Origin of the sequence: Kineococcus lubricus (assembly GCF_050871965.1) — a bacterium.
Classification (GTDB): Bacteria; Actinomycetota; Actinomycetes; order Actinomycetales; family Kineococcaceae; genus Kineococcus.
Genome location: NZ_JBJLSK010000025.1, coordinates 1 through 56,552 on the forward strand (window position 1 = coordinate 1; position 56,552 = coordinate 56,552).

Sequence of the window (56,552 nt, forward strand, 5' to 3'; positions counted from 1 at the left end):
TTGCCGGTGGCGGGCTTGGCGGCGGGGATGGACACCTCCAGCCGGTAGCTGGAGGGGCGGGTGGAGACGATGTCGACGTAGTACCGCCCGGTCTCGGGCAGCCGGTAGGTGAAGTCGGACTGCCGCGGGCTGTGCGCGTCGTGCACCGCCGGACCCGAAGGGCCCACCAGCGTCCAGGTCTGCGCGCTGGTCGAGCGCGACAGGTGGAACGTGGCGGTCTGCCCGGCGTGGGCGTCGAAGACGTACCGGTCGTCCTCACCCGGACCGACCTTGCCCGAGACGGTGGCCGAGGTGGCGCCGTGGGCGAAGTGGATGACGGTCTGGGCCGGGACGCCGGCCGCGCCCGAACCGGTGCCGGTCCCGGTGACCGGGCCGGCCGCGGCGGCGACCCCGGCCCCGCCGAGCAGGGCCGCGGCGGTCAGGACACCGGCGGTGAGGACCTTGGAGTGCTGGACGTTCATGGTGCTCGTGCCTCTCGAACCAGTGCGGAGGTTCGGCCACGCTGACTGCGTTCCCGGCTCCGTCGGTGAGAGGACGCCACAGCCCCCACCGTTGTTACACCCCCTCTCCCCCTCGGCGATCAAGGACACAGGAGTCCTTGATCGCCGAGGGCGAAGGTCTCAGGTGGCCAGGAGCATGGCGGTGAGCTGGTCGGCGGGCTGGGGCCGGGCGTGGTGGAAACCCTGGGTGTAGTCGCAGCCGAGGTCGACGAGGGTCGTCAGCTGCTCCCGGGTCTCCACCCCCTCGGCCAGGGTGGCGATCCCCAGGCGGGGGGCCAGGTGCAGGACGGCGTCGACGACGGCCTCGCTGGCGGGGTTCCCCAGCGCGGCGGTGAAGGAGCGGTCCAGCTTGAGGACGTCCATCGGCATCTGCTGCAACCAGGCCAGGGAGGTGTTCCCGGCGCCGAAGTCGTCCAGGGCGAGGTGGACTCCGGCCTCGTGCAGCCGGTGCAGCAGGGGGTGGATGCGCGGCAGGTCCTCGGTGAGGATCCGCTCGCTGATCTCCAGGGTGAACCGGGTGGGGTCGGTGTGGTGGACGGCGCTCATCGCCGCGACCTGGCCCAGCAGGTCGGGGTTGTGCAACTGGTGGCGGTCGAGGTTGAAGAACACCTCCGGGGGGTCGGCCAGCTCCTGCGACCACCGGGCGGACTGGGCCGCGGCGGCGTCGAGGACCCACTCGCAGATCAGGGGCATCAGCCCGGCGTCCTCGGCGGCGGGGATGAACGCCGCCGGCAGCAGCAGGCCGTGGTGGGGGTGGTGCCAGCGCAGCAGGGCCTCGGTGCCGGTGATGGCGTGGTCGCTGGAGCGCACGATGGGCTGCCAGTACAGCTCCAGCTCCTCGCGGCGGCCGGCGTGGCGCAGGTCGTGCTGGAGGCTCATCCGGTGCAGGAGGTGCTGGCGCAGGTGGGGCTGGAACACCTCCACCCGGTTGCGGCCGCGGCGCTTCGCCTCGTATAGGGCCTGGTCGGCGGTGGCCAGCAGGGTGTCCGGGTCCCCGGGGCCGACCGTCGTGCTGACCCCGACGGAGACGCCGACCTGGACCTCGCCGTGCTCGAGCAGGTAGGCGCCACCGGCGGCGACGTTGACGCGCTCGGCGAGCAGGAGCGCCTCGTCGAGGTGGTGCAGGTCCTCGGCGACGACGGCGAACTCGTCCCCGCCCAGGCGGCAGATGGTGTCGGTGGGGCGCAGGCTGGCGCGCAGTCGCTGGGCGAACGTGGTGAGCAGCTGGTCCCCGGCGGGGTGGCCGTAGGCGTCGTTGACCTGCTTGAAGTGGTCCACGTCCAGCAGCAGCAGCGCGACCGGTTGCCCGTTGCGGGCACTGCGGGCCAGGGCGTGCTGCAGGGCCTGGGTGAAGAAGCGCCGGTTCGGCAGCCCGGTCAGCGGGTCGAGCATCGCCTCCCGCGCCAGGCGCTGCTGGGCGTGCTGCTCGTCGGTGATGTCGCGGCAGTTGATCACCACGCCCTCCACCCCGGGGGTGCTCAGGTGGTTGGTGGCCTGCACCTCCAGCCAGCGCACCTGCCCGTCGGTCGTCAGCGCACGCAGCCGCTCGCGCAGCACCCGTCCCGGCGGGCTCCCGAGCGCCCGGTCCAGCAGCTCGTGGGCCTCGGCGCGGTCCTCGGGGTGCACCGGTGGGCCGTAGAACTGGCCGACCAGGGTGGTGCTGTCGCTCCCCGCGGGGACGAACTGCTGCGCCGACGGACTGGCGTAGGTGAACGTCCGGGCGGTGTCGACGATGACGACGATGTCGCTGGAGTGCTCGACCAGCGCCCGGAAACGCTGCTCGCTGGCCGCCCGCGCCGCCTCCGTGGCCCGCACCTCGGTCACGTCCTGCCACACCCCGACCAGCAGGTGACCCACGCGCGTGCGGGTCATCTGCACCACCCGGACCTGCCCGTCGGCGTCGAGGTGGTTCTCCTCGCGGCGCACCGGGTGGTCGAGGGCGAAGGCCTGGGCGCCGAGGGCGAGCTGCTCCTCGAAGTGCTCCGGTGCCGTGACCTGGCTGAGGCGGCGCCCTCGGGCGTCGGCCCGGGTCAGGACCACCGTCGCCACGACGGAGGCCGACAGGGCGAGGACGTCGAAGTCGACGATGCGCCCCGCCTCCCGCACCGGGCGCAGGACCGCCACGAGCACCCGGCCGTCCGCGTCGAGACCGCCCAGCAGCGCCGCCAGCACCACCTCGGCTCCGGGACCGCCGGGATCCGCGACGCCGCGCCCGGCTGTGCCCGCGTCCGCCGTGCCTGCATCCACCGTGCCACGCTCCCTGGTCCCCGCGACCGAGCTGCATCGCTTCCCGCCGGCTGCACCAGCCACTCGCGGTCACATACTGCAACTACCAGGGGACGGGAGGTAAGGGGGTGAGCGTGATCGGCGCCGCGGGCCCACACACCGGTGAGGAGGGCGAGGTCCCGTGCGGTACCGCCTCGAACCCGCTCGACGACGAAGGCCCGGCCCCGCTCGCGCGGTTCCGGGCCTCTGACCTGCGGTTCTGCTGGTCGGGGTGACAGGATTTGAACCTGCGGCCTCTTCGTCCCGAACGAAGCGCGCTACCAAGCTGCGCCACACCCCGATACTGCTCAGCCGCGTGAACGGCCTCGCCAAGAGTAGCCCATCGGCGCGGGTGCTCCGTACCGGGCTCCCCCGGTCAGCGGACGGGCACGAGCTCCAGCAGCGTCGCCTCGGGGCGGCAGGCGAAGCGCACGGGCGCGTACGGGGAGGTCCCGAGCCCGGCGGAGACGTGCAGCCAGGCGTCGTGGCCGGCGGCGGACCAGCGGGACAGGCCGGACGCCTGGGCGCGGGGCAGGTCGCAGTTGGTGACGAGGGCGCCGACGCCGGGCACGCACAGCTGCCCGCCGTGGGTGTGGCCGGCGATGAGGAGCCCGGCGCCGTCGGCGGTCATGGCGTCCAGGGTGCGGCGGTAGGGGGCGTGCGTGACGCCGATCGTGAGGTCGGCGTCGGCGGCGGCCGGGCCCGCGACGTCGGGGTAGCGGTCGTAGCTCAGGTGGGGGTCGTCGACCCCGACGAACTCCAGGTCCAGGCCGCCGACGGCCAGGCGGGTGCGGACGTTGTCGAGGTCGACCCAGCCGGCGTCGGTGAAGCCGCGGACCAGCTCGCCGGTGGGCAGCCGCGGCGCCTCCGGCTCGGGCACCCGGGACGGGCCCTTGAGGTAGCGCGCCCAGTTCCGCGGCTGCGGCGCCCAGTAGTCGTTGGAGCCGAGCACGAACACCCCGGGGCGGCGCAACAGCCCCGCGTACGTCTCCAGGACGGCGGGGACGGCGTCCTGGGCGGCGAGGTTGTCGCCGGTGCTGACGACGAGGTCCGGTTCGAGGTCGGCGAGCGCCGCCACCCACTCCCGCTTGCGCCGCTGCGCGGGCACGAGGTGCAGGTCGGACAGGTGCAGGACCCGCAGCGGCCGGGCCCCGACGGGCAGGACGGGCACGAGCGCGTGCCGCAGCGTGAACGCGCGGACCTCGTACCCGGCGGCGTAGCCGAGCGCCCCCGCGCCGGCCAGGGCGGTGAGGGCGGCGGTCGCGGCGGTGGCCTTCAGGACGCGGGCCGTCGATTCGCTGGGCATCGGCCCATCCTCGCGCGCGGCCGGGAAACGGCTCGACGGGGGTGGGAGGATCACCGCATGAGCGACACCCTCAAGGACTCCCTGCAGGCCGACCTGACCACCGCGATGAAGGCCCGGGACGAGCTGCGGTCGGCGACGTTGCGGATGGTCCTGACGGCGGTCCGCGGCGAGGAGGTCGCCGGGAAGGCGGCCCGCGTGCTGAGCGACGAGGAGGTCGTCACCGTCCTGCAGCGCGAGGCGAAGAAGCGCCGGGAGGCCGCCGAGGCGTACGACGGTGCGGGCCGCACCGAGCAGGCCGCCCGGGAGCGCGCCGAGCTGGGCGTGGTGGAGACGTACCTGCCGACGCCGCTGTCCGACGAGGAGCTGGCCGAGCTGGTCGACGAGGCCGTCCTCGTGGCCACCGCGGAGGGCCTGACGGGCATGGGCGCGATGGGTGCGGTGATGTCGCAGCTGAAGGGGAAGGTCGCGGGCCGCGCCGACGGCAAGCGGCTGTCGGGCGCCGTCCGGGCCCGCCTGCAGGCCTGACGCACGCGGAGAGGCCCGCCGGGCGGGGGTGTCCCCCGCCCGGCGGGCCTCTGGTGCGTCCGGCGTCAGGGCGCCGGGGTCTCCGCCGGCGGTGCCGGCGTCTCGGCCGGGGCCTGGGTCTGGGCCGGGGGCGCCTCGCTGGTCTGCGTGGGTTCCGGTTCCTGCGTGGGCTTCGGCGCGGGACCGGAGCTGCGGGTCAGGGTGATGGTCGCCCCGGCGGCGGCGGACCGGGCGCTCTGCGCGGCCACCAGGCCCGCGGCGACGGACTCGGAGGCGACGCGCTTGCTGGAGACGCTGACGCTGAACCCGGCGGCCTCCAGCGCGGCCGTCGCCGACGACACGCTGCGCCCGACGACGCTGGGCACCCGGATGCGCCCGTCGGAGGTGGTGGTCTTCAGGCCCTGGCTGGTGCCGTCGGTGAACGTCAGCTTCGGCGCGTTCAGCTGCGTGAGGCTGCGGCCGACGGAGTTGGCCCAGATCGGCCCGGCGATCGTGGCGCCGAACACCCGGCCGACGCGGCGGCCGTTGATGCGCTCGCCGTTCAGGCTCTTGACCGTGCCGTGGTGGCCGACCCAGACGGCCCCGGCCATCTGCGGGGTGTAGGCGGCGAACCAGGTGTCCCGGCTCTGGTTCGTCGTCCCCGTCTTGCTGGCGACCTGGCGGCCGGCCATGACGGACTTCCCGACGCGCGCGGCCGTCCCGCTGGTCCAGCCGCCGCGCAGGGCCTCGGTGACGTTGCGGGCCACGTTGACGTCCAGGACCTGCTTGCAGTCCGCGGACGGGATCTGCATGGGCTGGTTGTTCGCGTCGAGGACCTCGAGGATCGCGGTCGGCTTGCAGAACGTGCCCTCGGCGGCGAACGCGGCGTAGGCCCCGGCGACGGACAGCGGCGTCACGAGGTTCGTGCCCAGCGTCATCGACGGCAGCCGGTCCAGGTCGAGGGTCTTGGGGTTGGAGGCGATGGTGTCCAGCGGCGTGGGCGCGGCCTTGTAGACCCCCAGCGACTGCGCGGTGTTCGCGATGTCGCACAGGTCGAGCTGCTTCTCCATGGAGACGTAGGCGGTGTTGACCGAGTTCGCCGTGGCCGCCCGCACCGTCATGGTGCCGCCACCGCCGCCCTCGGAGTTGCTGTACGGGTACCGGCCGCCGCGCAGCTTCTGCCCGCACGCGGTGAACGCGCTGAACGGGTCGTTGCCCGACGACGGCGCCGAGACGGTCGAGTCGATCGACTTGCCCGCCTTCAGCCACGCCGCGAGCGTGAACGCCTTGAACGTCGACCCCTGCTGGAACCCGGACCCGCCGCCCATGGCCTGGCTGACGTTGTAGTTCAGCGTGGTGACGCCGATCTGGTCCTCGTCCGGCGAGTACGTCGTGTCCTGCGCCATGGCCAGGATGTTGCCGGTGCGGGGCTCGACGATGGAGGCCGCCGACCGGGCCTCCTGGCCGGGGTTCACGCCGTCGTTCACGGCCTGCTGGGTGTTGGCCTGCACGACGGGGCTGAGGGTGGTCTTGATGGTGAGCCCGCCGCGGCGCAGCAGGTTCCGCCGGTCCTCGGGGGTCGCCCCGAACGCCGGGTCGGACTCCACGACGTGCACGACGTAGTCGCAGAAGTACGCCGCCGACCCGGCCGACAGGCAGCCCTGGCGGCTGGGGTTGCGGTTCAGGACCAGCGGCGTCGCGACGGCCTGGTCGTGCGTCGCCTGGTCGATCTTGCCCAGTTCCAGCATGCGGTTCAGGACGACGTTGCGCCGCTTCGTGGAGGCGTCGAGGTACTTCACCGGGTTGTACGCGGCGGGGTTCTGCACCATCCCGGCCAGCACGGCGGCCTCCGGCAGCGTCAGCTCCGACGCGGGCTTGGAGAAGTAGTACTGCGCGGCGGCCTCGACGCCGTACACGTTGTTCTGGAAGTAGGCGACGTTCAGGTACCCGGCGAGGATGTCGTCCTTCGACATCTCCTTCTCGACGCCGATCGCGAGCTTCATCTCCCGCAGCTTGCGCGCGTACCCCTCCACCCCGTCGGCCTCGACGGCGGCCGCGGCGGCGGCGGAGTCGCCCTCCTCCACGGCCTGCTGGACCAGGACGTTCTTCACGAACTGCTGGGTGATCGTCGAGGCGCCCTGGGTGCTGCCGCCGCCGGCGTTGGAGACCAGCGCGCGGACGATGCCCTTCATGTCCACGGCGCCGTGGGAGTAGTACCGGTCGTCCTCGATGGCGACGATCGCCTCCCGCATCACGGGCGCGATCTGGTCGAAGGCCACGACCGAGCGGTTCTGGTCGTACACCTTCGCCATCACCGTGTTGTCCGACCACAGGATGGTCGACGCCTCGGACAGCGACTTGTCGCCCAGGTCCCCGGGCAGCTCGTTGAAGATGTCGACGCCCTCGCTGGTGAGGCTGCCCGTCGCGGCCACGGCCGGGACGACGAGACCTGCGCCGAGCACACCACCGGCGGCGCTGACCGCGGCGAACGCGGCGAGCAGGCGGAAGACCGGGCGCCGGGCGTGCTGCGTGGAGCGAGGGGCCATGCGGCCAGCGTAAGCGGAGGGTGCGGGGGCTCGGAGCCCTGCACACGTCCTCCGCGTTCCGCGCGCAGGATCGTGACCGGCCCGATACCGGTGCTCACCCGCCGGGATCCACGAACGGGTGAGTGGCGCTAGCTAGAAGTGACTACCCAGGTTCGTCACAAGGTGCTCTAGGGCTGGCCGCGACCCCGACCATACGCTGCCGGTGTGCCCGCAGGTGGGCACTCGCAGGGATTCACAGGGATCGTCCCGCTCCCGGGGGGAACCGGAGCCGCCAGGCTCCCGGCCGGGGAGGGACGCTGACGGGAGGGGCCGTCGATGACGTGGACGTTGGAATGGGCCAGTCGTGGAGCCTGCAAGGCCAGCACGGCGGACGACCTGTTCGTGCAGGGGTCGGCGCAGAACCGCGCCAAGCAGATCTGCGGCGGGTGCCCCGTGCGCACCGAGTGCCTGGCCGACGCGCTGGACAGCCGCGTCGAGTTCGGCGTGTGGGGCGGGATGACCGAGCGCGAGCGCCGCGCGCTGCTCAAGCGCCGCCCGAACGTGCAGTCCTGGCGCCGCCTGCTGGAGACCGCCCGCGACGCGGCGCTCGGCGCGGCGGCCGGTGAGGTCACCGGGTCCGGCACGACCGTCCCGGCCGGTGCGCAGCACGTCCTGCGCGACGAGGTCGCCGCGGTCTGACCGCCCGGGGTGGCGGCCACTACGGTGGCCGCCATGACCACCTGGGAGTACGCCACCGTCCCCCTGATCGTCCACGCGACGAAGCAGATCCTGGACCAGTGGGGCAGCGACGGCTGGGAGCTCGTGCAAGTCGTCACGGGCCCCGACGGCAACGGCCTCGTCGCCTACCTCAAGCGGCCCAAGCCGTGAGCGCGTCCGCGCGCCTGGCCGAGCTGGGCCTGACGCTGCCCGCCGTCGTCCCGCCCGTCGCGAGCTACGTGCCCGCGACCCGCGACGGCGACCTCGTCCTCACCTCCGGGCAGCTGCCGTTCGTCGACGGGCAGCTGGCCGTGACCGGCAAGGTGGGGGCCGGCGTCGACGCCGACACGGCGCGGCAGCTCGCCGCGACGTGCGCGCTGAACGCCGTCGCCGCCGCCGCGGCCGTGGCCGGGGGCGTCGACAACATCGAGCGGGTCGTGAAGGTCGTCGGCTTCGTCGCCAGCGACCCCTCGTTCACGGGGCAGCCCGGTGTGGTCAACGGGGCCTCGGACCTGCTCCAGGAGGTCTTCGGCGACGCCGGGGTGCACGCCCGCAGCGCCGTCGGGGTGGCGGTCCTGCCGCTGGACTCCCCCGTCGAGGTCGAGATCACGGTGCGTGTCCGCGGCTGAGGGGTGGACGGGGGGCCCGGTCACGGACCGGGCCACCTGCGTCCTGGCCGGCAACCCGGGCCCGATGACGCTGGACGGCACGAACACGTGGCTGCTGGCCGCGCCCGGCTCCCCCGACGTCGTCGTCGTCGACCCCGGCGAGGACGACGCCGCGCACCGGGCGGCGGTCGCGGCGGCGCTCGCGGGCCGGCGGGTCGCCCTGGTGGTCGGCACCCACCACCACCCCGACCACGTCGGGGGGCTGGCCGCGTTCCTGGCCGAGCACCCCGCTCCCGTCGTCGGCGCGGCCGGGGACGTGGAGGCCGCGGGGCTGAGCCTGCAGGTCCTGGCGACGCCGGGGCACACGGCCGACTCGGTGTCGGTGCTGCTGGCGACCGGGGAGCTGCTGACGGGCGACACGCTGCTCGGCCGAGGCAGCACGGTCCTGGCCGCGGACGGCGACCTGGGCGAGTACCTGCGGTCCCTGGAGCTGCTGCTGTCGCTGGACGCGACGGTGGTCCTGCCCGGCCACGGGCCGGCCCGTCGCGACGTCCGGGCCGCCCTGCGGACCCAGCTCGACCACCGGCTGGCGCGGCTGGAGCAGGTGCGGGCGGCGTGGGCGGCGGGGCACCGGGACGTCGGCGACCTCGTCACCGCCGTCCACGGCGAGCTGGGCGAGGACTTGGGAGGTGCTGCGGCGCAGTCGATCCGCGCGCAGCTGAGGTACCTGGGCCTCGACCGGGGGCGCTGACCACCCCTCCCGCGATCGAGGACACCCGCGGGGCGCGGAACCCCGGTGTCCTTGATCGCGGAGCGGGTGTCCTCGATCGCGGAGGGCTGGGGGCTCCGAGGTGGGGGGCCGGTCAGCGGGCGCGCTTGGCCAGTCGCTCGACGTCGTGCAGGACCACGGCCCGCGCCTCCAGGCGCAGCCAGCCGCGGGAGGCGAAGTCCGCCAGCGCCTTGTTCACCGTCTCGCGGGAGGCGCCGACGAGCTGCGCCAGCTCCTCCTGGGTGAGGTCGTGGGCGACGAGGAGGCCGTCGGCGATGGGGCGCCCGAAGCGGCGCGAGAGGTCCAGCAGGGCCTTGGCGACGCGGCCGGGGACGTCGGTGAAGACGAGGTCGGCGAGGGCGACGTTGGTGCGGCGCAGGCGCTGGGCCAGGGCCCGCAGCAGGTGCTTGGCGACCTCGGGGCGGCGGGCGAGCCAGCGCATCATGTCGTCGTGGTTGAGGGCGATGAGCTCGGCCTCGGACACGGCGCGGGCCGAGCTGGTCCGCGGGCCCGGGTCGAACAGCGACAGCTCCCCGAACATCTCCCCCGGCCCCAGGACGGCCAGGAGGTTCTCGCGGCCGTCGGGCCAGCTGCGGACCAGCTTGATCTTCCCGGTGCGCACGACGAAGACCCGGTCGCCGGGTTCACCCTCGCCGAAGAGCTGCTGCCCGCGGTCGAGGTGGACCGGTGCCATGGACTCCAGCAGCTCGGCGGCCGACTCGTCGTCCAGGGCCGCGAACAGCGGCGCCCGGCGCACGACGTCACCGAGCCGGTCCCCACCCGGGCGCTCGAGGGGGCGTTCGGCGTCCGTCCCGCGCTCGACCCCGTGCTCCACCGACGACCTCCTGTGACCTGCGTGAGCTGTCCGTGACGCGCATCACCTCGGCGCGCCTGTGGACAGTCTGCCGCACGAACGGCCCGCGGCGACGGGGAGTCCCGCGCCGGTGGCCGTCCGGGGCCGTCGGCGGCTCAGGGGCGGCTCAGGGGGCGACGGCCCGGAACAGCGCGCGGCAGCGTTCGGCGAGGACGTCGGTGGCGACCGCCAGCTCCGCCAGCAGCGCCCTCTCGTACTCGGACAGGCGCTGCTGGGCCCCGGACAGCTCCTCCAGCTGGTCGGGCAGCCCGCCGCCGCGGATGGGCCGGTCCAGCAGCAGCAGCCCCCGCAGCCCCTCGGCGGGGTCGGCGCCGGGCGCGGCGGGCTCGAGGTGGTGCTCCAGCGGGCCGCCGAGGGTGGCGGCCTCCACGGGCACGTGCAGGGCCTCGGGACCGCAGGCGGTGGCGACGAGCAGGTCGCGGCGGGCCCGCACGAGCCGGTGCCAGTGCTGGACGCGGCGGACCTCCTCGTGCAGCAGGGAACGGCGGCGGCGCAGGGCCGGCAGCGGGAGCTCGGCCAGCTCGACGCGGACGGCCTGGCGGCAGCTCAGGTCGTCGGCCGCCGCCAGCACGCCGGACAGCACGGGTTCCAGGGTGGACTCGAGGAGGGACGCGGCGGCGTCGCTGGTCGGGTCGGCCGGTTCGGGGTCGCGCGGGAGCATGGTGTCCGTGTCGTCCGCCGTCCCGGGCGTCTTGACGGGGTGTCACCCTCACGGTGGTGCGCGCTCACCCGCGGGGAGCCGTCGGCGGTACCGGAACCCCGGGCGGGACCGGGTGCGGCCCGGGAGCGCCACGTAGGCTCGCCCGGGTGGAGACGCAGCTGGCCCGCACGCGCCGAGCCCGGCGGGTGCACCGCCTCCTCGCGCAGCGGTACCCCGACGCGCACTGCGAGCTGGACTTCACCGACGCCTTCGAGCTGCTGGTCGCGACGGTCCTGTCGGCGCAGTGCACCGACGCCCGGGTCAACCAGGTCACCCCGGCGCTGTTCGCCGCGTACCCGGACGCGCACGCGCTGGCCGCGGCCGACCGGGCCCGGCTGGAGGCGCTGATCCAGGCCACGGGGTTCTTCCGGGCCAAGGCCGACAACCTGCTGCGCCTGGCCGCCCAGCTCGTCGCCGAGCACGACGGGCAGGTGCCGGGCCGGCAGGCGGACCTGGTGCGGCTGCCGGGGGTGGGGCGCAAGACGGCGAACGTCGTCCTCGGGGACGCCTTCGGGGTGCCCGGGCTCACCGTCGACACCCACGTGGGGCGGCTGTCGCGCCGGCTGGGCTTCACCGCGCACGAGGACCCGGTGAAGGTCGAGACGGACCTGGCCGCGCTCATCCAGCGCAAGGACTGGACGATGTTCAACCACCGGATGATCTTCCACGGCCGGCGCACCTGCCACAGCCGCCGACCGGCGTGCGGGGCGTGCCCGGTCCTGCGGCTGTGCCCCTCCGGCGGGATCGGGGAGACCGACCCGGTGAAGGCGGCGGCGCTGGTCAAGGGCCCGGTCCCGGCGTGAGCGTCCCGCAGTGGTTGCGGCCGCTGGCCACCCGGCTGCCGCACGTCACGGCGGCCGACCTGCGCTGGGCGGCCGGGCACGGGCCGGGCGGCCGCCCCGCCGCAGTCCTCGTGCTGTTCGCCGACGGGCCGGGCGGCCCGGAGGTGCTGCTGACCGAACGGGCCGGGACGCTGCGGCAGCACTCGGGCCAGGTCGCCTTCCCCGGCGGCCGGCGCGACCCCGCCGACGCCGACGCGCCCGCGACCGCGCTGCGGGAGGCCGCCGAGGAGACCGGGCTGGTCGCCGCGGGCGTCGACGTCCTCGGGGAGCTGCCGACGCTCGCGCTGGCCCACTCCGAGCACGCGGTCACCCCGGTCGTGGGGTTCTGGCGCGAACCGTGCCCGGTCGGGGTCGTGGACCCCTCGGAGGTGGCGCGCGTGGAGCGGGTGCCGCTGGCCGAGCTGCTGGCCCCGGGGTCGGTGCGGCGGGTCCGCGGGACCGGCGGGTACACCGGCCCGGCGTTCGCGGTGCGGGGGCTGCTGGTGTGGGGGTTCACGGCGGAGGTGCTCGTGCGGGTCCTCGACCTCGGTGGTCTGCTGACGCGGCCGCCGGGACCGGTCGCGACCGTCTCGCTGGAGGAGGCGCTGGCCTGGGCGGGGGGCGGGGCGTGAGCTCGTCGGGCGTCCTGGACGTCGTGCTGCTGGTGCTGCTGCTCGCCCAGGTCGTCGCGGGGTACCGCGAGGGGTTCCTCGTCGGCGTCGCGAGCCTGCTGGGGCTGGTGGGCGGGGCGGCCGTGGGCGTCGTGGCGCTGCCGCGGGTCGTCGCGGACTGGGACCCCGGCGTGCAGCGGACGCTGGCCGTCGTGCTGGGCACCGTCGTCCTGGCGGTGGTGGGGCGCGTGCTGCTGGGGTTCGTCGCGTCCCGGTTGCGGGCGCACGTGCGCTGGGAACCGGCGCGGCTGGTGGACGCCGTGCTGGGCGCCGTGGCCGGCGGGGTCGCGACGCTGCTGGTGCTGTGGGTCGTCGCCGGCGCGGCCCGGCAGGCGCCCCTGCCGTCGGTCGTGCAGGCCGTGACGGGCTCGCGGGTCGTCGCGGCGGTCGACCGGGTCGTCCCGCCCGCCACCGGCGACGTGCTGGCGCGGTTCTGGTCCGCGGCCCAGGCCGGCGGGTTCCCGCGGGTCTTCACCGGCCTGGACCCCGAGCCGATCGCGCCCGTCGAGGCGCCCGCCGCGCAGGCCCCCGAGGCGCTGCGGGAGGCCCCGGCGGCGGTCGTGAAGGTCACCGGGGTCGCGGACAGCTGCCGCCGCGGGCTGGAGGGGTCGGGGTTCGTCGCGGACCGGGCCGGGGGCGTGGCGCGCGTGGTGACGAACGCGCACGTCGTGGCCGGGGTCGAGGACCCGCTCGTGCAGCCCGGCGGGACGGGGCCGCAGTACCCGGCGACCGTCGTCGCGTTCGACGCCGGCCGCGACCTGGCCGTGCTGGCGGTGCCGGACCTGGACGTGGAGCCGCTGGGCCGCGCGGGCGAGCTGGCCGCCGGGGACGCGGCCGTGGTGGCGGGCTACCCCCTCGACGGGCCGTACCGGGCCGAGCCGGCCCGCGTCCGGCAGGTGCTGCAGGCGCAGGGCCGCGACATCCGCGACACGGTGGACGTCGTCCGCGAGGTCTACTCGGTGTACGCGCAGGTGCAGCCGGGCAACTCCGGCGGGCCGCTGCTGACCGAGGACGGCCGGGTCGCGGGGGTCGTGTTCGCCAAGTCCCTCGACGACGAGCGGACCGGGTACGCGCTGACCCCCGACGAGCTCGACGCGGTCCTCGCCGGCGCGGGGACCGCCGAGGTGTCCACGGGCGCCTGCACGGGCGGGTAGCCGGGCCGCCGCGGGAGTCGGCCCGCAGGGCGCGTCACCACCGGGCGAGCCAGCCGGCCAGGAGCGGGGCGAGCCGCTCGGGGGCCTCCTCCGGCACGTAGTGCCCGACGCCGGGGACCTCCTCGAGGCGGTGCGGGCCGTGGGCGAAGCGGGCCGCGGCCTCCAGCGTCGCCGTCGAGACCGTCGGGTCGAGCTCCCCGCGGACCTGCAGCACCGGGACGTGCACGCCGCCGCGCAGCGCGGCCGCGAAGCGGCGGCCGTCGGCCCGCACGGCGGACCGGGCGATCCAGCGGTGGTACTCCAGCGCCGAGTGCGCCACGAACGGCACCCGGATCGCCTCGGCGTAGCGGGCGACGTCCTCGGCGGCCGGCCAGCCGGGGCCCGAGCGTTCCCGCAGGACCCGCTCGACGCCGTCGCCGCGCAGGAAGGACCGTTCGGGCAGGGCGGGCAGCTGCCGCCAGAACGCGGTGCGGGTGGTGTCGAACCCGGCGGGCCGCCCGAGCCGGTCCCGCAGGACGTGCCCGCTCAGCAGCGGGTGGGCCGCGCCGACCACGACGACGCCGCGGACCTGCTCGGGGTGCAGCGACGGCAGCGCCCACGCCGTGCGGCCCCCGATGCCCAGGCCCACGACGACGGCGTCGCGCTCCCCCAGGGCCCGGACGACGGCGGCCACGTCGGCCGCCGACGTCGGGGTGTCGTACCCGCGCGGCGGCTTGTCCGAGGCGCCGTACCCGCGCAGGTCCATCGCGACGGCCCGGTACCCCGCCGAGGCGAGCGCGACGAGCTGGGCCCGCCACGCCCACCAGAACTGCGGGAAGTCGTGCAGCAGCAGGACGAGCGGGCCCTCACCGAGCTCGGCGACGTGGAACCGCGCCCCGTGCGCGGCGACGAGCCGGTGCCGCCAGGGGCCCTCGACGAGGACGGCGGAGACGTCGGTGGCGTCGCTGGCGGGGTGCGGGGTCAGTGCTCGAGGCGGCGCGCGCCGGTGGGGGCCGCGATGGTCTTCGCGACGGGCTTGCCGGTGGCGGCGGCCTTGATCGCGGCGACGCTGTCCTTGGAGGTGCGGATGGTGCGCTCGGGCGGGCGGACCTGCTTGACGCGGCCGAAGCCGATCGCGGCGGCGATCCCGGCGACGAGGAGCATCGCGACGGCGACGACCAGGAAGCTCAGCCACACGGGCCAGCCGGCGCCCTCGTGCAGCGCGTAGGCGACGGTCACCCCGAGGAAGACGAACGCGACGAAGCCGAAGACGCCGGCGACGGCGAACAGGGCGCCACCGATGGCGCCGTTCTTCACGTCGGCCGTGATCTCCGCCTTGGCCAGGGCGATCTCGTAGCGGACGAGCTCGGTGACGTCCTTCGTCGCGTCGGCCACGAGCTGACCGATCGTGCGTTCGGGGGCCCCGACGGGACGGTCGTTCAGGGTGGTCATCCAGATCCTCCTAGGACGGTCGCGCTGCCCGCACGGGAGTCGGGGCGCAGGGCCAGAGCCTAGGAGCTGCGTCGAGCGGGTGCACCGGCAGGGGGACGCGTCGCCGCCGGCGGGGGGACCGACGGCGACGCAGGGGCCGCTCTCGCACAGGGGGACGAGCGACGACCAGGACGACAGTACGGCGCCGGGGCGGGCGCGGCGGGCGTTCGGCCGAAGCGGTCGCGGGTGGTGCGGGGTTTCCCCCGGTCGGAGCAGCGGCGCGGCGCTCAGTCGACCGGCCGCCACCGGGCGATCACCGCGCGGTGGTCACTGCCGGTGAGGTCCGCGACACGCGAACCGACGGCGCGCCAACGGTTCCCGTCGGCCAGGGCGTGGTCGATGGTGGCGCCGGCGAGTGCGGGCACCCTCGCCGGCGAGGTGCCGCGCGCGCCCGTGCCGGTCTGCTCGCCGGCGTCGACGCAGGACCCGCGCAGGTGCAGGCCGGGGTGGTCGAGGGTGGCGTTCAGGTCACCGGCCAGGAGGGCGCCGGGGGTCCGCGCGCACCAGTCGGCGACGGCCCGCACCTCCACGGCCCACGCGTCCAGGAGGCCGGGGACGGGGGCCGCGGTGTGCGCGGCGGCCAGCACGGGGCCGTCGCCGCCGACGGGGGCGGCGGTGACGACGGCCTTGAGCCCGTCGGTCAGCTCCCCGGTGGCGCGGTACTCCCCCAGCCGGTCGGAGACGAGCAGGGCCGTCCCGTGGCGGCCGTCGCGGTCGGCGCGGTGGAAGACCTGGAAGCGGGTGCCGGTGCGGGCCCGGACGCGGTCGGCGACGTCGGCGGCGAAGGCGTGCGTCGCCTCCGGCAGCGAGACGGCGTCGGCGTCCGCGGCGACGGCCAGCTCCGCGACCGCGGCGGGGTCGGCGCGGTCCTTCAGGACGTTGGCGGCCAGGAACGTCACGTCGCCGCCGCGGGCGGCGGGCAGCTGCCCGGCCGACGCGCCGCGGGCGGCGGTCGTGCCCAGCGAACCGGCCGCGGCCAGCGCCAGCGCCGTCGCCGCGGGCAGGGCCCGGCGCCACCGCAGGCCCGCGAGCCCGGTCGCGACGGCCAGCCCGGCCAGCCCGAGGCCGACGGGGACGCGGAACGGGACGGTCCACACGAAGGGCCGCGCCCCGGCGAGCCCGAACCAGTCGGGGGCACCGGCGAGGGCCGCGCCCGCGGCGACGACCCCGGTGGCGACGACGGTCCCGGTGATCCTGCGGCGGGGTCGGGTCTGCACCCCTCCACGGTGACGCACCCCCGCGCCCGGGTGGTGCTGCGGGCGCGGGGGTGCGGTGGAGGTCGGGCGTCAGTCCTGGGGAGCCTTGTCCATGCCCGCGGTGATGGCGTCCATGACCGAGGAGTCGGTCAGGGTGGTGACGTCGCCGGGGGCGCGGTGCTCGGCGACGTCCCGCAGCAGCCGGCGCATGATCTTGCCCGAGCGGGTCTTGGGCAGCTCGGCCACCACCATGATCGACTTCGGTTTGGCGATGGGCCCGATCTCCTTCGCCACGTGGTTCCTCAGGTCCGCCACGGTGTCCGGCCCCTGCTCGTGCCCGCCGCGCAGGATGACGAACGCGACGACGGCCTGCCCGGTGGTCTCGTCGGTGGCTCCCACGACGGCGGCCTCGGCCACGTCGGGGTGGGACACGAGCGCGGACTCGATCTCGGCGGTGGACAGCCGGTGCCCGGAGACGTTCATGACGTCGTCGACGCGGCCGAGGAGCCAGATGTCGCCGTCGGCGTCGCGCTTGGCGCCGTCACCGGCGAAGTAGCGGCCCGGGAAGCGGGACCAGTACGTGTCCTTGAACCGCTGCTCGTCGCCCCAGATGCCGCGCAGCATCGCCGGCCACGGCTCGGTGAGCACGAGGTACCCGGGCTGCCCGTGCGGCACGGGGTCCCCGGCGTCGTCGACGACCTCGGCCACGATGCCCGGCAGCGGCACCTGCGCCGAGCCCGCCTTCAGCGCCGTCACGCCCGGCAGCGGGGCGATCATCTGGGCGCCGGTCTCGGTCTGCCACCAGGTGTCGGCGATGGGGGTGCGGTCGGCGCCGATGACGCGGCGGTACCAGTTCCACGCCTCGGGGTTGATGTTCTCCCCGACGCTGCCCAGGACCCGCAGGGACGACAGGTCGTGGCGGGCGGGGAACTCCTCGCCCCACTTCATGCAGGTGCGGATCGCGGTGGGGGCGGTGTACAGGACGGTGACGCGGTACTTCTCCACGATGGACCACCAGCGGTCCTTGTCGGGGGTGTCGGGGGTGCCTTCGTAGATGACCTGGGTGAGGCCGTTGGCCAGCGGCCCGTACACGACGTAGGAGTGCCCGGTGACCCAGCCGACGTCGGCGGTGCACCAGTACACGTCGCGCTCGGGGCGGACGTCGAAGACGTTCTTCGTCGTGTACGCGGTCTGGACGAGGTACCCGCCGGAGGTGTGCAGGATGCCCTTGGGCTTGCCGGTGGTGCCGGAGGTGTAGAGGACGAACAGCGGGTTCTCCGCGTCGAACGCCTGCGCCTCGTGCTGCGGCGCAGCCGCTGCCAGCGCCTCGTGCCACCACACGTCGCGGCCCTCGACCCAGTCCACCGGTTCGCCGTTGCGCTTCACGACGAGCACGTTCGTGACGGACGGGGCGCCCTTGGCCAGCGCGGCGTCGACGGCGGGTTTGAGCGTGGTCGGCTTGCCGCGGCGGTAGGAGCCGTCGCAGGTGATGACGAGCTTGGCCTGCGCGTCGTTGACGCGGGAGTTCAGCGCGTCGGCGGAGAAACCGCCGAACACGACCGAGTGGGCCGCCCCCAGCCGGGCGCAGGCCAGCATCGCGACGACGGACTCCACGAGCATCGGCAGGTAGATGGCGACGCGGTCCCCGGCCCGGACACCGAGACCCTCCAGGACGTTCGCGGCGCGCTGCACCTGCTCGTGCAGGTCGGCGTAGGTGACCGTCCGCGTGTCGCCCGGTTCGCCCTCGAAGTGGAAGGCGACGCGGTCGCCGTGCCCGGCCGCGACGTGCCGGTCGACGCAGTTGACGGCGACGTTGAGCTTCCCGCCGACGAACCACTTCGCGAACGGCGGGTCGCTCCAGTCCAGGACGTCGGTGAAGTCGGTGTCCCAGGTGACGTTCTCGCGGGCCTGCTCGGCCCAGAACCCGAGCCGGTCGGCGGCGGCGCGCTCGTACAGGTCGGGCTGGGCCACGGCCTGCTGCGCGAACTCGGGGTCGGGCGCCACCGTCGGCACCGCATCGCTCTGCGTGGTCACGGTCGTCCTCCTCGACAGACTGCCCTCGTGGATCTCGCGACGAGGCTAGCCGTCCCCGGTTGCGGACGCGTTGCGAGGTGGCCCCGGGGTGCGGCGGACGAGGGGGGACGTCGGCTCCCCGGTGCCGACGGTCGTCACCGGGGAGCCGGCGTTCCCGCCGGGGACGCGCCGCGGGGGCTACTTGCGCCCGGTCCGCCAGCGCATGCCCCACCCGAAGGCCTCGTCGAGGGCCTGCTGCCCGCCCTGCACGTACCGCACCTCGCGCTGCACCGAGATCTCCCGGCCGTCGGAGACGATCTGCGCGATGGCGCACATGGGCGAGCGGTCGTCGTGCTCGTCGAGGCGCACCTCGATCTCGGGGCCCGACACCGGGTGCAGCGTCACCACGCCGTCGGCGGCGGCCCAGTTCGGGACGCCCTCGTAGATGAAGGCGAACACGAGGATGCGCTTGATGCGGGCCGCGTCGCGCAGGTCGACGAACAGGTTCTCCCCGCCGCCGCCGGTGCGGTCGTCGCCGTCGAGCCAGACGACGGGGTCGCCGGCGCCGGCGTCGCGGAAGGCGTTGCCGAGGGCCTGCACGACGCCCTTGGAGCCGTCGGTGAACTCGTACAGGGCGCCGAGGTCGAGGTCGATGCCGCTCTGCGGGGCGGCGGCGGCCTTGAGCTTGGAGAAGAACCCGCCGCCGGAGGCGGGGGCCGCGGCCGGGCGCGCGTTCCAGGCCAGGTGCACGCGCAGGGTGCCGCCGGTGGCGCCGGACTTGGACAGCGAGACCTTGGGCGCCGCCTTCGTCAGCGTGACCTTCGACAGCGACACGCCACCTCCCCCGCCCGCGGGCGGTTCAGGGTCGTTCGCCTTCTTCGAGTAGTCGATCGCCACGGGTCCGACACCTTTCGCTCGAGGGGTTCGCAGGACCCAACGTACGCACGGGCCGGGAAGTGCCTCAGGTCCAGGGACCGGCCAGCAGGGCCCCCGTCAGCGGCGCGGACGGGTCCGCGCCCAGGTCCAGGCCGGAGGCGGGGGCGCCGGCGCGGACCAGCAGGTCGCCGACGGCGGCGATCATCGCCCCGTTGTCGGTGCACAACCGGATCGGCGGCACCCGCAGCTCCACACCCGCCGCGGCGCACCGCTCCTCGGCCAGCGCCCGGACGCGGGAGTTGGCCGCGACCCCGCCGACGAGCAGCAGCGTCCCGACGCGGTGCTCGCGGCAGGCCGCGAGCGCCTTGCGGGTCAGGACGTCGGCGACGGCCTCCTGGAAGCTGGCGGCGACGTCCGCGACGGGCACCTCGCCGCCGGCGTCGACGCGGGCCTCGACCCAGCGCGCCACGGCCGTCTTCACCCCGGAGAAGGAGAACCCGTAGGCGGGGTCGGAGGGCCGGGACAGGGCGCGGGGGAAGGCGATGGCGTGCGGGTCGCCGTCGCGGGCGACGCGGTCGACGACCGGCCCGCCGGGGTACCCCAGCCCCAGCACGCGGGCGACCTTGTCGAACGCCTCCCCGGCGGCGTCGTCGATGGTGTCGCCCAGGTGCACGATCGGGTCCCGGCCCAGGTCGCCGAGCAGCAGCAGCGACGTGTGGCCGCCGCTGACGACGAGCGCCACGCACCGCGGCGGCAGCGGCCCGTGCTCCAGGACGTCGACGGCGGCGTGCCCGGCGAGGTGGTGCACGCCGTACAGCGGCTTGCCGAGGGCGAACGCCAGCGCCTTGGCCGAGGCGAGCCCGACCTGCACGGCCGTCGACAGGCCCGGTCCGGCGGTGACGGCGACGGCGTCGACGTCGCCGAGCCCCAGGGACGCCTTCTCCAGGGCCTCGTGCAGCACCGGCAGCATGGACTCCAGGTGGGCGCGGGCCGCGACCTCGGGGACGACGCCGCCGAACCGGGCGTGCGCGTCCATGCTGGAGGCGAGCGCGTCGCCGAGCAGGACGCCGTCGCTGACGAGGCCGACGCCGGTCTCGTCGCAGCTGGACTCGACCCCCAGGACGATCACGCGGGGCCCTCCAGCCCGGCGGCGGCGAGGATCTGCTCGCGTTCCCCGGCCGGCAGCCGGTCGACGTAGACGACGCCGTCGAGGTGGTCGGCCTCGTGCTGCAGGCAGCGGGCGAGCAGCCCGGTCCCCACGATCCGCACGGGGGCGCCGTGGACGTCGACGCCGGTGACCTCGGCGGTGTCGGGGCGGGCCAGCTCGGCGTACTCCCCCGGCACCGACAGGCAGCCCTCGCCGTCGAGGTCGAGGCGGCGCCTGCGGCCGGTGGGCAGGTGCAGGACGGGGTTCACGACGTGCGCGACGACGTTCTCGCCGGTCTCCTCGCTGCGGGCGTCGGGGCAGTCGACGACGAACACGCGGGCGTCCACGCCGATCTGGTTGGCGGCCAGGCCCACCCCGTCGGCGGCGTCCATGGAGGCGAACATGTCGGCGACGAGCTGCACGAGGGCGTCGTCGAAGGCGGTGACGGGGGTGCAGGGGCGGTGCAGGACGGGGGTCCAGTACCGCGTGATGGGGTGCACGACCCCGGTCCGGCCCTCGAAGACGATCGGTTCCCGCTCGCTCACCGGGAGATCGTAGGTCAGGCGTGCGGGTGGAACCGGACGGCGAGCAGCGCGACGTCGTCGTCGGCCTGGCCGCGCAGCCGGGCGAGCAGCCGGTCCAGGCCGTCGGCGAGGTCGGCGCCGGCGAGGGCGGACGCCTCGGCCCGCAGCCGCTCGGTCCCGGCGTCCAGGTCGTCGTCGCGGCGTTCGACGAGGCCGTCGGTGTACAGCAGCAGCGTGGAGCCGGCGGGGACGTCGACGACGTGGTCGGTGCGGCGGCCGGCCCCGACGCCCAGGAGGAGGTCGGGGGCGGCGCCCAGGACGCGGGCGGTGCCGTCGGGCAGCACCAGGACCGGCGGCGGGTGGCCCGCGTTGGCCCAGCGCAGGGTCCGGAGCCCGGCCGCGCGGGCGGCCCCGTCCTGCTCGACGCGCGCGACGAGGCAGCTGGCGAGGATCGCGTCGGAGCGGAAGGAGTCGACGACGGACTCGAGGCGGTCGAGCAGCTCGGCGGGCGGGTCGTCGCGGTCGACGGCGAGGGCGCGCAGCGCGATCCGCAGCTGCCCCATCTCGGCGGCGGCGGTGATGTCGTGGCCGGCGACGTCGCCGATGACGAGCAGGGTCGTCCCGTCGGGCAGCAGGACGCCGTCGTACCAGTCGCCGCCGACCTGGTCGCCGGCGTGGGCGGGGACGTAGCGGGCGACGAGCTCGAGGTCGCCGACCTGGGGCAGGTCGCGGGTGAGCATCGACGTCTGGAGGGTGCGGGCGGCGGCGGTCCGCTCGTCGAGGAGCAGGGCGCGCTGGAGGGCCTGGGTGGAGTAGGAGGCCAGCGCGACGAGCATGGCGCGCTGGTTCTCGGACAGTTCGAGGTCCTCGTGCCAGACCATGGTGAGCAGGCCGAGGGTGCGGCCGGCGGCGACGAGCGGGACGGTCGCGAGGTAGCGGACCCGCCCGGCTTCCCAGCGGTGGGCGAGGTCGGGGAAGTTCGTGCGCAGGCTGGTGGCGTCGTCGAAGCGGGGGTGGCCCTGCCGCAGGGCGAGGGTGCCGGGGCCGGGGCCGTCGAGGGGCAGGTCCTGCCACTGCTGCTGCGCGCCGGGGGCGTACTCGCCGGTGAAGGGGGTGCGCAGCAGCCGTCGTTCGTGGTCGACGACGGACAGGGCGGCGTAGGCGGCGCCGAAGCCGTCGCGGGCGACGGCGGCCGCCGCGGCGGCGACGTCGGTGACGGTGCGGGTGGCGGTGAGCGTCTCGGACAGGTGCAGCAGGCGGGTGGTGTGCTCCAGGGAGCGTTCCAGGGAGCGGGTCAGCTCGTCGCGCTCGACCTCGAGGGCGTGCTCGGCGGTGACGTCGCGGAAGGAGCACAGGACCTTGGCGCCGGGGGCGGTCTCGACGCGCTGGGCGCGCACGGCGATCCAGCGGCCGGTGCCGGGGACGGCGCCGGACCAGGTGACGAGGCCGCCCTCGGCGCGGGTGCGGCGCAGCTCGGCGTGGAAGTCGCCGCCGACGGCGGCGGGGAACACCTCCGAGAGCAGCTTGCCGGTGAGGTCGGCGGGGGCGAGCCCGTAGATCGCGGCGCCGGCGGCGTTGACGTGCTCGACGCGCCACTGCCGGGCGTCGAGCACCATGATCCCTTCGGAGACCTCGTGCCACGCGCGCAGGAGCAGCGGGTCCACCGCTCCCGCGGACGACATGGGCTCAGCGTAGGGAGGGTCCTCACCTCCCGCAGCGCTTCGGCGGCATCCGGCTCCCGCCCGGGCACCGCTCAGGCGGGGGCGGCGCTGACGGAGAACTCGACGGTGCCGGTGTCCTGGACGGACACGAACCCGAGGTCGGGGGCCTGGACGCCGTGGTCGGACCAGGTGAGGTCGAGGGAGCCGGTGACGGTGACGGCGTCCTCGGCGGTGCGCTGGACGGTCGCGGGGATCGTCACGTCGCGGGTGGTGCCCTTGAGCGTCAGGGTGCCGACGAGGTCCACGGCGAGGGTGGAGCCGACGTCGAGGCCGCCGAGGGGGACGGGCTCGGTGAGGGTGAGGTCGGCGGTGGGGTGCTGCTCGACGTCCATGATGCGGCTGCTGCGGAACTGGTTGTCGCGCTGGCTGGAGTCGGTGGTGACGCTGGCGAGGTCGACGGAGACGGTGGCGGCGGTGAGCTGCCCGGCGGCCACCGTCAGGGCGCCGCTGACCTGGTCGGTGCGGCCGGTGACGGTGACGTCCTGGCCGTTGAGGACCTCCTCGACGCGGTACCCGGCGGTGCCGCCGGGGGTGATGGTCCAGGGGCCGTCGAGGGTGGCGTCGTCGGAGGCGGCGGTGGGTGTGGTGGCCGGGGTGGCCCCGGCGGTGGCCAGCGGGGCGGCGGCGTCGTCGGCGAGGGCGGCGTAGACGCGGGGGCCGACGAGGGCGGCGACGGCGAGCAGGGCGGCCAGGACCGCCAGGGCGATCCACGGGCCGCGCCGCCGGGGGCGGCGGCCGGGGGTCGGGGGGCGGTCGGTGGTGGACGTGCTGCTCATGGCGGTCACCTCGGGGTCGGGGGCGCGGGCTGCTCCCCGGCGTCACGAGGGGGCCGGGGCGCAGGTTCACCGACGGAGCTGTGACTGCGCTGTCGACAACGCTGGGTGAACGTTCATCGACGCCCGGGTGATCGACTGTCGACAGCCGGGATCGCCCGACTACGACGCCACGTCGTTGGATGGTCGCGCTGAACGGTTGCGGCAGTAGGGGCCCGACGGCTCGAAGCACCCGCGCGGAGGGCCTACCCTCGACGGGTGCCTTTCGAGCGACTTGAGCGGCTGCGTCTCATGAGCGACTACCTGGCCCCGACGCCCGTGTGGGCGCCGGCCGACCTCGGCGGCTTCGTCCTCAGCCTCACGCACCTGGACGACCTGGGGCTGGACGAGCACCTGCGCACCGGTCTCCTGCGGTGGCAGGCCTACTTCGACGAGCACCACCCCGTCGACCTGTGCGGCTGGGACTCCCCCTCGTCCTGCACGGCCTACGCCAGCGAGGGGTTCCGCCTGCAGTCCGAGCTGAGCCACGCCCTGCCGGGCGTCCGGTTCGACCTGGACCTGTGGCCCGTGCGCGCGGTCGACCTGGACGTCATCCCCCTCTGACCGCTACGCCGGGGGCGCCGCGGGCGCCGACGCGGCGGGCGCGGGCGCGGTGGGCGCGGGCTTCGGCGCCGACGGGTCCGGCCCGCAGACCACCCGGTTGTCGGTGTTGTAGGTGGTCGTCCACGTCTCCCGCTGCTGCGGGCCCCCGCCGACCGGCGTCATGACCCGCGTGACGTCGACCGTGAACCCGGTGTGCGGGGTGGGGTTCGGGCGGCACGACGCCGAGGTGTCGTACACGGTGCGGCCGGGGCGGACGTTGCGGCGCGGGGAGGTGATGGACTCCACGTCCATGAACCTCGTCCCGTACATCGAGACGACGACCTTGTTCCCGACGATCCCGGCCTCGATGTACACGCCGTGCCCGGAGTCGTTGCGGAAGCGGTTGTCGATGCTGCGCCAGTCCAGCGTCGCCTCCCGCCCCTCGGGGTAGCGGGAGATGTAGAGCGAGTGCGGCTTGTGCTCCAGCTCGTCGAGCCCGGCGAAGAACACGTTGTTGAACAGGGTCGTCGACAGCTGCGAGACGCCGCCGCCGTAGTCGTCGACGAGGCGGCCGTTGGAGATGACGGGCGCCTTGTTGAACCCGCGCGCGGCGGTCCGCTCCCCGACGGTGTCGTTGAGGGAGAACTCCTCCCCCGGGCGCAGGATCGTGCCGTTCACGTACCCGGCCGCGATGCGGATGTTCTCGGTGCGCTTCGCGTCGGACGTCAGGGTCGTCGCGAACGTGGAGATCCGCTCGCGGATGCCGAGGCCGTTCAGCTCCTCGGTCGTCAGCTCCGGCTGGCTCTCCACGAGCTGCACCTCGGCGCGGCGCGTGGGGGCCGTCCCGGTGAGGGCCTTCGCGGCGGCCGCGGCGAGGTCCTCCACGGGGGCGGCCCGGCCGGTGACGGCGGGCACGACCTGCGGGACGTCCCCGGCGATCTGGATGCGGGCGTCCTGCGGGGCGGTCTCGAACTGGGGGTCGGCCGCGACGAGCGCGGCCTGGAGGCGGGGCCCGTCGACGACGAGGGCGGCCTGCCCGTCCACGGGCCGGACCGCGAGCGCGGGGGCGAACCCGGCGGGGGCGATGGTCGCCTCGCGCCCGCCGCCGGCGACGACGAGGTCCCCGGCGACGGCGGGCCGGGCGATGGTGTCGACGGCGGCCTGGATGCCGGCGGCGTCGACGCTGGGTTCGGCGACGGCGGCCTCCAGGGTGAGGGGGCCACCGCCGAGCCAGCCGGCGGCGACGGTCCCGGCGGCGGCGCCGGCGTCGAGGGTGCGGCCGGCGGCGGGGGCGGTCACGGCGGGTTCGACGACGCCGCCGTCGCGGACGTCGAAGGTGACGGCCCCCTCGACGGGGGCGAGCGCGACGGAGTCGGCCAGGGGCCGCAGCGCGGCGGTGAGGGCGCCGGTGTCGACGTCGACGTCGGGGGCCGTGGCGGTCCCGCCGGCGACGTGGCGCCACAGGTCGGCGGGGCTCCAGGCGGGCCCGGTGAGGCGTTCGGCGGTGCCGGGGACGTCGATCGCGAGGCCGGAGTCGGCCGGGACGAGCTGGCCGCCGGCGGCGGCGCCGGCACCGGTGACCTGCAGGGCCAGGGGCCGGGTCTGCAGTTCCCGGGCGCGCTCGCCGAGGACCCGTTCGACGCCGGCGCGGTCCCGGCCGCCGACGTCGGCGCCCAGGACGGTGGTGCCGCGGGGGGCGTGGCCGCCGAGGGCGAGGGCCGCGGCGCAGTACCCGCCGGCCGCGACGACGGCGCCGAGCCCGATCCAGGTGGTCGGCCGTCGGGCCCAGCTGCGGCGGGGCCGGGCCGCGGGCCGTCCCGTCTCCTGCTGCGCCGGCTGGTCGGTGTTCGTCACCTGTCGTGCCCCCTGCTGTGATCCCCCGTCGCGGGACGCAGGACGCGTCCGCGGGTCCAGCCTAGGAGCCCGGTGTGCTCCCCACGTGCCGTTCACGTGCCCTTCCCAGGACCACCCACCGCGATGCACAACGCATCGGATGCATTTCGTATCGGAATGCCCTACCCTGGGACCGTGACCACCGCCCCGCCCGGCCCCGACGCGCGCACCACGCGGCGCCGCGAGCAGACCCGGGCCCGCCTGCTGGCCGCCGCCCTCGACGTCCTCGGCGAGCAGGGCCTGGCCCGCAGCAGCGTCGAGAGCGTCTGCGAGCGCGCCGGGTTCACCCGCGGCGCCTTCTACTCCAACTTCGCCACCATGGACGACGTCGTCGCCGCCCTCTACACCTCCCAGGCCGCCGCGCTCGTCGACCGCGTCACCGAACGCCTCGCCGACGGCCTGCCCGGCACCGACCTCGACCAGGTCGTCGGGCACGTCCTGGAGGTCCTGCCCGTCGACCGGCAGTGGCACGCCGTGCGGGCCGAGTTCACCGCGCAGGCGCTGCGCAACCCCGACGCCGCCGCCGCCCTGGCCGAGCACCGCGCGCGGCTGCGGGCCGAACTGGCCCCCGTCCTCGTCGCGGCGCTGCACCGGATCGGGCGCCGGCCCGCCGTCGGCGCCGACGACCTCGTCCGCGCGCTCGTCACCGCCCACGAGGGCCTGGTCACCTCCACGCTGCTGGGCGAGGGCCCCGGGGTGGGGACGCGCCTGCTGAGCGCGACGCTCGCGGCGTTCACCGAGGAGTCCACCGAGGAGTCCACCGGGGAGGTCCCGTCGTGATCAGCGCCGAGGGCCTGGGACTGCGCGCGGGCGGGCGCACCGTCTACTCCGGCGTCGACCTCGACGTGCCCGCCGGCTCGACGCTGGTGGTGCGCGGTCGCGCGGGAGCCGGGAAGACGTCGCTGCTGCTGACGCTGGCCGGCCGGATGCGACCGACCGCCGGGCGGCTGAGCGTCCTGGGCGAGGAACTGCCCGCCCGGGCCCGCTCGGTCCGCCGCCGGGTCGCGCTCGCCGAGGTGCGCGGCGTCAACGAGCTCGACGACGCCCTCACCGTGGAGCAGCACGTCGCCGAGCGCCTCGTCCTGCACCAGCCGTGGCACCGGCCGTGGGTGGGCGAGGAGCAGGTCGCCGAGCAGCTGCACCGCGTCGAGCGGGCGCTGGCCCGCACGGCCGAGGCCGGGGCCGACGTCCCCGCGCTGCGGCCTCGGGAGTTCGTCAGCGACATCGACCCGCTGGAACGCATGACGCTCGGCGTCGTGCTGGCCCTCATCGGCCGCCCCGACGTCCTCGTCGTCGACGACGTGGACTCGTTGCGCCGCAGCGAGGACCGCCGCCGGGCCTGGGAATCGCTGGCCGCGCTGCGGGAGCAGCAGCCGGGCCTGACGGTCGTGGCCAGCTGCTCCGACACCTCCGACGTCCGCTGGCACCCCGGTGACGGCCGCACCCTCCTCGACCTCCCCCAGCTGTGACAGGACGAACAGTGAAACTGCCCAGGTTCTCCCTCCCCGGCCTGGAACTGGCCCGGTTCCGGCGCGCGACGATCACGAAGCTGGCGCTGGTGGCGGTGGTGGTCGTCCCGCTGCTGTACGGCGGCCTGTACCTGTGGTCGAACACCGACCCGGTGAGCCGCCTGTCGAACCTGCGGGCGGCGGTCGTGAACTCCGACTCCTCCGCGACCGTGACGGGCGTCGACGGTTCCCCGCGCACCGTGGCGGCCGGCGACGAACTCGTCGGCGAGCTCACCGGCCCCGACGCCGCGGCCGGTTTCCACTGGGAGACCGCGACCGAGGAACAGGCGCGGGACGGGCTGCGGGACGGTGAGTTCGCGGCGGTCCTGCGCATCCCGGAGGGTTTCTCCTCGGCGCTCGCCTCGACCGGCGGGGACGACCCCCGGCAGGCCCGGCTGACGGTCACGACCGACGACGCCGAGAACTACATCCTGGGGCAGGTCGCGAACACGATCGCCACCACGATCCGCACGAAGGTCGCCACCGGCGCCACGACGGACTACCTGGAGAACGTGTACGTCGCGTTCTCGCAGGTCCACGACTCCCTCGGGCAGGCCGCCGACGGGGCCGGTCAGCTGGCCGACGGGGCGCAGCAGGCCGACGAGGGCGCGAACACCCTGGTCGTCGGGCTGGGCGACCTGGGGTCGGGGGCGGCGCGGCTGGCCGACGGCACCGGCGCGCTGCGCGCGGGGTCGCAGCAGCTGGCCGACGGGACCGCGCAGGTCGCCGCGGGCGCCGACGGCGCGGCGCAGGGGGCCGGGCGGCTGGCCTCCGGGCTGGACCAGCTGCGGACCGCGACGCAGGACCTGCCGGCCCGGACCGCGGAGCTGTCGGCCGGGGCCGCGCAGGTCGCCACCGGCACCGGTCAGGTGTCCGAGGGCGCCGACGCGCTGGCGCAGGCCGCCGACCGGCTCCTGCCCGCGCTGGAGTCGGCCCGCGACCTGGACCCCGTCGTGGCGCAGCTGCTGGAGCGGGCCCGGGCGCAGGCCGCCGCCGACCCCGGCGACGAGTCCCTCGCGCAGGCCGTCGCGACCCTGGAGCAGGTGCAGCGGACCCTCGCCGACGGGTCGCCGGCCGGGGCCGCGCAGCAGGTCCGCACGCAGGTGGACGCCCTCGCCGCGGGCGCGGACCGGCTGTCGGCGGGAGCGGCGGCGGTCGCGACGGGCGCGCAGCAGGTGGCGCAGGCGGCCCCGGCGCTGGAGCAGGGCGTCGCGCAGGCCGCCGAGGGGGCCGACGCGCTCGCCGCGGGGACGACGACGCTGGCGGCGGGGGCCCGCTCGGCCGCCGACGGCGCGCAGCAGCTGGCGACCGGCGCCGGCGGCGTCGACGACGGGGCCGTCGCGCTGCTGAACGGCGCCTCCCGCGCCCAGGACGGCGCGTCCGCGCTGGCGGGGGGCACGAAGCAGCTCGCCGACGGCGCGGGGTCGCTGCGCACGCAGCTGGCCGACGGTCAGCAGCGCGTCCCCGACTACGGCGACGAGGGCACCGACCGCGCCGCGGTCGTCGCCGCGCCGGTGGCCGCCGAGCGGGTGAAGGACCACGCGGTGTCCCGCTACAGCGACGGCCTGGCCCCGCTGTTCGTGCCGGTGGCGCTGTGGGTCGGCGGGATGGTGACGTACATGGTGCTGCGGGCGGTCTCGCAGCGGGCGCTGGCCTCGACGGCCTCGTCGCTGCGGGTGGCCGTGGCGGGGTGGGCGCCGGGGGCGCTGCTGGGGGTGGCGCAGGCCGTGGTCCTGTGGCTGGTCCTGTGGCTGGCGGTGGGCATCTCCTCGCCGCACCCGGTGGCGACGGGGGCGTTCGCGGCGCTGGTCGCGGTGGTCTTCACAGCGGTGCACCAGTGCCTGAACGCGCTGCTGGGCGGGGTGGGCCGGCTGGTCGCGCTGGTGCTGCTGGTCCTGCAGCTGACCTCGGCGGGCGGGACCTACCCGGTGGGGACGTCCCCGGCGTTCTTCGAGGCCATCCACCCGTTCCTGCCGATGTCGTACGCGGCGGACGGCCTGCGGCACCTCGTCGCGGGCGCGGCGACGGGCCCGGTGTGGGCGGACGCGGCGGTGCTGGCCGGGTTCGGGGTGCTGGCGCTGGGGGTGACGGTGGTGGCGTGCCACCGGCGGCGGACGTGGACGGTCGCCGAGCTGCACCCCAGCCTGTCGCTGTGAGGCCGCGTCGGCGCCCCCGCGATCACAGCGCCTCACGCCCGGGCACACGGACCGACGACGGGCGGCCGGCTCACCCGCCGACGTGGATCCACCCGGCCCAGCTCGAGGGCTGGTGCACGCGCAGGTTGCGCAGGGTCCGCACGGTCTCGTTCAGCGCGAGGGCCACCTCCTGGGCGCCGACCCCCGGCGAGAGGACGCCGCGACGGTAGAAGAGCTGGGCGGCCTGCAGCGCCACCCTGTCCTGGACGGTCCACATCGTCGCGACGACGTGACGGAACCCGGCCAGCTGGAAGGCGGTGGCGAGGTGCAGCGACTCGTCGGGCAGGGCCCCCCGCAGATCGGCGGTCGAGCACGCCGACAGGAAGCAGCACCACGCGTCGAGGTCCAGGCGAGCCACGTCCCCGAAGGAGAGCCCCTCCCCGTCCGCGGCCAGGAGCAGCGCGCTCGCCGACGGGTCGACGACGTCGACGGAGCAGTGCCCGGCGAAGTGGAAGTTCGCGTGGGCGGCGATCTCGGTGACCAGGGACTCGGCCGTCCTGGCGTCCGGGACGGTGCAGTCGGTCCCGAACAGGTCGGCGATGGCGTCGATCTCCGCCCTCGCCCCCGGGAGGTCGCACTGCCCGGGGGTGACGGGGACGCCGAGCGCCAGCAGCGACGGCGACGCCGCAGGCCCGTCCCCCCGCGAGCGGCGCGAGTGCGTGAAGGCGCGGAGCGAGGGCGCACAGCTGGAGACGACGCGGTCCACCACGGTCTGCGGGGCGTCGTCGAAGCGGGTCGAGTGCCGTCCCGCGGCGTGCCAGGGCAGCACCTCGGCCCCGCCGGAGGTGAGCCACCACACCCGCGGGCACGGCCCCGCGGGGTCGAGCCCCGTCGAGATCCGCAGGTGGTCCAGGACCGGCCCGCCGACGGTGTCCCACATCCAGCGCAGGACGGAGTCGACGACCGCCTCCGCCTCGCGCCGCCCCTCCGGTGCGGGCGCCGGCTCCTGCGCCCGGGCGAGGGCGGCGTGGAAGCGGTGCCCTGCCCGCTGGACCGACTCGACGCTCACCCCGGGCAACCGGAGGCTCGTGATCCCGCTGGACCGCACGACGATCGCGTCCGACCGGTGGTGGCTGACGCAGAGCGCGACGACCACCTCGTGGTCCTCGAGCCGGGGGAGCCGGAAGTCGTCCACCGATGACGTCAGCTCCTGGAGCTCGCCGTCCATGCGGTGCCGGGCCAGGGCCTCTCGCACGACGTCCAGCGCGCCGGTGGCGCCGGGGACCGGCTCGCCCTCCTCGGGCCGGGTCCAGTCCAGCTTCCTCAGGAGGTCCCCCACCCGTCCGGCTCCCAGGTCGCTGCCGAGACGTTCCCGCGAAGCCAGCGCACGGGAGACCAGCAGGGCGCGAGCGCTCTCCCAGCACCGCAACGCGCCCGCCACGTCCCCGCACTCGAGGAAGGCGGCAGCGGCGTGACCGCTGATGTTCTCCCGGAGGCTGGAGGCGAGGATGCCCTGGGTGTCCGCGGAGCCCAAGCCCCGCGAGACGTGCCGTCCCTCCATCTCGATCGACCTGCGGTAGGCCTCTGCGGCGGTCTCGAACTCGCCTGCCAGCAGCGCGAACTTCGCCCACCCCTGCGTGGCGGACACCGCTGTGACCCGGGACGTTCGCGGGTGCTGAGCGGCTCTGCGGAAATCGTCCGCGGTTCGGGCGAAGTCGGCGACGTCCCCGCTGACGAAACCGATCGAGCCGGACTGCAGGGCGAGGTTGAACAGGGCGATGGCGTGGAGGTGGGAACTCGGGTCCAGTCCACCCAGGGCGTCCCGCGCGGCAGCGTCGACGGCACGGAAGTCGGCGAGGGGACTGTCGACCGTGAGGTCCCGGTCCAGCAGCTTGGCCTCGTTGGCCTGCAGCACCCCCATGAGCAGCGCATCGGACGAGAGGGAACGGGCTCGTGCCCTCAGAGCTTCGACCTCGCGCGCCACGCCGGGACCACGGGGGCCGTTGTCGAGGACGGCCACCAGGTTGATCAGCCGCCGCGCCTGGTCGTCGGCGGAGCGGCTCAGCGCCACCGCGGCTCGCGCGGATTCCTGCGCCCGCTCGTGGTCGGGCACCTCACGCGTCCTGCGGTAGCGGCGCATCAGGGTCTGCGAGTGGTTCACGTGGTAGCGCGCGGCGTCGGTGTCGCCGGCTCCCCCGTCGACGGCGCGGGCGGAGAAGTCGACGCCGGCTTCGAGGAACCGGCTGTCCCCGGTCTCGTCGTGCAGGACCGCGAGGAGCAGGCCCACGTCCGACAGGACGGCCGGCTGTTCGTCGGTGACTTCGCCGGCCCACGACACCGCCGCCTGCGCGAACGCGTCGAGGTCTTCCGGGGTGGGACGGTCCTCCCACAGGAGGCGGCGCAGCGTGAAGTGCGTCTGCCGGGCTGAGCTCCGCACCGCAGGGTCCAGGTCACCGTCCAGCAACTGCCGGACGCGCGGTTCGACGCGCCGCAACTCCTGGACGTCCGGCGCCGGGGAAGCCTGGTAGTGCTCGACGAGCACGTCGGCGAGGAGGATCGTCGAGGTGCGCGAGGCCCCGGGACGTCCAGCGCAGGCGCGCGCCAGTTCGAGGACCCGGCGGGCGGTGGCCTCGTCCGCGACGTCGTCCGGCAGCGAACGCAGGGAACGGGCTCCCAGTTCCTCCACGTGCGCCCGGAGCCCGCCGTCGGTGAGCAGTTCCGCACCCCGGGCGCAGGTGTCGGCGAGACGTCGCAGGGCCGGGACGTCGAGTTCTGAGAACCCCGGGAAACGTTCCAGGACCTGCCCGAACCAGCTGGCGACGTACTGCTCCACCTCCTGCGGGTCCCGCGTGGCCGGCGCCCGATCGAGGGCGATCGTGAGCAGGTCCAGACCTTTCGCGAAGGAACCGGCTCGCCCCAGGCACCCCAGGGCGACCGTTCCGAGAACCACGGACAGGTCGTGCGGGCAGCTGTTCACCATGTCCCGCAACTGGCCGTGGAGTCGTTCGAGGAGGACGACGCACTGCTCGTCCTGGTGGAAGACCAGCGCGTGCCGGTACTCCGCCAGCCTCCGGAGGACCAGCCAGTGGTCGCGGTCGTCGCCTGGCACCGCCGCCTCGACCATGCTCCCGAAGTGCACGTGGTGGGCCTGCAGCGTCCGGGGGTCGGCTTCTGCCATGCGCTGGACCCAGGCGGGGTCCGTGGCGCGACCGGACACGTCCTCGGGATTCGCGGCGTCTCGGGCACGCACCAGCAGCGTGGGGAGTTCGGTGGACCCGGCCAGCTGCCGGGCGTGCGCCACCGCCGCCGCGATCTCCCGCCCTCCGTCGACGAGCGGGGAGTCGATGAACCGGAACCACCGGGCGAAGAGCAGCGACCTGCGCAGCCCGTCGTCCGTACCGGCCCGCGCTTCGAGCTCTTCCAGAACGGCCTCCACGTCAGGTCCGAGCAACGAAGACGCGTTCTGCCTCCCGGAACACTCCACCACGCGCTGCTCGAGCCACGCGGCGGCGGGGTCGGTGCCAGGGCTCACGCTTCGAACACGGGGTGGTTGTCGTCACTGCCGCGCCACAGGTAGCGCGACAGCTCGGCGCCGGTCGTCAGCTCCTCCGCGGGGTTCTTCGGCAACGGCCAGCGCAGCGCCCTGTACAGCTCCCGCCGGTGGCAGTCGAAGGCGACCGCCACGAGTTCGCGGAAGACGTCCGCGTGGGCCGGGACCAGCCAGAGGACGCTGACGACGACGACGACCGAGCCGATCAGGACCGCCCAGGCAGTGACGAACCCCAGCAGGCAGAACGCTGCGCCCCAGACCGCGGCCGAGACGGCGAGGTCGAGGTTCCTGCGCGCAGCCGCCAGTTCGGCCCTCGTGGTCTCCGGCAGCACCGCCCACAGGACCGGCCAGGTCGCCGCAGCGTCCAGGCCGTACCGGTCGGCCGGGTACCGTTCCGCGGCGGACAGGAGGTCCCCCGTTCGTGTCGGGGTGAGCGCCGAGCGCTGCTGGGGCCGGCGAACCCGGCGGACCTCCAGCCGGCGCAGCTGTCCGAGCTGGTCCGCCGAGCGGTGCTGCTCGGGCACCGACACCAGGGTCTGCCACTGCGCGTGCTCCCGGTCGACCCTGCGGGCCCGCCGATCGATCAGCCGGCGCCGGACCGCGGACGGCCTCCCCGGTGACTGCCCGGCCAGGACCATCAGCACGGGCCTCGTCGCCTGCTGGACGAGGACCGCGGACGACGCCGAGACGAGCAGCAGGAGGACGCTGGCCACGAGCGGCGCGACGAGCCCGGTACCCGCAGCCCAGCGACGAACCTCCCGGTCGATGCCGCGCAGCCCGTGCGCGTCCCAGAGCACGAGCAGGACCGCCGAACCCCAGAACGTCACGCCGGGCCACAGGGAGCTGAGCCACCGTTCGAGGACCTTGCCGCCGGCGCCGGCCCACACCCCGGTCAGCACGCGTCACACCCTGCCCAGGGCAGCACCGTGCGACGGGCACGGCGGTACCCGGTGTCCGAGGGCCGGGCGCACCCACTCGAACCCGCACCCTGCGGTGGGACAGCGGAACCGGTCGGCCGTGATCGGCCCCGGCGCTCCGGGGAGTCCCTGGTACGTCACCCCACGGACGGGTTCGGACTGCAGGTCCGGTGCCCGGAACCGGGGAGCGTCGGCCAGCACGGCCTCGACGAACGCGGTGGCGGTGGCGTGCTCGTCCACGACGGCCTCGAGCTCGGCGTCGCGGGCGGCACCGTCCGCCGCCCGGCGCAGCACCGCTTCCAGCCGCGCCGCCAGCGGACGTCCTGCCCGGGGCCCGAGGACGTCCTCGGCGCGACCGAGGAGCACTTCGACCGCACGGCAGTAGTCGGATCCCCCGACCGGCTCGACCATGGTCCGACCCTAGTGCGGGACCGCCCGCGGAACCGGCTTCAGCCGGGGGGCGTGAGGTGCTTGGGCATGCACACGTTCGCGCGCTGGTCGGCGGGCGTGGAGGCGAACATGCTGGCGCACCACGTCCTGACGTCGTCGGCGTCGGCGAACGGCCCGGCGGCGAGGGTGACCCAGTAGGCGTTGCCGCGGGCGTCGACGAGGCCGTCGCCGAAGTCGGTGGTCCGCAGCACGAACACGTCCCCGCCGGCGGCGCCGGAGGCGATCTCGCGGCTCTGGGCGAGGATGTCGGTGGCGTAGAAGGTGCTGCTGCCGTTGGCGGCGGTCTGCACGGGGTCGGTGGTGCCGACGCTCTTGGCCGAGAGCTGGGCGGCCCACTGCCCCCGCGGCGGGTGGTCCGCCAGGCCCCGGGCGCGCAGCTCCTCGAGCTCGGCCGTCGCGGCGGCGTCGGCGGCGGCGGTGCCGCCGGTGGCGGTGCCGGACGGGCCGGTCACGGCGGTGGTGAGCGCGGGCGGCGCGCCGGGGGTGCCCTGCGCCGAGGTGCCGGCGCCGTCGGACGTGGTGCCGGGTGAGGTGGACGAGCGGGCCGCGAGCACGCCGAGCATCCCGAGCAGGACGACGGCGAGGACGGCGGCGGTGACCTGGAGCCCGCGCGGCGGTCTGGGGGGCCGGGGCGGTGCGGGGGTCCGGACGACCTCGGGGGCGGTGGGCGGGGCCGTCCCGGGGGTGGACGACACGGTGGTCGTGCCGAACTCCTCCCACCAGGGCGCACCCGACACGACGACCTCCCGACGCTCCGGGTGCGACCGTCGCACCCCCGCGGCGCTCGGACCCTGCGACGCCGGGCGCGCCGCGCGGGTTCCGCGTGCTCGACCCAGCATGCCCCCGCCGGACCCCCTCAGGCGCGTCGAGACCCGCGTCAGCCGGCGAGGACCTGCGTCCACCAGCTGCCCGCGGCGCCCTGTTCCTCGGAGATGCCGACGGTCGTGAGGCGGCAGTCGAGCAGGTTGGCGCGGTGACCGGGGCTGGCGAGCCAGGCGTCGACGACGCCGGCGGCGTCGTAGCCGACGGCGACGTTCTCGGCGGTGCGGGAGGGGAAGACGCCGGCGGCGGCCAGGCGGGTGCGCGGGGAGCTGCCGTCGGTGCCGGTGTGGCTCATGACGCTGCTGGCGACCATGTCGGCGGTGTGCCGGTCGGCGGCCAGGGTGAGGGCCTGGTCCAGGACGAGGGGGGCGCAGCCGGCGGCGGTCCGGGCGAGGTTGGTGCGGTCCAGGACGTGCAGCTCGCCGGGGTCGGCGAGGGGGGCGGGCACGACCTCGTCGGCCGAGGCGGGGGCGGCCAGGGCGAGGGCGGCCAGGGCGGCGGCCGAGGCGGCGAGGGTGAAGGTGCGGAGGGGGCGCCGGGGGAGCGTCGTCATGTGCTGCACTCAACCAGTCCTGTGAGCGTTACAGGTGGGCGATGTGAGATGAACCACACTCCATGTGATCATCCAGGCACACAACGTGATGAGCCGATGAGGTATGGGACGCACCGGCGGCCCCGTCGGTTCCCTCCCCCGGCGACGCAGCGGGCCGGGACCCCGCCCGGGGCCCCGGCCTGTCGGCGCGGGTCAGCTCTTGGTGCTGAACGCCGCGTCGAACGCGGCGGCCGGCGGCTGGAACAGCTCACCGAGACCGCGGACGAACGCGAGGGCGTCGGGTGCGCCGCGGAGGCGGTCGATGCCCGCGTCCTCCCACTCCACGCTGGTCGGGCCCGCGTAGCCGATGTTGTTCAGCTCGCGGAAGATCGCCTCCCACGGCACGTCCCCGTGCCCGACGGAGGTGAAGTCCCAGCCGCGGCGCGAGTCCGCCCACGCCAGGTGCGAACCCAGCCGGCCGTTGCGGCCGTCGAGCTGCTTGCGGGAGTCCTTGCAGTGCACGTGGTAGATCCGGTCGGCGAAGTCGCGCAGGAACGGCACCGGGTCCAGGTCCTGCCACACGAAGTGCGACGGGTCGAAGTTCAGCCCGAACGCCTCGCGGTGGCCGATCGCCTCCATCGTGCGCTTGGTCGTCCAGTAGTCGTACGCGATCTCCGAGGGGTGCACCTCGAGGGCGAACTTCACCCCGACCTCGTCGAACACGTCCACGATCGGGTTCCAGCGGTCGGCGAAGTCCTGGTACCCGCGCTCGACCATCGCCTCGGGGGTGGGGGGGAACATCGCGACGGTGTGCCAGATCGAGGAGCCGGTGAACCCCGTGACGGTCTTCACGCCCAGGCGGGCCGCGGTGCGCGCGGTGTTCTTCACGTACTCCGCGGCGCGCTGCCGGACGCCCTCGGGGTCGCCGTCGCCCCACACGTCCACGGGCACGATGTCCCGGTGGCGCTCGTCGATGAGGTCGCACACGGCCTGGCCGGACAGGTGCGCCGAGATCGTCCACACCTTCAGGCCGTGCTCGTCCAGGACGGCCTTCTTCTCGGCGATGTAGTCGTCGTCGGTCGCGCCGCGGGTGGAGTCGAGGTGGTCGCCCCAGGTCGCGATCTCCAGGCCGTCGAAACCCCACTCGGACGCGAGGCGGCAGACCTCCTCGAAGGGCAGGTCGGCCCACTGGCCGGTGAACAGCGTGACGGGACGGGGGGTCTTCAGCGGTTCAGCCACTTCTTCCTCCTCAGATGGACGTGTAGGCGGAGTTGTTCTCGGCGCTGCGCTGCACCGCTTCGAGGACCTGCTGCACCTGGAGGCCGTCGGCGAAGCTCGGGCTCGGGTCGCGCTCGTCGGCGACGGCGCCGAGGAACTCCTGCAGCTCGTGGACGAACGGGTGGTCGTAACCCAGCCCGTGCCCGGCGGGCCACCAGTTCGCCACGCCCGGGTGCTCGGGCTCGGTCGCGAGGATGCGGCGGAAACCGTTCTCGGCGTCGGGCAGCGTGCCGTCGAAGAAGTGCAGCTCGTTCATCGACTCGAAGTCGAACGCGACCGAGCCCTTCGAGCCGTTGACCTCGATGCGCATGCCGTTCTTGCGGCCCAGCGCCATCCGGGTCGCCTCGAACGTCATGAGCGCCCCGCCGTCGCCGCGGCCGAAGAACACCGCCGCGTCGTCGACGGTGACCTCGCCGAACTCGGTCGACGCCTCCGCACCCAGCCCCGTGTTCGCCCCCGTGCGGGCGGCCTCCAGCGGGCGCTGCTTGACGAACGTCTCCACGGTCCCCGAGACGCCGGTCAGCCGCTGGCCGGTGATGAACTGCGCGGCGTCGATGATGTGCGAGCCGATGTCGCCGAGCGCACCGGCACCGGAGCGGTCCTTCTGCAGGCGCCACGTCAGCGGGAAGCTCGGGTCGACGATCCAGTCCTGCAGGTACACGGCGCGGACCTGGCGCACCTCCCCGAGGCGGCCGGCGTCGACGAGCTGCTTGGCCAGCCCGATCGCGGGGACCTGGCGGTAGTTGAACGCCACCATGCTGCGCACGCCCCTCGCCGACGCGGCGCGGGCGGCCTCGGTCATCCGCTGCGCCTCCTCGACCGTCTTGGCCAGCGGCTTCTCGCAGATGACGTGCTTGCCGGCCTCGAGCGCGGCGACGGCGATCTCGGCGTGCGAGTCGCCCGGGGTCAGGATGTCGATCACCTGGACGTCGTCGCGCTCGATCAGCGTGCGCCAGTCGTCGACGCCCTCCTCCCAGCCGAACTGCGCCGCGGCGGCCTGCGCGCGGGACAGGTCGCGGCCGGCGAGGGCCACGCGCCGGGTGCGGAACCGCGGGGTCCCGACGTGGTCGACGGAGCGCCAGGCGTGCGAGTGGACCGCACCCATGAAGGAGTGGCCGACGACGGCGACCCCGAGCTCGGGCCGTGCGGACTGGTCAGCGGTCATGCGGGCTGTTCCTCCTGGACGTCGTCGTCTGCGGTTTCCGGTGCGGATCGTACTAACCGGTTCAGGGACGGGGAACCGGCGGGGTGGCCCCGTTCAGGGGCCCGGGCGGACCGACCGGCGCCGCACGATCGAGGCCGGCACCCGCCGCACCCCGCTCCCGGTGGCGGTCCCGTCGAGCAGCTGGAACAGCCACGTCATCGCCTGCCGCGACACGTCCCGCGGGTGCTGGGAGACCGCGGTCACCGGGACCGGGAAACCCGTCGCGTCGGCGTCGGTGGCCAGCGCGACGAGGTCGAGGTCGGTGCCGGGGCGCAGCCCGGCGTCCTGGACGGCGTGGGCGACGCGCGCGAGGTGGCTGGTGACGAGCAGGGCCCGGTCGCCCCGGGTCAGGACGTCGCGCACCTGCCGCTCCACGCGGTCGTGGTGCAGCGGCACCCAGTCCAGCTCGACGCCCTGCGCGGCCGCGGTCGCCTCGGCCGCGGTGCGGAACCGGGGGACGTAGTTCAGGTCGCGCTCGGCCGCCTCCGGCCCCCACCCCAGGACGGTGACGCGCCGGTTCCGCGCGAGTTCGGTGACGAGCAGCCGGGCGCCGTCCTCGAAGTCGAAGTCGATGCAGTGCAGGCCCTCGTCGTCGGCGGGGAACCCGACGAACATCGTCGGGACGCGCAGGTCGCGGGCGATCGGGGCGCGGGGGTCGTCGGTGCGGACCTCCATGAGGACGATGGCGTCGCACAGCGCTCCCCCGGCCACCCGCCGCAGCCCGTCGACCCCCTCGGCGGCCGTGACGAGCAGGACGTCGTGGTCGCGCTGGCGCGCCGCGAGGGTGATCTCCTCGATGAACGCCATGAGCCCGGCCGCCCCGAGCGCGGAGTCGAACGGCATCGCGACGGCGATGACCTGCGTGCGCTGGCTGGCCAGCGCCCGCGCTCCCGCGTTGGGCTGGTAGGTGAGCTGCGCGATCGCGTCCTCGACCAGGCGGCGGGTCTTCTCCGAGATCGGCCGCTTGCCGCTCATGACGTAGGAGACCGTCGACTGCGAGACGCCGGCGACGCGCGCCACGTCCTTGCTCGTCACGGTCCGCGCTGTCCGGGGCACCGCACCCTCCCACGTCGTCACAGCATCGTCGATGCGTATCGACAGGGCGACCGTAGCCCACCCCGCGCACCGCCCACAATCCCCGCCCGCTCCGCGCGGCGGGCGGGGAGGCCGGGTTCAGCGGCTGAGCGCGGCGCGCACCGAACCCCAGCCCTTCAGCACCGCCAGCACGTCCTCGCGCTGCTCGTCGGCGACGGCCCGCGCGTGCGCGCGGTCCAGGACGTCGTCCAGCCGGACGCGCGCGCCGGTGGCCACCGACTCCACGGCCGCCTCGACCATCGCCAGGCTCAGGACGTTGTCGTGCACCTCGCCCCACAGCGGGGTGCCGTCGGCGAGGAACCGGGTGAACGCCGCGAGCGAGCCCGCGATCCCCTCGCCCGGGTCGGTGCCCGCGGCGGTGCCGGAGCCCTCGGTGGCGCCCTCGGCGACGGGGTCGTGGTCGCCGTCCCAGGTCGCGGACCCGGCCGCCCCGGACAGCCGCCACGCCCCGTTCCAGCTCGTCTCCAGCCCGGGCGCGCACCAGCTGCCGGTGAAGGTGTAGCGCGCGCCGCCCGACATCTCGAACATGGCCGCGGCCGAGGCGTCCCCGGCGTACCAGGACCACGGCGGGTTGAACGACTCGCAGTACACCGAGACCGGGTCGGCCTCCAGCAGGAACCGGGCCAGGTCGAACTGGTGGATCGCCATGTCCACCAGCAGCGGCTGGGCCATCTCCTCCCGGAACCCCCCGAAGCGCGGCGCCTTGAAGAACTCCGTGGACAGCGACCCCGGCGTGCCCAGGGCCCGCACCTGCTCGCGGAACGCCTCGACGTGCGGGTTGTACCGGCGCGACTGCGACACCACGAAGGGCAGGCCGCTGACCTGCGAGGCCGCCACGAGCGACAGCGCCTGCGCCACGGTCGGGGCGACGGGCTTCTCCCCCAGCACGGGGTAGCCCGCGAACAGCGCGGCCGTCGTCACGGGGTGGTGGGCGACGGGGACGGTGACGTTGACGACCGCGTCGGCGCCGGCCGCGCGGGCCAGTTCCACCGTGTCGGTGCCGACGGGGACGTCGGGGACGCCCGCCTCGGCGAGCGCGGCGCGGGCCACGGCCAGGTCGAGGTCGACGACCCCGGCCAGTTCCACCGCGGGGTCGGCGAGGATCGTCGCGAGCCACGCCTTGCCCATGCCGCCGGCGCCGACGAGGACGACCCTCACCGCTGCTCCTGCTTCTCGGGGTCCAGCGCGCCCTGGTAGCCGTGGCCGTTGTAGAAGTCCTCGGTGTCGTAGCGCAGCAGCACCGGGTCGGTGCGCTCGGGCCGCACCGTGACGGCCCACTCGACGGCGTTGGCGATGACCTTGCGCACGCCCTCGTGGAAGTACGTCGGGTAGTCCTGGTCACCGGGGCGGAAGTAGAAGATCTTCCCGAAGCCGCGCTTGAAGGTGATGCCGGACCGGAACACCTCGCCGCCGGAGAAGGAGGAGATGAAGACGATCTCGTCGGGGGCGGGGATGTCGAAGAACTCCCCGTACATCTCGTCCTCGTCGATGATCAGGGGGTGCGGGACGCCCTGGGCGATGGGGTGGGTCGGGTCGACCGTCCACAGCAGCTCCCGGTCGTGCTCGGAGCGCCAGCGCAGCGTGCAGGAGGTCCCCATGAGCTTCTGGAACACCTTCGACCAGTGCCCGGAGTGCAGGACGATGAGGCCCATCCCGGCCAGGACGTGCCGGTGGACGCGCTCGACGACCTCGTCGGAGACCTCGCCGTGCGCGGCGTGCCCCCACCAGGTGAGGACGTCGGTGGTGCGCAGGACCTCCTCGGTGAGCCCGTGCTCGGGGTCGTCGAGGGTGGCGGTCCGGACGGTGACGGCCTCGCCGAGGTTCGCCTCGATGCCTTCGGCGACGGCGCCGTGCATGCCGTTCGGGTACCTCTTGGCGACCTCGGGTTCGAGCTGCTCGTGGCGGTTCTCGCCCCACACGGTGACGCGGATCGTCATGGGTTCCTCCTAGGACTTCACGGCCCCGCCCGTGACCCCGGCGGCGACGTACCGCTGGGCCAGGACGAGCAGGGCGATGGCGGGCAGCGACGACAGGACGGCCGTCGCCATGATGGGGGACCAGTCGGCGACGAAGCTGCCGACGTAGGTGTACAGACCCAGCGTGATGGGCCGCAGGTCGGCCGTCGTCGTCAGGGTCAGGGCGAAGAGGAAGTCGCCCCAGGCGAACAGGAACGTGAACAGCCCGGAGGTGATGAGCGCGTTGCGGCTCATGGGCAGCACGATCGAGACGAACGCGCGGACGTGCCCCGCGCCGTCGACGTAGGCGGCTTCGACGATGGAGGCCGGGATGGACCCCATGAAGGCCCGCATGAGGATGATGGAGAACGGGATGCCCGCCGCGGAGTCGGCCAGGATCAGCCCCCACAGGGTGTTCAGCATCCCGAGGTCGCTGTAGGCGGAGTACAGGGCGTTGGCGACGACGATGCCGGGGACCATCTGGGTGATGAGGATCCCGAACAGGACGACGGTGGCCCAGCGGCCGAGCTTGAAGTGGGCCATGGCGTAGGCGGCGGGGGTGGCGATCAGGAGGCTGAACACCACCGAGCCGAGGCTGATGAGCAGCGACGTGACGAGGTTGCCGCCCTGCTCGGAGATGGCCGTGGTGTACCCGCGGAACGTGAGGTCGAACGGCAGCCACGGCGTCGCGACGGCGTTGCCCGCCGGCTGCAGCGACACGTTGACCATCCAGTACAGCGGGAACAGCATGAAGGCCAGGATGAGGATGCCGACGACGGTGTGCAGCGGGCGCCGCGGGGCCTTCCCCGTGGTGGTGGCCGTCGTGGGGGCCGTCGTCCGGGTGGGGACCATCGCGCTCATTCGTCGATCGCCTTCCGGTTCAGCCGCAGGTAGACGACGGCGAACACGAGGGAGATGACGATGAGGATGTTCCCCAGGGCCGCCCCGGCGCCGAAGTCGAACTGCTTGAAGGACATGTCGTAGGAGAACGTGGAGATCGTCTGCGTGGAGTTCGCCGGCCCGCCGTTCGTCAGCCCGAGGATGACGTCGAGGACCTTGAGCGTGTAGACGACCCCGAGGACGAGGACCACCGTGACCACCGGTCGCAGCATGGGCCAGGTGATGTGCCGGAAGGCCCGCCACCCGGTCGCCCCGTCGAGGGCCCCGGCCTCGTACAGCTCCTCGGGGATCTCCTGGAGACCGCCGTAGAGGATGGTCATGTTGAACGGGATCCCGAGCCAGATGTTGACCCCGATGACGGCGACGAGGGCCAGCGACGTCGAGGTCAGCCAGTTCGGGTGGACGTCGAGGAACGGGACCGCGCCGAGGATCCGGTTCAGGGCGCCGTTGTCGGTGTCCAGGATCCAGCGCCACACGGCGGTGCCGGCGATCATCGGGATCAGCCAGGGCAGCAGGATGAGCGAGCGCAGCACCCCGGACAGGGCGAACTTCTTGTGGAAGAACAGGGCGATGGCCAGACCGAGGACGAACTGCCCGGCGATGGACCCCAGCGTGAACAGCACGGTGTTCAGCAGCGACCGGTCGAAGATCGCGTTGCCGAGGACGGCGCGGTAGTTCTCCAGCCCGACCCACGGGGCCTCGCCGGTGTAGAACGTCTTGGTCGTGTACTCCTGGAAGCCCATGACGACGTTCTTGACGACCGGGTACCCGAAGAACAGCAGCAGGTAGACCACGGCCGGGACGATGAACGCGACCTCGACCAGCCGCGTCCGCACCTTCTCCCGCGTCCCCCGCCCCGACGGCTCGACGGCCGTCGGGGTGGTGGCGCGGCCGGTCGCGAGGTCAGCCATTCTGCGCCTGCTCCAGCGCTTCCTCCGGGGTCATGCCACCCACGAGGGCGTTCTGGACCGCCGTGTAGATCTTGGTGGCCGCGTCGGGCCACTCCGGCCCGAGCTCACCGGTGCGGGCGCGCAGGTCCGGCACCTGGTCGGCGAACGCCTGGAGGTTGGGGTTCTTCGAGGTGACCTGGCCCGCCAGTTCGGGCTTGGTGGGGACGGTGCCGGTGCCCAGGGAGATCTCGACCTCGTTCTCGTCGCTGTTGAGGCACTGGACGAGCTCGGCGGCCTTCTTCATCTTCTCCTCGTCGCCGGTCTGCGGGACCGCCCACGCCTCGCCGCCGAAGGGCGAGACGGACTTCCCGCCGGCCTGCGGGACCGGGATGGGGACGATGCCGTACTCCAGGCCCTCGGTCTCGTCGAGCGGGCCGAAGTTCCACGGACCGTTGATCATCATGGCGGCCTTGCCGGCGGTGAACTGGTCGGCGACGTCGGCCTGCGACCAGTTCACCGACGACTGCGACAGCGCCCCGGAGGTCATGAGGTCCTTGACGAGCTGGAGCGCGGCGGCGGTCTCGGGGGTGTTGATGTCCTTCTCGTCGCCGCCGTTGGACCACATGAAGGGCAGGAACTGCCAGGTGCCCTCGTAGGTGTTGATGTTCGACATCGCGAACCCGTACTGGTCGCCCGCGGTCAGCTTCGCCGCGGCGGCCTTGAGCTCGTCCCAGGTGGTGGGCGGGGTGACGCCGGCCGCTTCGAGGGTCTTCTTGTTGTAGAACAGCGCGATCGTGTTGGTGACGGGCTGCAGGGCGTACAGCTTCCCCTCGTAGGTGGAGGCCTTGAGGACGCCGTCGGCGACGCCGGTGGAGTCGATGCCCAGGTCGTCCAGCGGCGCGAGGGCGCCGGACTCGGCGATCTGCTGCACGTCGGGGTTGTCCAGCATGAGGACGTCGGGCAGCGTCTTGGACGAGCTCTGCTGCAGGACCTTCTGGATGAGGGTGTCGCCGGGGACGGCCTCGCGGGAGATCTTCACGCCCACGGTCGTGCCGCACTCCTCGATGGCGCTGTTCCACAGGGACGCGTTGGGCTCGGAGTTGTAGTAGTCCAGGACGCGCAGGGTGCCGGGGTCGCCGCTGGCCGATCCCCCGCCGCTGCCGCCGCCGCAGGCGCCGAGGGCCAGGGGCAGCGCCAGCAGGGCCGCCAGACCGGCGCGGGTGGAGCTCCGCCGAACCGTGTGTCGAGCCATCTCGTTCCTCCTCCGCCCACGACGTCGTGGGCCGTCGACCATCGATGCGCATCGATGGTGGGTGTGGTGCTCCCGGGTGGGGCACCGCGGTGGGGCAGGGGTCAGTGCGTCGCCGGGGTCGCGCGTCCCGGCCGTCGGGTGGGGCCCGGGAGCCTGAGCGTCGTCACCGCACACCCTCCGTCCCGGACCACCGCGTCCGTCGAGTCGTCGATACGCATCGTCGATGCGTATCGAGAAACTAGCCCGGCCGGGTGGACCTGCACAAGGGGCCCGTCAAGTTCGTCCCCCGGAGGGCCGATGGTGGCTTCGTCGTCCTACCCGGGGAGCTGCCGTGCCCAAGACCGTCCGAGCCGCCGTCGTCGCCGCCACCGCGCTGGCGCTGACCTCGGCCCCCCTCGCCGCCGCGCACGCCGCCCCGGTCCCCACGCCCGCCCCCGCCCCCGCGGGCACGACCGTGCAGGTCGACGCGCTGCGCTGGGTCGACGGCCGGCCGGTGCTGGAGACGCGGACCGCGACCGACGCGGCCTCCGCGGCCCGGCTCGCCGCGCGGCTGGAGGCGGCCCCGGACATCAGCGACGCCCAGCCCCGCACCACGTACGCGCTGACCCCCTCCGCGGACGCCGCCCGGCTGAGCGGCCGCCGGCTGCTGACCACCGACCCCTACCTGAAGTACGCGTACCACCTGAACGCCGTCGACGCCTACGGCGCCTGGGCCGTCACGCAGGGCGCGGGGGTCACCGTCGCCGTCCTCGACTCCGGCGTCGACCCGCGCCAGCCCGACCTGGTGGGCCGGGTGCGGGACCTCGGCAACTTCACCCGCGAGTCCGCCGCGATCGTCGTCGACCACGGCACCGAGGTCGCCACCGTCGTCGCGGGCGCCTACGGCAACGCCGTCGGCGCGGCCGGTGTCGCCCCCGGGGTCACGATCCTGTCCGGGAAGGTCTGCGAGGCCGCCGGGTGCTCCAGCGACGCGGTCGTGAAGGGGATCACGGCCGCCGTGAACGCCGGGGCGGACGTCGTCAACCTCTCCCTGGGCGGGGAGACGTACAACCGCACGACAGCCGCGACGGTCCAGTGGGCCGTCTCGAAGGGCGTCGTCGTGGTGGCCGCCGCGGGGAACTCCGGCGACCAGGGCAACCCGGTCGAGTACCCGGCCGCCTACGACGGGGTGATCTCGGTGTCCGCCTCCACCCCGACCGGGGCGGCGGCCGCGTGGGCCCAGCACAACTCCTACGTCGACCTCAGCGCGCCCGGCGAGTCGATCCCCGCGGGGCTGCCGCTGACCGACGGGACCTACCCGTACGAGCCGGTCGCGGGGACGTCGTTCTCCGCCCCGCAGGTCGCCGCCGCCGCCGCGCTGGTGCGCTCGGTCGCGCCGGACGCCGACGTGGCCACGGTCGAGGGCTGGCTCAAGGGCAGCGCCACCCCCGCCTCGTGGGCCCCCGGCTACGGCACCGGCCTGCTCGACGTGGCCGCGGCGGTGGACGCCGCCCGCACCGCCACGGTCGGCGCCCCGGCCCCGGCCCCCGAGCCCGCGCCGGTGCTCGTGCCCCGCACCCCCCGGGCCCTGAAGCCCACCCCGGTGCCGCGGACGAGCTGACTCAGGACGGCCGGGCGAACTCCGTCCCGTCCAGCCCGTCGAGCAGTCCGGTCAGGGAGTCGAACACCGCGACGGCTCCCGCCCCGGTGAGCTCCTCCACGGAGAACCCGCCGGTCCGGACCGCGACGCTGCGCATCCCGGCGTTCCCGGCCGCCTCGCAGTCCCACGTCGAGTCCCCGAGCAGGACCCCGGCCCGCCCCGAGACCCGCTCCAGCGCGACCTGGAGCAGGTCCGGGGCGGGTTTCGTGGCGTCGGCGTCGTCGGACGTCGTCCACCCGGCCACCAGGTCCCGGGCGCCCAGCAGGTCGAGGTACGTCTCGACGTGCTGCTGCTTCCCCGAGGAGGCCAGGACGACGGTCCAGCCCCGGCGGCCGAGTTCGCGCAGCAGGTCGGCGGCACCCTCGAAGGGCTGCACCTCGCCGATGAGCCGGTCGAACTCCTCCACCCAGGCGTCGCGGGCGCCGTCGCCGTGCTCGGCCTCGAAACCCTCCCCCGCGACGGCCGGGACGAGCTGGTCCCCGCCCATGCCGATGGCGCGGTGCAGGCGCCAGACGGGCAGCGTCAGGTCGAACCGGCGGAACGCGCGGTACCACGCGATCGCGTGCTGGTAGTTGGTGTCGACGAGCGTGCCGTCGACGTCGAGGACTGCGGTGTCGGCCACGGGGGAACCCTCCTGGTGGTGGATCAGACGTCGAGGTCGATGCAGAACATCGACCGGGGGTCCTGGAGCATCGCGGGCGGTCGGACGTCCGAGCGCGCGGCGCGACCACCCCAGCGGGTCGCGCGGCGGTGCCGCACGGTGACGTCCCGGCCCGGGGCGAACTCGTACTCGCCGACGACCTCGCCGAGCAGCAGCGCGCGCTCGCCCTCGATGGGCACCGCGACCTCGTCGCCCGGGGCGAGCTCGTGGACGAAGGTGTCCAGGACGCGCAGTTCCTTGCCGGGCCGCCGGCCCGGGGCGACCTCCTTCAGCAGGGCCCGCAGCGAGGAACCCTCCGCGGCGCCGCGCACGTCGACGTCGATCCCCGACCCGGTGCCCAGCCCCACGACCCCGTCGACGAGGAACTCCCCGAGGGCTTGCGGCGCAACGGGACGCACCACCCACACGAGGCGCCCGGGCGCGGTCGGCACCGGGTCGGGCGCGGGCACGTCCGGCCACACGTAGGGCAGGTCGTCGGGTTCGTCGCCGAACAGGGGCCGGTAGAACGCGGGGTCCTTGCGCAGCAGCGCGGACCGGTGGCTGCGGTGCAGCGCCTCGTCCCCCAGCCACGGCGGCAGCGCCACCCCGTCCGGGGAGGTGACGCCGGGGGCGAACTCGGCGATCTGCGGGCCGGTGGAGTCGGCGCGGCCGGTCCGCGTCCACTCGGCGACGACCGCGAGCCCGTAGGCGACCAGGGCGGGGGTGAACCCCTGCCACATGCGGACCGCCGGGTGGTTGCGCCAGCCGTAGTCGGGCAGTTCGAGGGCCCGCAGCACCTGCAGCGTCTCGACCCGCTGCTTGCCCAGCCGCGGGCCGTCGAGGACGGCCGCGGACCGGGCGAAGTCGGGGTACGGGAGGAACGTCTGCACGTCCCCCACCGTCGCGCGCCGGGCGCCGGCCCGCACGCCGGGGCGCGGGCCGGGCCCCGGCGGTGCGGCCGGGACGACCCGCTCAGTACCCCCGTTCGGGGTCGACCAGCCCGAGCAGTTCCTCGCCGGCGGCGAACCGGCGCACGTTCTCGGTGACGCGCTCGGCCAGCAGCGGCACGCGCAGCGTCGAGGGGTTGGTGGAGTGCGGGGTCACGATCGCCCGCGGCTCGGTCCACAGCGGGTGCCCGTCGGGCAGCGGCTCGGGGTCGGTGACGTCGAGCGCGGCACCGGCGATCGTCCCGCCCCGCAACGCCTCCACGAGGGCGTCGGTGTCCACGAGCGTCCCGCGGGCGATGTTCACCAGCCACCCCTGCGGGCCCAGGGCGCGCAGTTCCGCGGCGCCCACGAGGGCGGTGGTCTCGGCGGTCGCGGGAGCGGCGAGGACGACGTGGTCGGCGGCCGCGAACACGTCCCGCACCCGGTCGGCGGCCCAGGTCTCGGCGGCGCCGTCCACCGGCAGCCCGCGCCGGGTCACGGCCAGCACGCGCGCGCCGAGGCCGGTGAGGGCCGGGATCATCGCGCTGCCGATGCCGCCGGCGCCGACGATCCCGACCGTGGCCCCGCGCAGCGACGTCTGCACCCCGTCGAGCGCGTCGTTGTCCCAGGTGGTGAGCCGGGCGGCGCGGCCGACGCCGCGGGTCCCGGCCAGCAGCAGCGCGACGGCGCCCTCGGCGACGGAGGTGGAGTAGGCCCCGGTGGCGGAGGTCCAGGTGCGGGCGGTGTCGACGACCCCGGAGGCGACCCACGCCTCGATCCCGGCCGAGGGCAGCTGGACCCAGCGGATCCCGTCGTGCAGCTCGGGCAGGTCCCCGTGGCCCCCGGACACGACCAGCGCCTCGGCGTCGGCGAGCGCCACGACCTTCCCGCCGCCGCGTTCGACCGCCTCGCGCAGGGCGGGGTTCTCGTCGGGTCCGATGTGCACGGCGGGGGTGGGCACGGGAGCTCCTCAGCGTTGCCGGGTGGTTTCCGGGCCCACCCTAGGTCCCCAGGCGTCGGCCGCCTCCGCGCTGCGGGTGCAGTCGCGGCCGGCGCGCTTGGCGGCGTAGAGGGCGGCGTCGGCGGCGACGAGGGCCTGCTCGGCGGTGGTGGCGTCGTCGAGGGTGGCGCAGCCGGCGGAGAAGGTGGTGGCCCCGCCGCGGGCGGCCCAGGTGGCCCGGAGCCGGTCGACGACGTCGAGGGCGGGGCCGGTCCCGCTGCCGTGCAGGAGGAGGACGAACTCCTCGCCGCCGAAGCGGGCGGCGTGGTCGCCGCGGCGCAGGCTGCCGGCGAGCATGGCGCCGAACTCGCGCAGGACCTGGTCGCCGCGGGCGTGCCCGTGGGTGTCGTTGAGCTGCTTGAAGTGGTCGAGGTCGCAGACGACGACGGTGTCGCCGGGGCCGAGGAGGGTCATGCGGTCCTCGAGGTCGCGGCGGTTGCCGACGGTGGTGAGCGCGTCGGTGCGGGCGTCGCGGCTGAGTCGGTCGGCGACGGCGCGGTGCCGGCGGGTGAGGTCGGCGAGGACCTCGGCGACGAGCACCCAGGCGCAGGCGGCGGCGGTGGTGCCCGCGACGGCGCGGGGGTCGAGGTGGCCGCCGGTGAGCAGGTGCAGGGGCGCGGCGGCGGGCAGCAGCCACCAGGCGGTGCGCCGGGGCAGGTGGAGGCCGACGTGGACGAAGGCGAGGGGGAACAGCGGCGCGCAGACCGCGGCGAGGTCGCCGGTGGTGCGCCCGAGGGCGGCCAGGGCGGTCACCTGCACCAGCGGGAGGGCCAGGGGGGCGCGGTCGGGCAGCCGCTCCCAGGGGACGGCCGCGCTGGCGGCGAGGGCGGCGACGAGGGCGAGGGCGAAGACGGCGAGCGCGGTCCAGTCGCCGGGGGACGGGCTCAGCAGGGGCGCGGTGAGGGCGACGACGAGGCCGGTGACGACGAGGAGGGCCCGTCCGGCGACGACGGCGAGACCGCCGGTGCGCTTCACCCGCCCACCTCCCGTTCAGGACGCTGAGTGCTCAGACGATCACACAGTGCCACGGAGTGATCTGCTGCCGGGGCTCGCCACGACGACCCGCCGCGAAATCCTCCCGCTTTCTCACGTTGTGTCACTGGCGTCACACGGTGAGGCACGACTACGGTGCAGCCCACGAGACCGGCTCGTGACCGGCCCGTGACACCGGCGAGAGGAGGCCCCGTGCCCGCCCTGACCCGCCGCGGCCACCGCCCGCTGTCCGCCGAAGCGCGCCGCGTCGTCGCCGACCTGCGCCGCGACGGCGTCGCCCGCACCACCCTGGTCGCGCTCACCGGGGACGCCGGCCTCCTCGACGACGTGCTCTCCCGCACCGACGACCTCATCGCCGACCAGTCCGCCGACATCGTCCGCCGGCGCCGCGTCGTCGCCGGCGACCCCGTCCCCCGCGGCGACCCGCTGCACGACCCCCACGAGGTCGAGCTCCTCGGGCCCCACCCGCCCGTCGACCCCGAGGACCCCTACGCGCGGTTCCTGCGCCACCCGCAGATCAGCGGCATCGCCGCCGCCCACTGCCGCCGGGACGTCCGCATCTGGGGCATGAACGGCCTGCTCACGCTCGCCACGGCCCCCGTGCGCGACGGCGACTGGGTCCACTCCCCCGGCGGGCCCGCCGTGGAGGTCCGCCTGCACCTGACCGGCGTCGACGACGGCGTCGGGCCGCTCACCCACGTCCGCACCTCCCACCGGCGCCGCGCCGCGGTGCGCGCGCTGGAACGGACCGGCCGCCGCATCGGTGACGACGACGTCACCCGCGTCTTCGGGCCCGGCGCGGTGGAGGTGCTGACCGGGGCCACCGGGACCGTCGTCTTCACCGACCCCCGCGGGCTGCACCGCCGGTCCCGCCCCACGGCCCGCGACCGCCTCGTGCTGCACGGCCGGTTCTGCGCCCGCGGCGGCCGCGAGCGCGCCGTGCTGCTCCCCGCCGAGGAGGTGCCGCGCAGCGCGCTCCCGGACTTCGCCCTGGCTTGAGCCCTCGTCCGAGCCCGGGGTCGCTCAGCCGCGGCCGAGGAGCTTGTCGACCAGGCGGCCGAAGAACCCCTTCTTGACCGGCGCGGGCCCGGTGACCTCCTCGGAGACCTCCTCGACGACCTCCTCGACGGGCTGCGGCGCGGGCCGGGGGGCGGGCACGACCGGCTCGGGACGCGTCTCGGGGCGCACCTCGGCCACGGGCTCGGCCACGGGCTGGACCACGGGCTGGACCACGGGCTCGACCACGGGCTCGGGCTCGTGGCGGCCCGCCGCGGTCAGGGTCCCGTGCAGCTCCTGCTCGGGGGTGTAGCTGGCCTCGCCGAGGATGGAGGCGGCGAACTGCAGCGCGGAGGCCTGCACCGGGGCCACGGTCTGCGCACCGCGGACCGGGACGTCCGGGGTCTCGTCGAGGGTGGACATCAAGCAGCTCCCGTGGGTCAGGGCGGTCGCCCCGTCGGTGACCGTCCACGCCCCATCGACGCCCGCGCGACGCGGCTGGAGGACCACCGCCGCACACCACCCGGACGGACCCACGCCGTCCCCGGCGGGACTCAGGCGGGGACGGCGCGCGCCGATGGGAGGCCGTGCGCGCACCCGACCTGGAGACGTTGCGTCCCGGCGACTTCGTCAAGGTGCGCGGCAACGCCAACCCCCTGCACAACGGCGGGCGGGCCGTCGTCGTCGCCGTCCACCGCGCACCGGGCCCGCCGTGGCGCGTCGTCGCGCTCGACCTGCGCTACTCCGCCCGCGGCGCGGCCGTCCGCGTGGAACTCGCCGACAGCGGTGAACTGGCCCGCTGGGAGACCCCGTGGGCCCCCACCCAGACCGTCGAGGACGAACCCGCCCGCCACCACCCGGTGACCAGCCCCGGCGTCGCGCACGTCGAGACGCCCCGCTCGCGGCGGCGCCTGCTCATCGCGGTCGCGGCGGTCCTCGCGGTCGTCGGCGGCCTCGCCACCTGGGAGCAGCAGCGCACCGAACCGAACCCGGTCGTCGTGCAGCGCGCCCTGCTCGAAGGGGTGCGGGGTTCGGGCACCGGCGCCACCGCGGGCCCGTCCAGCACGAGCACGCCCACGGCCACCGCCGCGCAGGTCGCCGCGACGGCGTCGGTCGTCGCGTACTCCACCGGCCCGGTCCCCGTGGTGGAGACCCCGGAGGGCGCGCGCACCCCCACCCCGCTGGCCGGGGTGGAACCCGCGCCGGGCTGCCGCGACGGGTACGTGGCGGACCTGCTGTCGTACCTGCCCCTGGGGCAGCTGGTCGAGGTGACCGGTGCGGGGTGGTTCCGCACCGACGACGGCCTCGACGTCAACGCCGAACTCGTCCGGCAGGGCGTCGCCGTGCCGGTCGAGACGACCGCCGGGTCCAGCCCCGCCGACGTGCGCAACCTCGCGGCGCTGCGGGAACTCGCCGCCGACGCGCCGTCCTGCTGAGGCGGGGTCACCACCGGGCCGGCCGGGGACGGGCCGACCCGGCCGCTCAGGTGCCGCAGAACGTCCGGTAGGGGCCGAACTCCTCCGGGGCGGGAACGGCGTAGCGCTCGAACCCGGCGCGCTCGTCGTAGGGCGCGTCCACGGCCTCCAGCAACCGCCGCACCGGTCCGAGGTCACCGGCGGTGGCGGCGGTGAGGGCCTCCTCGACGAGGTGGTTGCGCGGGACGTAGACCGGGTTCACCCGGTCCATCGCCACCGGGTCGGGGTCCAGGGCGAGCCAGCGCTCCAGCCAGCCGTCGAGCTCGGCGTCGGGGACCAGCGCACGCACGGGCGCGCGGTCCCCCCGTGCCGCGGCGGCCAGGGCGCGGAAGGACGACGTGTGGTCCGGACGGGCCCGGGTGAGCAGGTCCAGCAGGTCCCCCACCAGGGACGTCAGGACCGCGTCGTCGAGGTCGCCGGGACGGTGGGACAGGCCGAGCTTGGCGCGCATCCCCCCGGAGTAGGCCGCGTCGTAGCGGGCGCCGAAGGCACCCAGGGCCTGCTGCGCGAGCGCGACGGCCCGCTCCTGGTCCTCGTCCAGCAGCGGCAGCAGCGCCTCGGCGAGGCGGGCGAGGTTCCACTGCACCACGGCCGGCTGGTTGCCGTAGGCGTAGCGCCCGCCGTGGTCGATGGAGCTGTAGACGGTGGACGGGTCGAAGGCGTCGAGGAAGGCGCAGGGCCCGTAGTCGATGGTCTCCCCGGAGATCGTGGTGTTGTCGGTGTTCAGGACGCCGTGGACGAAACCCACGAGCATCCACCGGGCCACCAGCGACGCCTGGGCGGCGACCACCGCCTCGAACAGACCGAGGTACGGGTTCGCCGCCGTGGCGGCGCCGGGGTGGTGACGGCTGATCGCGTGGTCGGCCAGGCGGCGCAGCAGGTCGAGGTCACCGGTGGCGCGGGCGTACTGGAAACTCCCGACGCGCAGGTGGCTGGCCGCCACCCGGGCCAGGACCGCGCCGGGCAGCGCGGTCTCGCGGTGCACCTCGCGGCCGGTCGCCACCACCGCCAGCGCGCGGGTCGTGGGGATGCCCAGGGCGTGCACGCCCCGGCTGACCACGAACTCCCGCAGCATGGGACCGACGGCGGCCAGGCCGTCGCCGCCCCGGGCGAACGGCGTGCGCCCGGACCCCTTCAGGTGCAGGTCGCGGACACGCCCGTCGGCGTCGAGGAGTTCGCCGAGCAGCAGCGCGCGCCCGTCCCCCAGGCGCGGGGAGAAACCGCCGAACTGGTGCCCCGCGTAGGCCTGCGCCACGGGTTCGGCCCCCTCGGGGACCTCGGTCCCCAGGAGCAGGCCCAGCCCGTCGGGGCTGCGCAGCCAGTCGGGGTCGAGGCCGAGCTCGGCCGCCAGTTGCTCGTCGAGCACCAGCAGGCGCGGGTCCGGTGCCGCCGCGCCCTGCCAGGGGATCGCCATCTCCGGCAGTTCCCGCGCGAAGCGGTGGTCGAGGACGACGGTCGAGGACGGTGCCACGCTCACCCGATGACGGTACGCGCCCTCCGCCGGGACCACCCGTCGACGGTGGCGCTCCCCCGTGGCCGCAGCGGAGTCGACGACCGCCCACGCGCAGGCTCAGCCGCCGCGTGCGCTCAGCGCCGCCTCGTCCGTCCCCTCCGCGCCTCCCCGCAGGATCGAGGTCATCTTCTTGCCGCGGGCGAGTTCGTCGACGAGCTTGTCCATCCACCGGATCCTCTGCATCAACGGGTCGTCGATCTCCTCGACGCGGTGCCCGCAGATCACCCCGGTGATCTCCCCGGCGTGCGGGTTCACCGCCGGCGCCTGCGCGAAGAACGTCTCCAGGTCGACCTCCGCGTCGACGGCCTGCTGCAGACCGGCGGCGTCGTACCCGGTGAGCCAGCAGATCACCCGGTCCACCTCCTGCCGGCTGCGGCCCTTGCGCTCGGCCTTGGCCACGTACAGCGGGTGGATGCTGGCGAAGCTGACGCCGAAGATCCGGTGTCGCGGCACGGTGCACCTCCTGACGACGGGGCGGTCTCCCGCTGAGCATCACCGCCGTCCCGGCTCCCCGTCAACGCTCCGGCTGGTGCTCGCGACGAGGGGGCGGAGCCGTCGGCGCGGGAGCGGGACAGCAGGGGTGCCGGTGGCCGAGCCGGGCACCTCGGACGTCGCGCACCCGTCGCCCGCCCGCTACCGGGCCGGCTGCCCCTCCACCGTCACGGCGCGCCGCACCGCGGTGGACAGGGCCGCCCTGCGTCGCTCGTGCACCGCGTCGGGCTCCTCGGCCCCGGCGGCGAGCAGGATGCTGGCCGGGCTCCACGACATGGCCATGGCCACCACGAGCGACAGCACGTCGGCGGGGTCCAGACGCGGGTCGACGTGCCCGTCCCGCTGGGCCGTGGCGATGAGGGCCACCTTGGGCGCGCTGTGGTCCACGCCGTCGGCGAACAGGTCCCCGCCACCGCCGTGGCGCTCCAGCCGGGACCAGGTGGCCAGGCGCACGGCCTGCGGGTGCTGCAGGTAGGCGTCGTACAGAGCGGTGGCGTACCCCGGCAGGTCGGCGCCGTCCAGCGGCGCGGCGTTGACGATGAGTTCGAAGTGCTCGGCCAGCACGGCGTCGAACAGACCGTCCTTGCTGCCGAAGAAGCCGTACATCTGCGCCTTGTTGGACCGCGCCGCCGCCGCGATCCGGTCCACCCGCGCGCCGGCGATCCCGTGGGCGGCGAACTCCTCGGTCGCGGCGTCCAGCAGCCGTCGCCGGGTCGCTGCAGCGTCTCGCACCGGCCCAGGCTACTGAGACCGACTGGTCGGTTGCCTACCGGCCGACGACGGGCTAGCGTCACTACCAACCAGTTGGTAGCTATGCGTCAGGAGCCTCGTGCCCGATCCCACGTCCACGGCCGTGCAGCGCGCGCTGGACCTCGGCCCGTCCTCGACCGCCGCGCAGCGCACCGTCCGCACCACCACCACCGGGGCCCGCACCGGGCGGCCCCGGCGCATCGAGACCCGGCTGCACCGCCACGAGGAGCGGTGGTTCCTCAGCGGCCTGCCCGGCCGGCGCGACCGGTACGCCAACCTGCCGGCCGACCCGCACCTGGTCGTGCACCTCGGGCACGGGGTGCGTGCCGACCTGCCCGCCGTGGCCACCCGCGTCGACGACGAGGAGGAACGCCGGCGGATCTCCTCCTCGTCCGTCGCCGACCTGGACCGACCGCACGACCCCGCCCGACTGCCCGGACCCACCCGCCTGCAGGACCGGGTGGCCGGCAGCCCCCTGGTCGAACTCCACTTCACCGCCCCCCGGACCACCTCCGGGACGCCCGCCGACGTCACCACCGACAACCCGGGAGACACCCCGTGCGCACCGTGACCGCCTACCTGGCCACCGCCCCGAACACGCCGCTGCGCCCCACGCGGATCACCCGCCGCGACCTGCGGCCCGACGACGTCGCGGTGCGCGTCACCCACTGCGGCGTCTGCCACACCGACCTGCACGCCCTGAACGACCCCGACGGCGTCTTCCCGCTGGTGCCCGGTCACGAGTTCGTCGGCGACGTCGTCGAGGTCGGTCCCGCGGTGCGCGGGTTCAAGGTCGGTGACGCCGTCGCGGTCGGCAACATCGTCGACTCCTGCGGCACCTGCGACATGTGCCGGGCACAGCAGGAGAACTACTGCCGGGAGTTCCCCACCCTCACGTACGGCGGCCGCGACCGCCACGACGGAACACCGACCCGGGGCGCCTACTCCGACGAGTACGTGGTGCGCGAACGGTTCGCCTACCACCGCCCCGCTCACCTCGACCCCGCCGGCGTCGCGCCGCTGCTGTGCGCCGGGATCACCGTGTGGGAACCGTTGCGCCGCTGGGACGCGGGCCCCGGCACCCGCGTGGGGGTCGTCGGCCTCGGCGGGCTGGGGCACCTGGCCGTCAAGCTCGCCGCCGCCCTGGGCGCGGAGGTCACCGCGTTCACCACCTCGCCCGCCAAGGCCGCGGACGCGACCCGGCTCGGCGCCCACCGCACCGTGGTCTCCACCGACCCGGCGGCCATGGAGGCCGCCCGGGCCTCGTGCGACCTGGTGCTGGACTGCGTCTCGGCGCCGCACGACCTGGGCCCCTACCTGCAGGTCCTGGCGCTGGACGGCACCCTGTGCTCCCTGGGCCACCTCGGCCCGGTCACCGTCGAGACCACCGCCCTGCTCGTCGGGCGCAAGTCGCTGGCCTCGGCCGGCAGCGGCGGGCACCGCTACACCCAGGACCTGCTGGACTTCGCCGGCCGCCACGGCATCACCGCCGACGTGGAGGTGGTTCCCTCGGCGCAGGTCGGCACCGCCCTGCGGCGACTGGCGCACGGCGACGTCCGCTACCGCTTCACCCTCGACCTCTCCGACCTCCACCGCTCGTGAACCGCCGGCGACCGCCGAGGTGACCGTCCAGGTGACCGGGTCGATCGACCGGCGCGCCGACCGCCGCCGCCCCCGGGGATCACCTCAGCGGCCCGCGACCTCCGCGAGCGCCTCCTCGACGCGGGCCACCACGGCGGCCGGTGAGTAGTTCCGCTCGACGTGCGGGCGGGCCCGGGCGGCGAGGCCGGCCCGCAGTCCCAGACCGCGGGAGATCGCGGCGGCGAGGTCGGCGGGTGCGGTGGACGCCGCGATCGTGCGCGGGTCCAGCGCGCCGGCCACCTCGGGGTTCGCGCCGACGGGGGTCGCGACGACGGGCAGCCCGCTGGCGAACGCCTCCACGGTGACGATGCCGAAACCCTCCATCTCCAGGGTCGGCAGGACGAACAGGTCGGCGGCGCGGTACAGGTGCGGCAGGTCCTCCTCGGCGAC

At 75.0% G+C, this 56,552-nt stretch carries 54 protein-coding genes, 1 tRNA gene and 1 pseudogene (1 of these 56 running past the window's edge); 17 read left to right on the forward strand and 39 right to left on the reverse strand.

Features of this window, described 5'->3' with window-relative positions:
* From ACRYRX_RS17350 to ACRYRX_RS17365, 4 genes and pseudogenes are all read right to left on the reverse strand, one after another.
* Positions 1–461: pseudogene (locus ACRYRX_RS17350) on the reverse strand (peptidase); the annotation flags it as partial.
* 159 nt (positions 462–620) lie between these two features.
* The gene (locus ACRYRX_RS17355; RefSeq protein WP_432513789.1) at positions 621–2,747 is read right to left on the reverse strand and encodes a putative bifunctional diguanylate cyclase/phosphodiesterase; all 2,127 of its coding nucleotides are present in this window, start codon (positions 2,745–2,747) and stop codon (positions 621–623) included.
* Between the two features lie 242 nt (positions 2,748–2,989).
* Positions 2,990–3,066, reverse strand: a tRNA-Pro gene (locus ACRYRX_RS17360).
* Between the two features lie 75 nt (positions 3,067–3,141).
* Entirely contained in the window at positions 3,142–4,071 is a 930-nt protein-coding gene (locus tag ACRYRX_RS17365) for a metallophosphoesterase (protein WP_432513792.1), read from the reverse strand.
* 57 nt (positions 4,072–4,128) lie between these two features.
* On the opposite strand from ACRYRX_RS17365, the gene ACRYRX_RS17370 reads away from it, so the two are divergent.
* Complete coding sequence (locus ACRYRX_RS17370) at positions 4,129–4,596, forward strand: GatB/YqeY domain-containing protein (protein WP_432513795.1); 468 nt, start codon at positions 4,129–4,131, stop codon at positions 4,594–4,596.
* 65 nt (positions 4,597–4,661) lie between these two features.
* Here ACRYRX_RS17370 and ACRYRX_RS17375 read toward each other — a convergent pair whose 3' ends face one another.
* Positions 4,662–7,121, reverse strand: a complete 2,460-nt coding sequence (locus ACRYRX_RS17375; protein ID WP_432513797.1) for a penicillin-binding protein — start codon at positions 7,119–7,121, stop codon at positions 4,662–4,664.
* Positions 7,122–7,436: 315 nt separating this feature from the next.
* Here ACRYRX_RS17375 and ACRYRX_RS17380 point away from each other — a divergent pair, with 315 nt between their 5' ends.
* From ACRYRX_RS17380 to ACRYRX_RS17395, 4 genes are read left to right on the forward strand one after another with little or no spacing between them, the layout of a single operon-like run.
* Positions 7,437–7,799: a WhiB family transcriptional regulator gene (locus ACRYRX_RS17380; RefSeq protein WP_432513800.1), complete on the forward strand. Its 363-nt coding sequence runs from the start codon at positions 7,437–7,439 to the stop codon at positions 7,797–7,799.
* Positions 7,800–7,832: 33 nt separating this feature from the next.
* On the forward strand, positions 7,833–7,988 hold the full coding sequence (locus tag ACRYRX_RS17385; RefSeq protein ID WP_366169643.1) for a DUF4177 domain-containing protein: 156 nt from the start codon (positions 7,833–7,835) through the stop codon (positions 7,986–7,988).
* Positions 7,985–8,446, forward strand: a complete 462-nt coding sequence (locus ACRYRX_RS17390) for a RidA family protein (RefSeq protein WP_432513802.1) — start codon at positions 7,985–7,987, stop codon at positions 8,444–8,446. The genes ACRYRX_RS17385 and ACRYRX_RS17390 overlap by 4 nt, the downstream gene beginning before the upstream one ends.
* Complete coding sequence (locus tag ACRYRX_RS17395) at positions 8,433–9,176, forward strand: MBL fold metallo-hydrolase (RefSeq protein WP_432513803.1); 744 nt, start codon at positions 8,433–8,435, stop codon at positions 9,174–9,176. The genes ACRYRX_RS17390 and ACRYRX_RS17395 overlap by 14 nt, the downstream gene beginning before the upstream one ends.
* A 112-nt stretch (positions 9,177–9,288) precedes the next feature.
* Here the strand turns inward: ACRYRX_RS17395 and ACRYRX_RS17400 are convergent, their stop codons facing one another.
* Positions 9,289–9,951 (reverse strand): Crp/Fnr family transcriptional regulator, encoded by a 663-nt coding sequence (locus ACRYRX_RS17400; RefSeq protein ID WP_432513888.1) that lies wholly within the window; start codon positions 9,949–9,951, stop codon positions 9,289–9,291.
* A gap of 223 nt (positions 9,952–10,174) precedes the next feature.
* Positions 10,175–10,729, reverse strand: coding sequence for a hypothetical protein (locus ACRYRX_RS17405; protein ID WP_432513804.1), 555 nt, complete (start codon positions 10,727–10,729; stop codon positions 10,175–10,177).
* A gap of 146 nt (positions 10,730–10,875) precedes the next feature.
* Here ACRYRX_RS17405 and nth point away from each other — a divergent pair, with 146 nt between their 5' ends.
* The 3 genes from nth to ACRYRX_RS17420 are packed head-to-tail and all read left to right on the forward strand — an operon-like array spanning position 10,876 to position 13,414.
* Positions 10,876–11,571 carry an endonuclease III gene (nth, locus tag ACRYRX_RS17410; RefSeq protein WP_432513807.1) on the forward strand — a complete coding sequence of 232 codons (696 nt, stop codon included), beginning with the start codon at positions 10,876–10,878 and terminating at the stop codon, positions 11,569–11,571.
* Positions 11,568–12,221: an NUDIX hydrolase gene (locus ACRYRX_RS17415; protein WP_432513809.1), complete on the forward strand. Its 654-nt coding sequence runs from the start codon at positions 11,568–11,570 to the stop codon at positions 12,219–12,221. The genes nth and ACRYRX_RS17415 overlap by 4 nt, the downstream gene beginning before the upstream one ends.
* Entirely contained in the window at positions 12,218–13,414 is a 1,197-nt protein-coding gene (locus tag ACRYRX_RS17420; RefSeq protein ID WP_432513811.1) for a MarP family serine protease, read from the forward strand. The genes ACRYRX_RS17415 and ACRYRX_RS17420 overlap by 4 nt, the downstream gene beginning before the upstream one ends.
* 34 nt (positions 13,415–13,448) lie before the next feature.
* Here ACRYRX_RS17420 and ACRYRX_RS17425 read toward each other — a convergent pair whose 3' ends face one another.
* The 9 genes from ACRYRX_RS17425 to ACRYRX_RS17465 all read right to left on the reverse strand — a co-directional run bounded on the left by ACRYRX_RS17425 (position 13,449) and on the right by ACRYRX_RS17465 (position 23,137).
* Positions 13,449–14,378 carry an alpha/beta fold hydrolase gene (locus tag ACRYRX_RS17425; RefSeq protein ID WP_432513890.1) on the reverse strand — a complete coding sequence of 310 codons (930 nt, stop codon included), beginning with the start codon at positions 14,376–14,378 and terminating at the stop codon, positions 13,449–13,451.
* On the reverse strand, positions 14,375–14,845 hold the full coding sequence (locus tag ACRYRX_RS17430; RefSeq protein ID WP_432513814.1) for a phage holin family protein: 471 nt from the start codon (positions 14,843–14,845) through the stop codon (positions 14,375–14,377). The genes ACRYRX_RS17425 and ACRYRX_RS17430 overlap by 4 nt, the downstream gene beginning before the upstream one ends.
* Positions 14,846–15,111: 266 nt before the next feature.
* Positions 15,112–16,101 carry an endonuclease/exonuclease/phosphatase family protein gene (locus ACRYRX_RS17435; RefSeq protein WP_432513817.1) on the reverse strand — a complete coding sequence of 330 codons (990 nt, stop codon included), beginning with the start codon at positions 16,099–16,101 and terminating at the stop codon, positions 15,112–15,114.
* 69 nt (positions 16,102–16,170) lie between these two features.
* Positions 16,171–18,114, reverse strand: coding sequence for an acetate--CoA ligase (gene acs, locus ACRYRX_RS17440; protein ID WP_432513819.1), 1,944 nt, complete (start codon positions 18,112–18,114; stop codon positions 16,171–16,173).
* A 177-nt stretch (positions 18,115–18,291) separates the two neighbouring features.
* The gene (locus tag ACRYRX_RS17445; protein WP_432513820.1) at positions 18,292–18,990 is read right to left on the reverse strand and encodes a TerD family protein; all 699 of its coding nucleotides are present in this window, start codon (positions 18,988–18,990) and stop codon (positions 18,292–18,294) included.
* A gap of 64 nt (positions 18,991–19,054) precedes the next feature.
* Complete coding sequence (gene tsaD, locus ACRYRX_RS17450) at positions 19,055–20,098, reverse strand: tRNA (adenosine(37)-N6)-threonylcarbamoyltransferase complex transferase subunit TsaD (RefSeq protein ID WP_432513823.1); 1,044 nt, start codon at positions 20,096–20,098, stop codon at positions 19,055–19,057.
* Entirely contained in the window at positions 20,095–20,661 is a 567-nt protein-coding gene (def, locus tag ACRYRX_RS17455) for a peptide deformylase (protein ID WP_432513826.1), read from the reverse strand. The genes tsaD and def overlap by 4 nt, the downstream gene beginning before the upstream one ends.
* Before the next feature lie 14 nt (positions 20,662–20,675).
* Positions 20,676–22,322 (reverse strand): PP2C family protein-serine/threonine phosphatase, encoded by a 1,647-nt coding sequence (locus ACRYRX_RS17460; protein ID WP_432513828.1) that lies wholly within the window; start codon positions 22,320–22,322, stop codon positions 20,676–20,678.
* Between the two features lie 71 nt (positions 22,323–22,393).
* The gene (locus ACRYRX_RS17465; RefSeq protein WP_432513829.1) at positions 22,394–23,137 is read right to left on the reverse strand and encodes a YceI family protein; all 744 of its coding nucleotides are present in this window, start codon (positions 23,135–23,137) and stop codon (positions 22,394–22,396) included.
* A gap of 255 nt (positions 23,138–23,392) precedes the next feature.
* Here ACRYRX_RS17465 and ACRYRX_RS17470 point away from each other — a divergent pair, with 255 nt between their 5' ends.
* Entirely contained in the window at positions 23,393–23,737 is a 345-nt protein-coding gene (locus ACRYRX_RS17470) for a hypothetical protein (RefSeq protein WP_432513832.1), read from the forward strand.
* Between the two features lie 3 nt (positions 23,738–23,740).
* Here the strand turns inward: ACRYRX_RS17470 and ACRYRX_RS17475 are convergent, their stop codons facing one another.
* Entirely contained in the window at positions 23,741–25,570 is a 1,830-nt protein-coding gene (locus tag ACRYRX_RS17475; protein WP_432513834.1) for a VanW family protein, read from the reverse strand.
* 174 nt (positions 25,571–25,744) lie between these two features.
* On the opposite strand from ACRYRX_RS17475, the gene ACRYRX_RS17480 reads away from it, so the two are divergent.
* Genes ACRYRX_RS17480 through ACRYRX_RS17490 form a run of 3 tightly spaced genes read left to right on the forward strand, consistent with a single transcriptional unit; the run spans position 25,745 to position 29,273 of the window.
* Complete coding sequence (locus ACRYRX_RS17480) at positions 25,745–26,389, forward strand: TetR/AcrR family transcriptional regulator (RefSeq protein ID WP_432513836.1); 645 nt, start codon at positions 25,745–25,747, stop codon at positions 26,387–26,389.
* Positions 26,386–27,078, forward strand: coding sequence for an ABC transporter ATP-binding protein (locus ACRYRX_RS17485; protein ID WP_432513837.1), 693 nt, complete (start codon positions 26,386–26,388; stop codon positions 27,076–27,078). The genes ACRYRX_RS17480 and ACRYRX_RS17485 overlap by 4 nt, the downstream gene beginning before the upstream one ends.
* Positions 27,079–27,089: 11 nt before the next feature.
* Positions 27,090–29,273: a YhgE/Pip domain-containing protein gene (locus ACRYRX_RS17490; protein ID WP_432513839.1), complete on the forward strand. Its 2,184-nt coding sequence runs from the start codon at positions 27,090–27,092 to the stop codon at positions 29,271–29,273.
* Positions 29,274–29,343: 70 nt separating this feature from the next.
* Here the strand turns inward: ACRYRX_RS17490 and ACRYRX_RS17495 are convergent, their stop codons facing one another.
* From ACRYRX_RS17495 to ACRYRX_RS17555, 13 genes are all read right to left on the reverse strand, one after another.
* Positions 29,344–32,688 carry a CHAT domain-containing protein gene (locus ACRYRX_RS17495; protein WP_432513840.1) on the reverse strand — a complete coding sequence of 1,115 codons (3,345 nt, stop codon included), beginning with the start codon at positions 32,686–32,688 and terminating at the stop codon, positions 29,344–29,346.
* A gap of 92 nt (positions 32,689–32,780) precedes the next feature.
* Positions 32,781–33,701: a hypothetical protein gene (locus ACRYRX_RS17500; RefSeq protein ID WP_432513842.1), complete on the reverse strand. Its 921-nt coding sequence runs from the start codon at positions 33,699–33,701 to the stop codon at positions 32,781–32,783.
* A gap of 3 nt (positions 33,702–33,704) precedes the next feature.
* Entirely contained in the window at positions 33,705–34,130 is a 426-nt protein-coding gene (locus tag ACRYRX_RS17505) for a hypothetical protein (RefSeq protein ID WP_432513844.1), read from the reverse strand.
* A gap of 38 nt (positions 34,131–34,168) precedes the next feature.
* Positions 34,169–34,906 carry a hypothetical protein gene (locus ACRYRX_RS17510; protein ID WP_432513845.1) on the reverse strand — a complete coding sequence of 246 codons (738 nt, stop codon included), beginning with the start codon at positions 34,904–34,906 and terminating at the stop codon, positions 34,169–34,171.
* Between the two features lie 140 nt (positions 34,907–35,046).
* Entirely contained in the window at positions 35,047–35,544 is a 498-nt protein-coding gene (locus ACRYRX_RS17515) for a CAP domain-containing protein (RefSeq protein WP_432513847.1), read from the reverse strand.
* A gap of 192 nt (positions 35,545–35,736) precedes the next feature.
* Positions 35,737–36,762 (reverse strand): sugar phosphate isomerase/epimerase family protein, encoded by a 1,026-nt coding sequence (locus tag ACRYRX_RS17520; protein WP_432513850.1) that lies wholly within the window; start codon positions 36,760–36,762, stop codon positions 35,737–35,739.
* A gap of 10 nt (positions 36,763–36,772) precedes the next feature.
* Positions 36,773–37,966: a Gfo/Idh/MocA family protein gene (locus tag ACRYRX_RS17525; RefSeq protein ID WP_432513851.1), complete on the reverse strand. Its 1,194-nt coding sequence runs from the start codon at positions 37,964–37,966 to the stop codon at positions 36,773–36,775.
* Between the two features lie 93 nt (positions 37,967–38,059).
* On the reverse strand, positions 38,060–39,040 hold the full coding sequence (locus tag ACRYRX_RS17530; RefSeq protein ID WP_432513853.1) for a LacI family DNA-binding transcriptional regulator: 981 nt from the start codon (positions 39,038–39,040) through the stop codon (positions 38,060–38,062).
* A 138-nt stretch (positions 39,041–39,178) separates the two neighbouring features.
* Positions 39,179–40,258 (reverse strand): Gfo/Idh/MocA family protein, encoded by a 1,080-nt coding sequence (locus ACRYRX_RS17535; protein WP_432513854.1) that lies wholly within the window; start codon positions 40,256–40,258, stop codon positions 39,179–39,181.
* The gene (locus ACRYRX_RS17540; protein ID WP_432513856.1) at positions 40,255–41,037 is read right to left on the reverse strand and encodes a ThuA domain-containing protein; all 783 of its coding nucleotides are present in this window, start codon (positions 41,035–41,037) and stop codon (positions 40,255–40,257) included. Before ACRYRX_RS17540 ends, ACRYRX_RS17535 begins: the two co-directional genes overlap by 4 nt.
* A 9-nt stretch (positions 41,038–41,046) precedes the next feature.
* A complete protein-coding gene (locus ACRYRX_RS17545) occupies positions 41,047–41,916 on the reverse strand; it encodes a carbohydrate ABC transporter permease (protein ID WP_432513858.1) in 870 nt (289 codons plus the stop codon).
* Positions 41,913–42,866: a carbohydrate ABC transporter permease gene (locus ACRYRX_RS17550; RefSeq protein WP_432513861.1), complete on the reverse strand. Its 954-nt coding sequence runs from the start codon at positions 42,864–42,866 to the stop codon at positions 41,913–41,915. The genes ACRYRX_RS17545 and ACRYRX_RS17550 overlap by 4 nt, the downstream gene beginning before the upstream one ends.
* Positions 42,859–44,097 carry a sugar ABC transporter substrate-binding protein gene (locus tag ACRYRX_RS17555; protein ID WP_432513862.1) on the reverse strand — a complete coding sequence of 413 codons (1,239 nt, stop codon included), beginning with the start codon at positions 44,095–44,097 and terminating at the stop codon, positions 42,859–42,861. Before ACRYRX_RS17555 ends, ACRYRX_RS17550 begins: the two co-directional genes overlap by 8 nt.
* Positions 44,098–44,428: 331 nt before the next feature.
* Here ACRYRX_RS17555 and ACRYRX_RS17560 point away from each other — a divergent pair, with 331 nt between their 5' ends.
* A complete protein-coding gene (locus tag ACRYRX_RS17560; protein ID WP_432513864.1) occupies positions 44,429–45,697 on the forward strand; it encodes a S8 family serine peptidase in 1,269 nt (422 codons plus the stop codon).
* Position 45,698: 1 nt separating this feature from the next.
* Here the strand turns inward: ACRYRX_RS17560 and ACRYRX_RS17565 are convergent, their stop codons facing one another.
* The 4 genes from ACRYRX_RS17565 to ACRYRX_RS17580 all read right to left on the reverse strand — a co-directional run bounded on the left by ACRYRX_RS17565 (position 45,699) and on the right by ACRYRX_RS17580 (position 49,277).
* Complete coding sequence (locus tag ACRYRX_RS17565) at positions 45,699–46,358, reverse strand: HAD family hydrolase (protein WP_432513865.1); 660 nt, start codon at positions 46,356–46,358, stop codon at positions 45,699–45,701.
* Between the two features lie 23 nt (positions 46,359–46,381).
* Positions 46,382–47,266 (reverse strand): MSMEG_6728 family protein, encoded by an 885-nt coding sequence (locus tag ACRYRX_RS17570; RefSeq protein ID WP_432513868.1) that lies wholly within the window; start codon positions 47,264–47,266, stop codon positions 46,382–46,384.
* Positions 47,267–47,348: 82 nt separating this feature from the next.
* On the reverse strand, positions 47,349–48,263 hold the full coding sequence (locus tag ACRYRX_RS17575; protein ID WP_432513869.1) for a D-isomer specific 2-hydroxyacid dehydrogenase family protein: 915 nt from the start codon (positions 48,261–48,263) through the stop codon (positions 47,349–47,351).
* A 9-nt stretch (positions 48,264–48,272) separates the two neighbouring features.
* Positions 48,273–49,277: a GGDEF domain-containing protein gene (locus tag ACRYRX_RS17580; RefSeq protein ID WP_432513871.1), complete on the reverse strand. Its 1,005-nt coding sequence runs from the start codon at positions 49,275–49,277 to the stop codon at positions 48,273–48,275.
* A gap of 210 nt (positions 49,278–49,487) precedes the next feature.
* Between ACRYRX_RS17580 and ACRYRX_RS17585 the strand changes: the two genes are divergently transcribed.
* Positions 49,488–50,294 carry a phytanoyl-CoA dioxygenase family protein gene (locus tag ACRYRX_RS17585; RefSeq protein ID WP_432513872.1) on the forward strand — a complete coding sequence of 269 codons (807 nt, stop codon included), beginning with the start codon at positions 49,488–49,490 and terminating at the stop codon, positions 50,292–50,294.
* A gap of 24 nt (positions 50,295–50,318) precedes the next feature.
* On the opposite strand, the gene ACRYRX_RS17590 is transcribed toward ACRYRX_RS17585, so the two are convergent.
* Positions 50,319–50,714 (reverse strand): hypothetical protein, encoded by a 396-nt coding sequence (locus tag ACRYRX_RS17590; RefSeq protein WP_432513873.1) that lies wholly within the window; start codon positions 50,712–50,714, stop codon positions 50,319–50,321.
* Positions 50,715–50,878: 164 nt separating this feature from the next.
* On the opposite strand from ACRYRX_RS17590, the gene ACRYRX_RS17595 reads away from it, so the two are divergent.
* Positions 50,879–51,727 (forward strand): hypothetical protein, encoded by an 849-nt coding sequence (locus tag ACRYRX_RS17595; RefSeq protein WP_432513876.1) that lies wholly within the window; start codon positions 50,879–50,881, stop codon positions 51,725–51,727.
* Positions 51,728–51,773: 46 nt separating this feature from the next.
* Here the strand turns inward: ACRYRX_RS17595 and ACRYRX_RS17600 are convergent, their stop codons facing one another.
* The 3 genes from ACRYRX_RS17600 to ACRYRX_RS17610 all read right to left on the reverse strand — a co-directional run bounded on the left by ACRYRX_RS17600 (position 51,774) and on the right by ACRYRX_RS17610 (position 54,503).
* Positions 51,774–53,243, reverse strand: coding sequence for a protein adenylyltransferase SelO (locus ACRYRX_RS17600; RefSeq protein WP_432513877.1), 1,470 nt, complete (start codon positions 53,241–53,243; stop codon positions 51,774–51,776).
* 93 nt (positions 53,244–53,336) lie between these two features.
* Positions 53,337–53,732, reverse strand: coding sequence for a DUF2200 domain-containing protein (locus ACRYRX_RS17605; RefSeq protein WP_432513879.1), 396 nt, complete (start codon positions 53,730–53,732; stop codon positions 53,337–53,339).
* A gap of 180 nt (positions 53,733–53,912) precedes the next feature.
* Positions 53,913–54,503 (reverse strand): TetR family transcriptional regulator, encoded by a 591-nt coding sequence (locus tag ACRYRX_RS17610; protein ID WP_432513881.1) that lies wholly within the window; start codon positions 54,501–54,503, stop codon positions 53,913–53,915.
* A 97-nt stretch (positions 54,504–54,600) separates the two neighbouring features.
* Between ACRYRX_RS17610 and ACRYRX_RS17615 the strand changes: the two genes are divergently transcribed.
* On the forward strand, positions 54,601–55,092 hold the full coding sequence (locus tag ACRYRX_RS17615; protein ID WP_432513882.1) for a nitroreductase/quinone reductase family protein: 492 nt from the start codon (positions 54,601–54,603) through the stop codon (positions 55,090–55,092).
* Entirely contained in the window at positions 55,080–56,123 is a 1,044-nt protein-coding gene (locus tag ACRYRX_RS17620) for an NAD(P)-dependent alcohol dehydrogenase (protein ID WP_432513884.1), read from the forward strand. The genes ACRYRX_RS17615 and ACRYRX_RS17620 overlap by 13 nt, the downstream gene beginning before the upstream one ends.
* 84 nt (positions 56,124–56,207) lie before the next feature.
* Here the strand turns inward: ACRYRX_RS17620 and ACRYRX_RS17625 are convergent, their stop codons facing one another.
* On the reverse strand, positions 56,208–56,552 hold the 3' portion of the coding sequence (locus ACRYRX_RS17625) for a glycosyltransferase family 4 protein (RefSeq protein WP_432513885.1). The gene runs 834 nt beyond the window's last position; 345 of the gene's 1,179 nt are visible here — the last part of the coding sequence; its start codon lies off the right edge, out of view — the gene reads right to left on this strand; its stop codon occupies positions 56,208–56,210.

Excerpts from the sequence above, each read along its gene's own strand:
- ACRYRX_RS17365 (WP_432513792.1), bottom strand. The coding sequence starts at position 4,071 with ATGCCCAGCGAATCGACGGCCCGCGTCCTGAAGGCCACCGCCGCGACC.
- ACRYRX_RS17370 (WP_432513795.1), top strand. The coding sequence starts at position 4,129 with ATGAGCGACACCCTCAAGGACTCCCTGCAGGCCGACCTGACCACCGCG.
- ACRYRX_RS17375 (WP_432513797.1), bottom strand. The coding sequence starts at position 7,121 with ATGGCCCCTCGCTCCACGCAGCACGCCCGGCGCCCGGTCTTCCGCCTG.
- ACRYRX_RS17380 (WP_432513800.1), top strand. The coding sequence starts at position 7,437 with ATGACGTGGACGTTGGAATGGGCCAGTCGTGGAGCCTGCAAGGCCAGC.
- ACRYRX_RS17385 (WP_366169643.1), top strand. The coding sequence starts at position 7,833 with ATGACCACCTGGGAGTACGCCACCGTCCCCCTGATCGTCCACGCGACG.
- ACRYRX_RS17405 (WP_432513804.1), bottom strand. The coding sequence starts at position 10,729 with ATGCTCCCGCGCGACCCCGAACCGGCCGACCCGACCAGCGACGCCGCC.
- ACRYRX_RS17430 (WP_432513814.1), bottom strand. The coding sequence starts at position 14,845 with ATGACCACCCTGAACGACCGTCCCGTCGGGGCCCCCGAACGCACGATC.
- ACRYRX_RS17460 (WP_432513828.1), bottom strand. The coding sequence starts at position 22,322 with ATGTCGTCCGCGGGAGCGGTGGACCCGCTGCTCCTGCGCGCGTGGCAC.
- ACRYRX_RS17465 (WP_432513829.1), bottom strand. The coding sequence starts at position 23,137 with ATGAGCAGCACGTCCACCACCGACCGCCCCCCGACCCCCGGCCGCCGC.
- ACRYRX_RS17505 (WP_432513844.1), bottom strand. The coding sequence starts at position 34,130 with ATGGTCGAGCCGGTCGGGGGATCCGACTACTGCCGTGCGGTCGAAGTG.
- ACRYRX_RS17515 (WP_432513847.1), bottom strand. The coding sequence starts at position 35,544 with ATGACGACGCTCCCCCGGCGCCCCCTCCGCACCTTCACCCTCGCCGCC.
- ACRYRX_RS17525 (WP_432513851.1), bottom strand. The coding sequence starts at position 37,966 with ATGACCGCTGACCAGTCCGCACGGCCCGAGCTCGGGGTCGCCGTCGTC.
- ACRYRX_RS17540 (WP_432513856.1), bottom strand. The coding sequence starts at position 41,037 with ATGACGATCCGCGTCACCGTGTGGGGCGAGAACCGCCACGAGCAGCTC.
- ACRYRX_RS17545 (WP_432513858.1), bottom strand. The coding sequence starts at position 41,916 with ATGAGCGCGATGGTCCCCACCCGGACGACGGCCCCCACGACGGCCACC.
- ACRYRX_RS17550 (WP_432513861.1), bottom strand. The coding sequence starts at position 42,866 with ATGGCTGACCTCGCGACCGGCCGCGCCACCACCCCGACGGCCGTCGAG.
- ACRYRX_RS17555 (WP_432513862.1), bottom strand. The coding sequence starts at position 44,097 with ATGGCTCGACACACGGTTCGGCGGAGCTCCACCCGCGCCGGTCTGGCG.
- ACRYRX_RS17590 (WP_432513873.1), bottom strand. The coding sequence starts at position 50,714 with ATGTCCACCCTCGACGAGACCCCGGACGTCCCGGTCCGCGGTGCGCAG.